Origin of the sequence: Limimaricola variabilis (genome assembly GCF_014195545.1) — a bacterium.
In the GTDB taxonomy this organism is placed as follows: Bacteria; Pseudomonadota; Alphaproteobacteria; order Rhodobacterales; family Rhodobacteraceae; genus Limimaricola; species Limimaricola variabilis.
Window position 1 is genome coordinate 1 of record NZ_JACIBX010000002.1, and the last position, 55,454, is coordinate 55,454.

Sequence of the window (55,454 nt, forward strand, 5' to 3'; positions counted from 1 at the left end):
CCAAACAACTGCGCCCTATCGTCCGGCGCGCCGCCTCGTCCCCTTCGGAATTTCGTCACCAGCACTGCATCTCTGCGCCGCCGGTGAGGGGCTATTTATGCCCCGGTTCGGTGAGTCGCAACAGGAAAAACGTCACCGCGGCCAAAAAACTTCTCGCGCCGCCAATCCGGGCGATGCGCGGCAGTCCGTGCCTGGACTAGAGGCTGTCGCGCAGAATCGCCTCAAGTTGGGGCTGCGACAGCGCGACCGGGTTGCCCCGCATGGAGGAGGTTGCCTGGGACTCCCGGGCGAGGTCCGGGATGTCGGCTTCCCCTACCCCCAAGGTGGCGAGGCCTGGCAGGCCCCACGCAGTGATGCTGCGCTCCAGCACCCCAATCGGGTCGGCATCATCGCCCAGCGCCGCGCCGATCCAGCCCGCCACCTCGTCATGCCGGGACAGGTCGCCCCCCTCTTCCGCGACGGCGCGCACATTGGCGCGCAGCACCCCCGGCAGCAGTCGGCCGCAAAGCGCGCCATGGGCCGCCCCGGTGCGGCCGCCGAGCACCCCGGCGAAGCCATGCACCGCGCCGAGCCCCGCATTGGCGAGCGCCAGCCCGCCGAACAGGCTGGTCAGCGCGAGATCATCGCGGGCAGCGGCGTCCTCTCCCTGCATCAATCGAGCCAGCGCCGTGAGCCCGCGCGGGATCGCGTCGCGGCACAGCGCATCGGTGAAGGGCGTGGCGCGGCAGGAGAGATAGGGCTCGATCACCTGCGTCACCGCGTCGAGCCCCGAGGCCAGTGTCACGTCGCGCGGTGCGCCGTCGGTCAGCGCGGGATCGATGATGGCGAGGTTGGCCAGCATGCGGGCGTCGCGCAAGGATACCTTGCGGCCATGTTCGGGCACGCCGATCACCGCGTTCTTGGTCACCTCGGCGCCGGTGCCGGCGGTGGTGGGCAGCGCGACGAAGGGCAATGGCGCCGCCTCGAGGGTTCGTCCCTCCCCTACCACTTCCAGGTAACGCATTGCCGGGCCCAGTGCCGGGATCAGCGCGGCGGCCGCCTTGGCCATGTCGACCGCCGAGCCGCCGCCCAGCGCTGCGACCACGTCGATCCGCATCTCGCGACTGCGCGCCACGATCGCTTCCAGGTCATCGAGCAGCGGCTCGCCCTTCTGGCGGATCTCCTCGACCGCGCAGCCTTGCGCGCGCAGATCGGCGGCGAGCCGGTCCGCGGCGGCGTGCGAACCGCGCAGCAGCAGCACCCGCGTGCCATGGGCCCGGATCGCATCGACGGCATCGGCGGCCCGGCCGCGGCCGAACACGACGCGTCCCGCGGTCAGGATCTCGAAGCCGCTCATGCCGACCGGGTCGCCGCCACGGCGCGGCCCCAGGCCGCGTAGCCCTCCTCGCGGGTCGCATCATCCATCGCAGGGGCGAAGCTGCGATCAAGCTTCCAGTTCGCGGCGAAGTCCTGTTGGTCCGGGTAGATCCCGGCCCGCATCCCCGCGAGCCAGGCCACGCCCAGCGCCGTGGTCTCGGTGATCTCCGGGCGGTCCACCGGCGCGCCGGTGATGTCGGCGAGGAACTGCATGGTCCAGTCGCTGGCGCTCATGCCGCCATCCACGCGCAGCGTTGCGCGCTCGGAGGCGTCCTGCCAGTCGGCGCGCATCGCCTCGAGCAAGTCGCGTGTCTGGTAGCCGACGCTCTCCAGCGCCGCCCGCGCCATCTCGCGCGGACCGGTGTTGCGGGTGAGCCCGAACACCGCGCCACGGCAGTCGGGGTCCCAATAGGGCGCGCCGAGGCCGGTGAAGGCAGGGACCATGATCACCCGCTGCTGCGGATCGGCCGCCTCGGCCATGGGCTGCGTCTCGGAGGCCTTCTCGATCAGGCCGAGCCCGTCGCGCAGCCATTGCACCACGGCCCCCGCAATGAAGATCGAGCCTTCGAGCGCATAGGTCGGCTTGCCGTCGAGCTGGTAGGCCACGGTGGTCAGCAACCGATGGGTCGACCGCACCGGCGTCTCCCCGGTGTTCAGGAGCGCGAAGCAGCCGGTGCCATAGGTGGATTTCAGCATGCCGGGGGCGAAGCAGGCCTGGCCCAGCGTCGCCGCCTGCTGGTCACCCGCCACGCCGAGGATCGGGATGGCGGCACCGAGCAGTTCGGTGGTGCCGAAATCGGCGGCGCAGTCGCGCACCTCGGGCAGCATCTCCATCGGAATGTCGAGCATGCCGCAGATGGTGCTGCTCCAGCATCCCTTGTGGATGTCGTAGAGCATGGTGCGGCAGGCATTGGTGGCGTCGGTGGCGTGCACGGCGCCGCCGGTGAGGTTCCAGATCAGCCAGCTGTCGACCGTGCCGAACAGCAGCTCGCCCGCCCGCGCCCCGTCGCGGGCGCCGTCGGCGTGGTCGAGGATCCATTTCAGCTTGGTGCCAGAGAAATAGGGGTCGATGATCAGGCCGGTCTTGGCGGTGACTGTCTCCTCGTCGCCGCGCTCGCGCCAGTCGCGACAGAAGGCGGCGGTGCGGCGGTCCTGCCAGACGATGGCGTTGTGGATGGGACGGCCGGTCTCGCGTTCCCAGACCAGCGTGGTCTCGCGCTGGTTGGTGATGCCGATGCCGGCGATGTCGGTGGCGGCCACGCCGGCCTTGTCCAGCACGGCGCGGCAGACGCGCAGCGTGCTCTGCCACAGATCGTCGGGGGCGTGCTCGACCCAGCCGCTGTCGGGGTAGTGCTGCGGGAACTCCTCCTGCGCCATGTCCACGATCTTCATCTGCCCGTCGAAGAGGATGGCGCGGCTCGAGGTGGTGCCCTGATCGATGGCGAGGATGTGGGTCATCGGAAGCTCTTGTCTTGAGTGGACGCGCCGCGGAGGGGAGGCTCCGCGGCGCGGGAGGCCGGGGCCCGCGGGCCCCGGTCGTTCACGGGCTTACTGCCAGGACTTGATCAGCTCTTCGTAGCTGATGGTCTCGGGCTCCTCGTCCTCGTTCTCCAGCTTGGGCTTGGGCGCGCCGGGCTGGTCGAGCCAGTACTGCGGATCCCGCTCCTCGTTCATGACCGGACCCAGATCGCCTTGGATGCCGGCCCGCTCGAGCCGCTCGAGCACCTGCTCCTGCTGCTCGCAGAGGCTGTCGAGGGCCTCCTGCGCGGTCTTGGCGCCCGAGGAGGCGTCACCGATGTTCTGCCACCAGAGCTGCGCCAGCTTGGGGTAGTCGGGGATGTTGGTGCCGGTCGGCGACCAACGCACCCGGTCGGGCGAGCGGTAGAACTCCACGAGACCACCCAAGGCAGAAGCACGCTCGGAGAAGCTTTCGTGCTGGATCGTCGACTCGCGGATGAAGGTCAGGCCCGCATGGGACTTCTCCACGTCCACGGTCTGCGAGGTGACGAACTGGGCATAGAGCCACGCCGCCTTGGCTTCGTCGACAGGGGTGCTGTCGAGCAGGGTCCAGGACCCCACGTCCTGATAGCCGACCTTCATGCCCTCTTCCCAGTAAACCCCGTGCGGGCTGGGCGCGAGGCGCCACTTGGGCGATCCGTCTTCGTTCACGACCGGAATACCCTCTTCGACCAGCGAGGGCACAAAGGTGGTGTACATGAACATCTGCTGGGCGATCTGGCCCTGCGCCGGCACCGGGCCGGACTCGGAGAAGGTCATGCCAGCGGCGGCGGGCGGCGCATAGGCCTTGAGCCAGTCGACATACTTCTCGATCGCGTAGACGGCCGCGGGCGAGTTGGTCGCACCGCCGCGGGCCACGCAGGAGCCCACGGGCTGGCTGTTCTCGTTGACGCGCACGCCCCATTCGTCGACCGGCAGGCCGTTGGGCTCGCCCTTATCGCCCATGCCGGCCATCGACATCCACGCATCGGTGAAACGCCAGCCGAGGCTCGGGTCCTTCTTGCCGTAATCCATGTGGCCGAAGACCTCGCCCTCGACGCCCATGTGGCTCAGGTCGCGCCCGGTGAAGAAGGCGGCGATGTCCTCATAGGCCGACCAGTTGACCGGGACGCCGAGCGGATAGCCGTATTCGGCCTCGAAATCCGCCATGTTCTTTTCGTCGGTGAACCAGTCGTGGCGGAACCAGTAGAGGTTCGCGAACTGCTGGTCGGGCAACTGGTAGAGTTCACCATCCGGACCGGTGGTGAACTGCAGCCCGATGAAGTCGTCGAGATTCAGGGTCGGGCTGGTGACATCGGCGCCTTCGTTCGCCATCCAGTCGGTCAGGCTGCGCGCCTGCTGATAGCGCCAATGGGTGCCGATCAGGTCGGAGTCGTTGACATAGGCGTCGTAGATGTTCTCGCCCGACTGCATCTGCGTCTGCAGCTTCTCGACCACGTCGCCTTCGCCGATCAGGTCGTGGGTGACGTTGATGCCGGTGATCGCGGTGAAGGCCGGGGCCAGCACGGTGGCTTCGTATTCATGCGTGGGGATGGTTTCGGAGACCACGTTGATCGACATGCCCGAGAACGGCTCGGCGGCGTCGATGAACCACTGCATCTCGGCTTCCTGCTCCTCGCGGGTGAGGGTGGAGCGCTCGATTTCCTCGTCGAGGAACTTGGTGGCCGCGGCCATGTCGGCCATGGCCGGCCCGGCCAAGAGGCCGAGCGCGAGGCCCAGCGCGGTGGTGGACTTCAGAAGCGGGTTCATATGGTTTCCTCCCATTTGTCGAACCGAGCAAAGACGCCGCCCTCCCTGAACGGCGCCGAACGAACCTGTCAGACCCAGCGGAACACCGCTGCGGCGTAGACGAGGCAGACCAGCATCGCCCAGGGCTGGGCCGCATCGACGAGGCCTAGCCAGGCGAGATTGATGAACGCGGAGCCCAGGAGCGTGATGAAGAGCCGGTCGCCGCGCGTCGTCTCGATCCCCAGCACGCCGGTGCGCGGCGTCTCGGGAAAGCGGATCGCCAGCACCGTGAAGATCACCAGCAACGCCGCGATCGAGCCGAAGAAGATCGCCGTGGGGATCGTCCATGCCATCCATGCCATGTCGTCTCTCCTCTCTCAGACGCGGCCGAGGGCAAAGCCCTTGGCGATGTAATTGCGCACGAACCAGATCACGAGCGCGCCGGGCAGGATCGTCAGGACCCCCGCCGCCGCCAGCACGCCCCAGTCGAGGCCCGAAGCCGAGACCGTCCGCGTCATCGTCGCCGCAATCGGCTTGGCGTCCACGGAGGTGAGCGTGCGCGACAGCAGCAGCTCCACCCAGCTGAACATGAAGCAGAAGAAGGCGGCAACACCGATGCCGCTCGCGATCAGCGGCATGAAGATCTTCACGAAGAACTTCGGAAAGGAATAGCCGTCAATATAGGCGGTCTCGTCGATCTCGCGCGGCACGCCGCGCATGAAACCCTCGAGAATCCAGACCGCCAGCGGCACGTTGAACAGGGTATGCGCCAGCGCCACCGCGATATGGGTGTCGAACAGCCCGACCGAGGAGTAGAGCTGGAAGAAGGGCAGCGCGAAGACCGCGGGCGGCGCCATGCGGTTGGTCAGCAGCCAGAAGAACAGGTGCTTGTCACCCATGAAGCGGTAGCGCGAGAAGGCATAGGCCGCGGGCAGCGCCACCACGATCGACAGGACGGTGTTCATCGTCACGTAGATGATCGAGTTGACGTAGCCCATGTACCAGGACGGGTCGGACAGGATCTTCTCGTAATTGGCCAGCGTCAGGTTACGCGGCCAGAGCGAGAAGCCCGACAGGATCTCCGCATTGGTCTTCAGGCTCATGTTCAGCAGCCAGTAGATCGGCAGCATCAGGAACAGCAGGTAGAGCACCATCACGATCATCGAGCCGTTCGGCCGGAACCGGCGACGGGTGCGGGCCTGCGGTTCGGCGGCGCTGACGTCGCCGGGGATCGAGGCCGCGCCGGGGGCGGAGGTCACATCGCTCATCAGACACCATCCCTTTTGTCGAGGTTGGTCATGACGGTGTAGAACACCCAGGAGATCAGCAGGATGACGAGGAAGTACATCAGGCTGAAGGCCGCCGCCGGGCCGAGGTCGAACTGCCCCAGCGCCATCTTCACGAGGTCGATCGACAGGAAGGTGGTGGCGTTGCCCGGACCGCCGCCGGTGACGACGAAGGGCTCGGTATAGATCATGAAACTGTCCATGAACCGCAGCAGGATCGCGATCATCAACACGCCGGCCATCTTCGGCAGCTCGATGAAGCGGAACACCTTCCAACGCGAGGCCTGGTCGATCTTGGCGGCTTGGTAATAGGCGTCGGGGATCGATTGCAGACCCGCATAGGCCAGCAGCGCCACCAGCGAGGTCCAGTGCCAGACATCCATGACGATGACCGTGGCCCAGGCGTCGATCACGTTCTGGGTGTAGTTGTAGTTCACGCCCAGCTTGGCGAGCACGTAGCCCAGCAGACCGATGTCGACCCGGCCGAAGATCTGCCAGATCGTGCCGACCACGTTCCACGGGATCAGCAGCGGCAGCGACATCAGCACGAGGCAGAACGAGGCCCAGAACCCCTTCTTCGGCATGTTGAGGGCGACGAAGATGCCCAGCGGCACCTCGATCGCGAGGATGATACCGGAGAAGACCAGCTGGCGGCCCAGCGCGTTCCACATCCGCTCGCTCTCGAGCATGTCGCGGAACCAGTCGAGCCCGGCCCAGAAGAAGACGTTGTTGCCGAAGGTGTCCTGCACGGAATAGTTCACCACGGTCATCAGCGGGATCACCGCCGAGAAGCCGACGAGGATCAGCACCGGCAGGACGAGGAACCAGGCCTTCTGGTTGACGGTCTTGTTCATCACGCGGCCCTCCCCTGCAGGTTCTGCGGCGCGACGCGCCAGTCGTCGGCATAGACGTTGATGGCGTCCGCATCGAAGCTCACCCGGTCGGCGCCCGCCGGCACCGGCGTGCCCTCGTCGAGGATCGCGTTGGCGGCCGTGCCGCCGACATCGAGCCGGACGATCTTGTGGCGGCCGACATCCTCGACCCGGGTGATGCGCGCGGGCAGCCCCTCGCCGCCCGCATGCAGCCGGACGAATTCAGGGCGCACGCCGATCTGCACCTGCCCCGCCACCGGGGCGTAGCTGTCGCCCAGCGGCACCGACACGCCCTGTACGGTGGCGGTCGTGCCCGAGACCTGGGCGTCGAACAGGTTCATGCCGGGCGAGCCGATGAAGAAGCCGACGAAGGTATGCGCCGGCCGCTCGAACAGCTCCTGCGGCGTGCCGATCTGCACCACGCGACCGTCATACATCACCACCACCTTGTCGGCGAAGGTCAGCGCCTCGGTCTGGTCATGGGTGACGTAGATCATCGTGTGGCCGAAATCGTGGTGCAGCTGCTTGAGCTGGGTCCGAAGCTCCCACTTCATATGCGGGTCGATCACGGTCAGCGGCTCGTCGAAGAGAAGCGCGTTCACGTCCTCGCGCACCATGCCGCGACCGAGCGAGATCTTCTGCTTGGCGTCGGCTGTGAGCCCGCGCGCCTTGCGCTTGAGCTGTTCCTCCATGCCGATCATCGCAGCGATCGCGTTGACCCGCTCGGCGATGTATTTCGGATCGGCACCGCGGTTCTTGAGCGGAAAGGCGAGGTTCTCGCCCACGCTCATCGTGTCGTAGACCACCGGAAACTGGAACACCTGCGCGATGTTGCGCTCGGCCGTCGGCGCGTCGGTCACGTCGCGCCCGTCGAACAGGATGCGACCCCGGCTCGGCCGCAGCAGCCCCGATATGATGTTCAACAGCGTGGACTTGCCGCAGCCCGAGGAGCCCAGCAGCGCGTAGGCCTCGCCGTCGACCCAGTCGTGATTGAGCTCCTTGAGCGCCCAGTCATCGTCGGATTGCGGGTGCTTCAGATAGGAATGCGCGAGGTTGTCGAGCGTGATCTTGGCCATGTCAGGCGGCCTCCACGTAAGCGGCAGGGGCGACGAGCGGGCCGTCCTCGGCGAAGACATAGACATGCGCCGGGTCGAGATAGGCGGTCAGTGCCTGTCCGGGACGGAGGTTGCGCACGCCATGGATCAGCCCGACCCAGCGGGTGCCGTGATGATCGAGATGCACGAAGGTCTCGGAGCCGGTGATCTCGGTCACCGCGAGCCGGGTCTCGAAGGCGATGTCGCCCGCGCCGCTGCGCTCAAGCTCCATGTGGTTGGGCCGGAAGCCGCCCATGTAGCGCCCGTCGCGCAGTGCGCCCAGCGCGCCCGCGGCCGGCACCTCGCGCCCGCCGTCGAGATGCAGGCTGCCGCCGCGCTTCTCGAAGGGCAGGAAGTTCATCGGCGGATCGGAGAAGACCCGCGCCGTGGTCGCGTCCACCGGGTGGCGATAGACCTGCGGCGTCTCGCCGAACTGGGTCACCCGCCCCTCCCAGAGCGTCGCGACATGGCCGCCCAGCAGCAGCGCCTCCTCCGGCTCGGTGGTGGCGTAGACGAAGATCGAGCCAGCCTCTTCGAAGATCTTGGGGATTTCGGCGCGCAGCTCCTCGCGCAGCTTGTAGTCGAGATTGGCCAGCGGCTCGTCGAGCAGCACCAGACCCGCATCCTTCACCAGCGCGCGGGCCAGCGCGCAGCGCTGCTGCTGGCCGCCCGACAGCTCGAGCGGCTTGCGGTCGAGAAAGGGCGTGAGCTTCATCATCTCGGCCGATTTGCGCACCGCGGCGTCGATCTCGCTCTTGGACTTGCCCGAGATCCGCATCGGCGAGGCGATGTTGTCGTAGACCGTCATGGACGGGTAGTTGATGAACTGCTGGTAGACCATCGCCACCTTGCGGTCCTGCACCCGCACTCCGGTCACGTCCTCGCCGTTCCACAGGATGCGGCCCGTCGTGGGCGCGTCGAGCCCCGCCATCAGTCGCATCAACGACGTCTTGCCCGACAAGGTCGGGCCCAGGAGCACGTTCATCGTGCCGTTTTGCAACGTGAGATCGGTGCGGTGGATATGGGTCTGACCCTCCACCCGCTTCGACACGCCCTCCAGCGTCAGCGTCATTGTCGTCCTCCCTGCCGAGCGGCGGCCTCAGCCGTGCCGCGCGACCCTCTCTCCTTGCATCCAGTCCTCCAGCGCCGCGACCTGGTCTCCCGACAGGCGCAGCCCCAGCTTCGATCGCCGCCACAGCACGTCATCCGCGCTGCGAGCGTATTCCTTTTCCATCAGCCACGCGACCTCGGCCTCGCTGAGCGTCGCGCCGAAATCTCGACCCAGATCCTCGGCACGCCGCGCCGCGCCGAGAATGACGCGCGCCTCGGTGCCGTAGGCGCGCACCAGCCGCCGCGCCCAGACGTGGTCGAGGAACGGGTAATCCGCCTCGAGCCCAGCGATCAGCGCCTCGACCCCGTCGACCGGGAAATCGCCCCCCGGAAGCGGCGCCCCTGCGGTCCAGGGCCCCTTCACGCCGTCGAAGAACGGCGCGATCTTTTCCAGCGCACTCTCGGCAAGCCGGCGATAGGTGGTGATCTTGCCGCCGAAGACGTTGAGCACCGGCGCGCCGCCCTCGGCCTCGACCTTGAGCGTGTAGTCGCGCGTCGCCGCCGTCGCGCTCGAGGCGCCGTCATCATAGAGCGGGCGGACACCGGAATAGGTCCAGACGATGTCGTCGCGCGTCACCGGCCGGGCGAAGTAGCGGCTGGCGAAGCGGCACAGATACTCCTGCTCCTCGGGGGTGCAGACTGCGGGCTGCGACGGATCGGGGTGGTCCGCATCGGTGGTGCCGATCAGCGTGAAATCGGTCTCGTAGGGGATCGCGAAGATGATCCGCCCATCCGTGCCCTGGAAGAAATAGCACTTGTCGTGATCGTAGAGCCGCTTGGTCACGATATGGCTGCCGCGCACCAGCCGCACGCCGTCGCGGGTCTCGACGTCGATCGCGCCTTCGAGCAGCCGGCCCACCCAAGGTCCGCCGGCATTGACCAGCATCCGCGCGCGATGGGTGCGGCGGGCGCCGCCGGGCTGGTCTTCGGTCTCGACCACCCAGATTCCGTCTTCGCGCGCAGCGCTCAGCACCTTGGTCCGGGTCATGATCGTCGCGCCGCGCGACTCGGCGTCGCGGGCATTGAGCGCGACCAGCCGCGAATCCTCGACCCAGCAGTCGGAATACTCGTAGGCGGTCTCGAACTTAGGATCGAGCGGGCCGCCCGCCGGGTCGTTCTTCAGGTCGACGGTGCGGGTGCCGGGCAAGATCTTCCGCCCGCCCAGATGGTCGTACATGAAGAGGCCGAGCCGGATCAGCCAGGCCGGGCGACGCCCGCGCATCCACGGCATCACCGTGCCCAGAAGCTTGGAAGTCGGCGTATCGCTCTCGAAGCGCATCGAGGGGTGATAGGGCAGCACGAAGCGCATCGGCCAGGAGATGTGCGGCATGGCCCTGAGCAAGGTCTCGCGCTCGATCAGCGCCTCGCGCACCAGCCGGAACTCGAAATATTCGAGGTAGCGCAGCCCGCCATGGAACAGCTTGGTCGAGGCGGAGGAGGTTGCCTGAGCAAGATCGCCCATCTCGGCCAGCACCACCGAGAGGCCGCGCCCGGCAGCGTCACGGGCGATGCCGCAGCCATTGATGCCACCGCCGATCACGAAGAGATCGGAGACCGGCTCGGATGTCGGGCTTTGCGACACGTGGACCCTCCCGTCCGGTGTTCGATTGCCCGTGACACTGCCCCCGGCGCGCGCGTCTGGCAAGAACAATTTTTCGTTTCGGTTCGCTTTTTTCGCATTGCGAACCACTGCAAACCCCCGCGATTGCACGCGAAAGGCGAGGGCCTGGGGCGGTGCGGGCAACGCAATGCCGCGTTCTGTTGCGTTTCGAGCGAAACCGCGCATGATGGAACATCGCCGCAGGAGCCCACCCATGTCCCAGAGCTTTCGCCAGCCCGAGATCCTCGAGATTGCCCGCCGCGACGGGCGGGTGACTGTGGAAGGGCTGGCCGAGCATTTCAACGTGACGCTGCAGACGATCCGCCGCGATCTCACCGAGCTGGCCGAGGCCGGGCGGCTCGACCGGGTGCATGGCGGCGCGGTGCTGCCCTCCGGCACGGTCAATATCGGCTACGAGCATCGCCGCACGCTCAACCCCGGGCCCAAGGCCGCCATCGCCGCGGCCTGCGCCGCCGAGATCCCCGACGATGCCTCGATCTTCCTCAACATCGGCACCTCGACCGAGGCGGTGGCGCGGGCGCTGCTGCGGCATCGCGGCCTGATGGTGGTGACCAACAACATCAACGTCGCCCATATCCTCGCCGAGAATGCCGAGGCGCAGGTGATCGTCGCCGGCGGCACGCTGCGGCGGGCCGATGGCGGGCTGGTCGGGTCGCTGACCACCCAGACCGTGCAGCAGTTCAAGTTCGACCTCGCCGTGATCGGCTGCTCGGCGCTCGACGAGGAGGGCGACCTTCTTGATTTCGACATCGAGGAGGTCGGCGTGAACCACGAGCTGATCCGCCGCTCGCGCCGCACCGTTCTGGTGGCCGACCGTTCCAAGTTCTCGCGCTCCGCCCCGGCTCGGATCGCCTCGCTGCGCGAGCTCGACGTGTTCTACACCGATGCACCGCTGCCTGAACCGTTGGCGCGGCGCTGCGTTGAATGGAACACGCGGGTCGTGGTGGCTCGGCCCGGTTAGGTCCGGCCGGGCGTGCACTGGCTCTTCACCCTTGCCCGCCATAAACAGGCCGGGTTGCCCCCTCCCCGGAGATCCGATGCCCGTTCCCCTGCCCAGACTGATCCTGCGCCTCGCGCTCGTCGCGGTGCTGGTCGCGGCTGCGCTGTGGTTCGGCGTCTGGCTGCGCGGCTTCGTGGCCGAAATGGCGGCCCAGGGCCGGATCGAACTTCTGGGGCTGACGCTGCTCGGGTTGCTGCTGCTCTATGCCCTGCTGTTGGCAATCCCCTTCGTGCCCGGGGCCGAGATCGGGCTGGCGCTGCTGATGACCCATGGCGCGGCGGCAGCACCGGTGGTTTGGGCCGCCACCGCCGTCGGGCTGATGCTGGCCTTTCTCGTCGGCCGCGGGCTTTCGGCGCCGCGGGCCTGCGCGATGCTCCAGCGTCTCGGTATGGAGCGGGCGGCCGCGGCGCTTGAACGCCAGCGCAAGACGGATCCCGATACCCGGCTGCGCCGGCTGGAAGCGGCGGTGCCGCGCTGGGCCCGTGGCTGGGCGCTGCGCCGGCGCCACCTTCTGCTGGCGCTGCTGATCAACCTGCCGGGCAACACGATCCTCGGCGGCGGTGGCGGCATCCTCATGGCCGCCGGCGCCAGCCGCTTGTTCCGCCCCCTGCCGGTGGCACTGATGCTGGTGCTGGCCACCGCGCCGCTTCCGCTTCTGGTACTGATGACCGGGCCCGACTTCCTCGGCTGAGCGGTCTGGCCCCGCACCGCGCGGCGGCGTAACGATGGGCCGGCAGCCACGGAGACGCGACTTGGCCTATCTCGACAACATCCGCACCTTCGTCAGGGTCTACGAGCTGGGATCGATGTCGGCTGCCGGCCGTGACCTGCGGATCTCGGCCGCCGTGGCCTCGGCCCGGATCGGCCAACTCGAGGCCCATTTGGGCGTGCGCCTGTTCCAGCGCACCACCCGCAGCCTCGCCCCGACCGAGCAGGGGCGCCGGTTCTACGATGGTGCGGTGGCGGTGATCGAGAAGGTCGAAGAGGCCGAAGCCCTGGTGGCGCAGATCACTGAAACGCCGCGTGGCACGATCCATGTCGCGGCACCGCTCGGCGCGGGGCGGCGGCTGATCGCGCCCGAACTGCCCGGCTTCGCCGCCGCCTATCCGCAGGTCGATCTGCGACTGCGCCTCTCGGACCGGATCATCGATCTCGCCGCCGAAGCCATCGATCTGCGCTTCTTCCTCGGCCGGCCGCGCGACAGCGACCTGACGATCCGGCAGATCGCCACCTGTGCGCGTGTGCTCTGCGCCGCGCCAGATTACATCGCCCGGCGCGGCGCGCCCCGGGACGGGGCCGATCTGGTAGCGCAGGGCCATGATTGCCTGAACCTGCGCTTTCCCGGCGCGACCGAGTTCCGCTGGACCCTGCAGACCCCCGATGGCCCGCAGGCCCATGCCGTCTCGGGGCGGCTGGAATGCGATGATGGCGACGTGCTGACCGACTGGGCGCTGGACGGCGCGGGGATCGCGATGAAGCCGGTCTTCGAGATCGCCGAGCATCTCGCGGCCGGGCGGCTGGTCGCGGTCTGCACCGAGACGCCGCCGCTGCCGGTGCAGATGGCCTGCCTGTTCACCCATCGACGGTTGCAGGATCCCAAGATCCGGCTGTTCATCGATCACATGGCCGGGCGCATCGGCGCGGCGCTGAGTGCCGCGGAATCGCGCGCCGGGCCGCTCGAGGCCCGCGATATCGGCAAATAATTGCTCATTGCTGCATCCCTCTGGAACAGTTTGTGAATGCGAAAGCCGTCTCGGGTATACGCGGAGGGGACAGCCTAGGAGATCGCTCTTGTTCGCAGCCATCGGTACCGCCATTTCCCCCGAGCGCCCCGTCAGCCCCGCCGAGACCGGGCCCCTGGTGCGCACCGCCGTTCTGCTGGCACGGGTCTGGGAGCTGGGCGACGCGCAGATGGTGGCGATCCTCGGCGGGATGCAGCCCGAGAGCTGGCGCCGCTGGTGCGCCGGCTGCGTCGAGATCGTCGACCGCGAGCGGCTCCGCCGTATGGCGCTTCTGCGCGACATCCATCTTGCTACTCGCACCGCCAGCGCCGGGCTCGGGGCGGCCGACTGGATCCGCGCGCGCCAGCCCGCGCTGGCCGGTCGCAGCCCGCTGCAGATGATGGCCTCGGGCCGGATCGACGATCTGGTGCGCCTGCGCGACGCCTACGCACCGCTCGCCGCCTGATCTCGCGCTGCCGGCCACGTTGACACCGCCCCGGCAGCGGCTAGGAGGGCGCGCGCCCTCCTGACGCCCGGAGCCCCGACATGGACCTGCCCATCGCACCGCTGCTCGCGGCGCTCGATCTCATTTCCGCCGTCTCCTTCGCCGCCACCGGCGCGCTGGTCGCCTCGCGCAAGGAGCTCGACATCCTCGGTTTCGTCTGGTTCGCGGTGATCACCGGCGTCGGCGGTGGCACCACGCGCGACCTGATCCTCGGCCAGCCGGTGTTCTGGGTCGAGGACCCGACCCCGGTGATCGCCTGCATCCTGACCGCCATCGTCACGCATTTCGCCGCGCATCTGATGGAATACCGCTATCGCTACATCCTGTGGCTCGATGCCTTCGGCATGGCGCTGGTGAGCGTGGTCGGCACGCTCAAGGCGCTCGATGCGGGTGCGGGGGTGACGGTGGCGATCGCCATGGGCGTGATCACCGCCAATGTCGGCGGCATCATCCGCGACACGCTGGGTCAGGAGCCCTCGGTGATCCTGCGCCGCGAGATCTATGTCGCGGCCTCGATGCTGGGCGCGGCTGGCTGCGCCGCCTTGGCGAGCTTCGGCGCTCCGCGCGAGGCGGCGGCGCTGGCCGGGTTCGGGCTGGCCTTCGCGCTAAGGATCGTGGCGCTGTGGCGCAGCTGGTCGCTGCCGGCCTACCGCTCGCGGCCGGGGCGTCACAACCCGCCCGCCGATCTCTGAGGCGCATGAAAAAGGGGGCGTCGCCGCCCCCTTTTCCGGATCGTTCGGATCGTCCGGTCAGCCGAGCGGACGGGTCCGGGCCGGCGCGGCCCAGGCGTCGCGGTCGAGGTCGAGGTCGGCGTAATCCGAGATCTCAAGCACCGGCTCGACCGCCCCGGCGCGCAGCTGGCGACGGTAGTCGGCCAGCAGCCGCAGCCCGACCGGGAACAGCATCGCCAGCGCCAGCAGGTTGACCAGCGCCAGCAGCCCCATCAGCGGGTCGGAGAAGAAGAACACCGCCGTGGCACCGGGCGCCGCGGCGCCGAGGAACACGACCAGCGGCACCGCAAGACGCAGCAGCAGCCGGGCGATCTTGGTGTCCGACAGCACGGTCAGCGCGGTCTCACCGAGATAGTAGTTGTAGATGATCGAGCTGAAGGCGAAGAGCAGCACCGCGCCGGTCAGGAAGTATTGCGACCAGTCGCCCAGATGGCCGACAAGGCTCTGCTGGGTCAGCGCCACGCCATCGACATCGGTCGCGCCGGGCACGTAGACGTCGCCGAGCAGGATCACCAGCGCCGTGCAGGTGCAGATGATGATGGTGTCGATGAACACCGACAGCGACTGCACGATGCCCTGGCTGATCGGGTGCGGCACCGCCGCCGCCGCCGCGACGTTGGGCGCCGAGCCGAGGCCCGCCTCGTTGGAGAACAGGCCGCGCCGCATGCCCTGCGAGACGGCTGCACCGATGCCGCCGCCCACGGCTTCCTCGAGACCCACGGCGTTGGCGACGATGGTCCACAGCGCCTGCGGCACCTCGGTGAGGTTGAGCACGATCACCGCCAGCGCCAGCACGATGTAGCCGATCGCCATGATCGGGATGATCACGTCGGAGACGCGGGCGATCCGCTTGATGCCGCCAAAGACGATCACCAGCGTGACCAGCGCCAGACCGAGACCGACCCAGATCGGGTCGAGCCCGAGGCTGTCCTGCGCGGCGACGGCGACGGTGTTGCCCTGGAAGGCCGAGAAGCCGAGACCGAAGGAGGCCAGAAGGCAGATCGCGTAGAGCACGGCGAGCCAGCTGAAATTGGCGCCGAGCCCGTGGCGGATGTATTGCGCCGGGCCGCCGCGGAAGGTGCCGTCGGGCTCGGTCCGCTTGTAGAGCTGGGCCAGCGCGCATTCGAACAGCGAGGTCGCCATGCCGATCAGCGCGACCACCCACATCCAAAACACCGCACCGGGTCCGCCGAGCGTGATCGCCACCGCGACGCCGGCGATGTTGCCGCCACCGACCCGGCCACCGATCGACACCAGCAGCGCCTCGCGCGAGGACACGCCGCCGTCACGGTCGCCGCCATCCGACAGCACGCCCCACATGCGCCCGAAATAGCGCAGCTGGACAAAGCCCGAGAGCAGGGTGAAGGCACCGCCGAGCACGACGAGGAACGGGATCAGCGCCCAGCCCCATGTCGCGTCCCCGAGCCAGCCGAAGAGCGTCTGAAGATATGTCATGCGGTGCTGTCTCCCCTGTGGCACGCAACGATTACGGTGCGGCTCTCTGGCGCGTTTGCGCAAGAGGCGCAACGCATTGTTCCGATACAGGCCGTCATAGAAGCACCAGTGCCACGGAGCCTGCATAAAGACCCAGCACGATCACGCTCTCGAATCCGATCCGCACCGGGCCGGTCTTCTCGCGCCGCAGCATTCCGAGCAGCAGCACCCCGGTCATCAGCATCGCGATCAGCGCAGTGGTGCGGTCGGCAGCGGTCATCGCCCCATAGATCGACCCCTCGTCGAAGAAGTCGGCGGCCGACAGGAACATCACCTCGAAGGCATTGCCGCCGATTACGTCGCCCACCGCGAGGCTGACCGCGCCGATCCGGACCGCGGCGACGGCGGTGACCAGTTCGGGCAGGGAATTGGCGACGCCGGCAAAGATCGTGCCCACCGCGCTCTCGGCCATGCCGGTGATCTCGACCAGCGCGAGGCTCGCCTCGCCGATCACCCAGCCTGCCACCGCCGTAGCACCCGCATAGAGCGCGAAGCGCAGCCAAAGGCCGGTATCGGACTTGCCGCCTTCGCGATCCGGCTCTGACACCTCTTCGCGGGTCTCGTCGGTGTCGACCGGGTGCCACATCGGGTCGTCGTGAATGCGGCTCAGCAGCCGCAGGCCGAATCCGTAGCCCACCGGGATCAGCAGCGAAGCCGGGTGCACGCCCCAGACGGTGATCTGCGGCTCGGTTGAGGCGATGAGCGGGATCGACAGCAGCACCACCAGCAGGACGCCCTGCGCCAGCCCGGTGACCGAAGCCGCCGCATGTTCGAGATTGGCGCGCCGATAGAACAGGTCGGCTACGGCGATGAAGGCAGTCTGCGCGGTCAGCCCGCCCAGCGCGTTGCCCACGGCAAGCTCGGAGGCGCCTTGCGCGGCGGTGGAAACGGAGGTGATCGCGCCCGGTAGCGAGGTCGCCGCGCCGACGAAGAGCGCGCCGGCCACCACCTCGCCCATGCCGGTCCGGTCGGCCAATGCATCCGCGACATGGGCGAGCCTGACGCCCGCCAGCGCGATCACCGCCGCCGCCATCACGAAGATGCCGGCGACGGGCCAGAGCGGGAGACCCGCCAGACTCATTTATCGGACGGTGTCTCGCATCACTGCGCCGCCGTGAAGGCCCGGCCTTCGAACAGCGCGCAGGAGCCGTCGCTGTCGGCAATCGCGATGTCGGCGCCGCTGGAATGGATCTGGCAGCGCATCGGGAAGATCGCCGATCCGGTGTCACCTTGCACTTCGTCAAGGGTCAGCACGCCATCGGCAACGGTATAGCGGCCGTTGACCCGGCCCAGCCGGTCGCTGCCTGCCATGCTGAAGCGGCCATCCTCGGAGAACTTCACCGCGATCGGGCCAAGCGTGTAGAGCCCCGGCTCGATCGACTGCACCGGCGCGCCGGCCTCGGCCACCTCGTCGACCATCGACGGACTCGCGGCGGGACCCGCGGGCTGATCGGACGACGCCACCTCGTTTGCCGACTGCTCGGCAGGCGCTGCGGCAGCGGCTTCGACGGGAGCGGCCTCCTCGGCCACCGGCGCGGCATCCGCTTCCTGCGGCAGATCGGTGATTTGCGGGCGCGGAGCATCCGCTTCGGCCTCAACGGCCTCACCCTCATCCAGCGGGGCGATTTCCGCGTCAGCCGCTTGCGGCTCGACCGGCGCCTCCTGCGTTTCTTCGGGCAGGTCGGTCACCTGCGGCCGCGCCTCCGACCCTTCGGACACCGACTCTTCGTTCACGGTCTCTTCGGCCGAAGCCGCGTCCTCCTGCGGCTCCTCGGGCAGATCCGTGATTTGCGGGCGGATCGCGGTCGCAGAGGTGCCGGCGATCCGGGCTTCGACACGCGCCAGTTCCTCGGCCCGGCGGGCCAGGTTCTGCGCCAGGTCCGCCACTTCCTGCTGGAGCAGCTGCCGCTGCTCGCGCGCGGCTTCGACCTCCTGCGAGAGCGACTGCCGATCTTCGGTGAGACGAGACACTTCGGTCTCGAGCCCGTCGCGGCGCTCGGTCAGCTCGGCGACGCGGGCTTCAGCCTCGTTGGCGCGTTGCTCAAGAGCGGTGGTCTCTTCGCGCAGCGCGCTCAGATCGGTTTCGGCCTGCGAGACCTGTTCGGTCAGGGTGGCGGCCTCCTGACTCAGCGTGGCGATCAGCTGACGCAGCTCGGCTTCTTCGGCACGCGCCTGCTCGAGCCGCTGGCTCACCTCGCGCAGTTCGGCCGTGGCGACTTCGGCAGCCTCGGCGGCCTCGGCGCGGCGGCTCTCGAAATTGTCGAGCTCGGTCCGCAGCGGGGCCAGCCGCTCCTCGAGCGCCTGGGTCTGGGCCTGCGCCTGAGCCAGATCGGCCTCGGCATCCGCGATCTCGCCGGACAGCTCCTGCAGCCGAGCCTCGGCGGGGGCGATATCGGCCTCGATGGTGGCGCGCCGGTTCTCGAGCTCCTGCTCTTCGACCCTGAGACCGTCCAACTCGGCGCGCAGCGCCTCGATGCTGCCCATGGTCTCGGTCTGGATGGCGACCTGATCCTCGAGGTCGACGAGGCGGAGGCGCGCCTCCTCGAGATCGCCGCCGACCGATGCGCGCGCGATCAGCAACCACAGCACCAAGAGCCAGCCGATCACCGCGGCGGCAATCGCGATCCAGTAGTTGCGCGAGCCGTTCGGCCGCTTCGCGGGTTCGGCGGTATCGGTCATGTCAGGCAATCTCCCCTCGTGGCACCCATGGCGCCATATTCTTGTCGCCAAGGAGCAACCGGAGCAAGGCGGCCGGGGTTCCGGAACGCGGCGAAAATTCCTCAGCCGCGCGGGGGCCAGTGACGGGAGACGGCCTCGCGCACCGCGCGGAGCGGATGCGTCACCGCAACCTGCGGCAGCGGATCGACCCGCCCGTCCGGGCTGTAGCCAAACGCGCCCATCGCCTCCTCCACCTCGGCGTTGCGAGGCAGGTTCGTGTGCAGATCGTAGTCGGCATTGCCGTCGCGCACCGGCTCCATCGGCGCGGCGGGCGCGGGCCGGTCGCAAAACGCCGCGAGCGCCAAGCGCGCCGCCTCAGGCGTCGTCACGAGATCCTCGTAGCGCAGGATCAGCCGCGCATGCAGCCGCCGCGCATCCTCGAGCGCGAGGCGGTAGGCCCGCGCCCAATGCGCCACCAGTTCCGCCTCGCCCCGGTCGCTCCATTTCGCGGTCGCGCGTGCCACCGCCAGCGGGTGCCGCACCACGATCACGAACTGCGATAGAGGGAAGAGCTGCTGGTAGAGCCGCATCCGCAGCAGGTTCACCGGGGATTTCTCGACCCGCCACGGGGTGTCGGGAAACCACGGCGCCCAATCCGCCTCGATCCGCTCGCGGATGTCCAGCCGGTCGAAACGCCCCCCTTCGATCAGATGCTGCTCGGGATCAAAGGCGAAGGCGCCGGGCATGCCCGCCATCGCGTCATGCGGGATCGCGCCCTGCAGATACACCCCCTCATTCTCGGGAACGGGCGCGTGCGAAATCGTACCGATCCCCTCGATGCTTCCGGCGATCCGCGCCGCGAGAGAGGTCCCCGAGCGGTGCAGCCCGCCGATGAAGAGATAACGATGAGGCATGATTTTCTGGGGTCCAGCGGGATGTCGGTCCGACATCTAGGGCGCGAGGATCGCGGGACACGCACGGGCCGCTCGCGAAACAGAGAGGGAACCGGGGGGGAGGACGGGACATTAGGGGGCCAAAGACGACACTCCCAGTTCGAAAGTCCTCCGATGTTCGTGATGCAGATCGCGCTCGGCGGCTGCCTCAAGGCGCCGCCGATCCCCTATGGCCTGACCGACGACACCGGAGGTCACATCGCCTATGTCCTCGCCGCCAGCCGGGCGCTTGAAGAACGATCCGACATCGACCGGATCGAGATCGCCACCCGTCGCTTCGACCGGCCCGACCTTGGCGCCATCCACGCCCAGCCCCGCGAGCCGCTTGGCCCGAAATCCGAGATCCTGCGGATCGACGACGGCTGCCCTGACTATCTGAGCAAGGAGGCACTCGAGGCCCAGATCCCGGCCTTTACCGCCGCCTTCCTCGAACATCTCGCCACCCTCCCCCGCAAGCCCGACGCGATCCACGCGCATTTCGCCGATGCCGCCCATGTCGCGCTGGCTGCCCGCGATCGCTTCGGCATTCCGGTGATCTACACGCCGCATTCGCTGGCGCTCGACAAGGCGCGGGCCATGACCGGGCGGTCGCAAGAGCTGGCCCGCCGGATCGCCGCCGAGACCCGTGCCATTGCCGGGGCCTGCGCCACCGTGGTCTCGTCCCGCGACGAGGCCGAGCGCCAAGTCGCGGCCTATGAGGGGGCCGACCCGGCCCGCATCCACTGCATTGCCCCGGGCGCCACCCTGCCCGCCCGTGCCGACACCGATGCGGCGCGGGCCCTGATCGCGCCATGGCTCGACGCGCCGGAGCGGCCTTTCGTCCTCGCGGTGGCCCGCCCCGTCGAGAAGAAGAACCTCGCCGGGCTGGTCGCCGCCTTCGCCGCCGCGCCGGGACTGGCGGAGCGTGCCAACCTCGTCATCCTTGCTGGGCTCCGTGGCCCCGGACGGCAGGGCAGCGAAGAGCAGCGCCGGGTGATCGCGGGGATCAAACGGGCGATTGAGGCCCATGGTCTCCAGGGCCGCGTCGCTTTGCCCGAGGAGCACGACACCGGGACGCTGGGCGGCATCTACCGTCTCGCGGCCGAGCGGCGCGGCGTCTTTGCCAATCCGGCGCTGACCGAACCCTTCGGGCTGACTCTGCTCGAGGCGGCGGCGGCGGGGCTGCCGGTCGTGGCGACCTGCCATGGCGGCCCCTCCGACATCGTGGCGCGGGTCGGGCACGGGCTCACCGCCGAGCCGACCGACCCCGAAGCCTTTGGCGCGGCACTGGCGCGGCTGATGACCGATGAGACGCTGCATGCCCGGGCCCGAAACGCGGCACGGGCATATGAGACGAGCTATTCCTGGAGCGCATGGGCCGCGCGGGTCGCGGCACTCGTCGCCCGGCTGGCCGCGCCGCGCCGCCTTGCGGCACCGTCGCGCATCCTCGCTTCCGACATCGACAACACCCTGACCGGCGACCGGTCCGCGTTGGAGGAATTTGCCGCTTGGCGCGCGGGCGGTCATGCGCTCTTCGCCGTGGCCACCGGACGCAGCATCACCGAGGCGCGACGCATCCTCGCCGAATGGGAAATCGATGAGCCAGACGCCTTCATCACGTCGGTCGGCACCGAGATCTACCGCCGCGACGCGGCCGGGCAGCTGCGCTTCGATCCCGATTGGGCCGCAGAGATCGAGGCCGACTGGCGGCGCGCGGAGATCCACGCCCTGCTCGACAACCCCTCGATCCGCCCCCAGGAAGCGATCGAGCAGCGCCCCTGGAAGCTCAGCTATTACGGCGATGCCCGGCAGGCCCAGCGCATCCGCAACCGGCTCGACATGGCCGGGCTGGCCGCACGGGTCATCGCCTCTCATGGGCGGCTGATCGATGTGGTGCCGATACGCTCGGGCAAGGGCGCCGCGGTCGGGCATCTGGCGCGCGCATATGGGCTGACGCTCGACCACTGCGTGGCGGCGGGCGATTCCGGCAACGACGAATGCATGCTGCGCGCCGCCGGCCGGGCCATCGTGGTCGGCAATGCCGATGCGGATCTCGCCCGGCTGCCACGCCGCCCCGGCCTCTATCGCAGTCGCCACTTTCACGCCGCCGGGCTGATGGACGGCCTCGCCTGGGCGGGTCTGCACGAGGTCAGGGAGGCGCCCGCCTTGCGAGTGGCCGCGGAATGAGGCCGCTGGGCTACTTCGTCCACCACCAGGGGCGCGGCCATGCCGAGCGCTGCGCGGCCTTGGCCCATGCCCTGCCCCCCACGCGCGAACTGATGATCTTTTGCGCCCGCGACGACATCTTTCCGGCGCTTCCCGATCACGCCCGCATCGTCACCATCCCCTCGCTTTTCGAGGCGAGCGGCGTGGAGGCGCAGGGTCTTGCTGATCTCGACACGCCCGACACGCTGCATTGCGCGCCGGTCGGCTGGCCCGGCATTCGCGAGGCGATGGGCACCATCGCCCATTGGTTCCGCGAAGCCGATCCCGCGCTGATGATCTGCGACGTCTCGGCCGAGATCGCCCAGCTGTCACGGATCTGCTCGGTGCCGCATGTGAAGGTGCTCCAGCATGGCGACCGCAGCGACCCCGGCCATGTCGCGGCCTATCGCGGCGCGCTCGGATTGCTGGCGCCGTTCCATCGCGATCTGGCCCAACCCGGCTGGCCGGGCTGGATGCGGGACAAGATCCATTTCGCCGGCGGCCTCGGCATCGCGCCGATGCCGGACCGCGCCGCCGCGCGTGCCCGGCTCGGTCTGCCCCCTGAGGCCCGGATCGCCCTCGTCGTGTCGGGCGGCGGCGGCTCGGGCTTCGCACAGGCGCCGATCGGCGTGGCCGCGCGAGCGTTGTCGGACTGGCAATGGCACACGATCGGCCATGTGGAGCGGGACTGGCACGCGACCGAGCCGGGCAACCTGACCCATCATGGCTGGGTCGAGGATGCCGCCGACCGGATCGCCGCCGCCGATCTCGTCGTGGCCTCGACCGGAAACACCACCTGCCATCAGATCATGGCCGCGGGCGTGCCTTGGATCGCCGTGCCCGAATGGCGCTATTTCGACGAGCAGCACGAGAAGGCCCGCGCTCTGTCGCGGGCCGGGATCGCGCATGCCGTGCCGCATCTGCCCACTTCGGCGCATGGATGGCGCGCGGCGGCGCAGACGGCGCTCGAGAGCCATGATGCGGCTCGGATGCGAGCGCTGATCGACCCGGATGCCGCCCGCCATGCCGCGGACTGGCTCGAAGACCTCATCGCACGCGCCTGGGAGGGCGCGCCCGCTGGCCACCTCGCCCTTGTGGCTGAATGACCCTGAAATCCTGGAGTACCCGATGACCGCCTCCGTCCTCACCATCGCGCGTGGCCGCGATGCGCATCTCGCCAACCTCGTGCGCGGCCTTGCCCGGCAGACCGAGCTTCCTTCCGAGCTGGTGATCGTGCGCATGCAGGAGACCCCCTATGATCTGCCCGAGGCGCCTTTCCCGGTGCGGCAGGTGGAACTGGTCAGCGGCGACCTGCCGCTGGCGCAGGCGCGCAACCTCGCAGCCCGCGAGGCGAAGGGCGACGAGTTGCTGTTCCTCGACGTCGACTGCATCCCCGGACCGGATTTCGTCGCCGATTACCGCCGCCACCTTGCCGCTTTCGACGGCTTGGTCATGGGTGAGGTCATGTACCTGCCCGACGGGGTCAACCGCGAGGGCTGGGACTACCCCGATTTCGAGGCGGTGGCCGAGCGTCATTCCGATCGCCAGGGGCCGCCGCCCGAGGGCATCCGACCCTGCAACGACTACCGCTGTTTCTGGTCGCTGAACTTCGCGCTGCGCCGTTCCGATTTCGAACGCGCGGGCGGCTTCGATGAGCGCTTCCACGGCTATGGCGGCGAGGATACCGATTTCGGACGGGTTCTGGACGAGGCTGGGATCGCGCTGGGCTGGGCCAAGGGCGCGCGCGCCTATCACCAGTACCACCCGCATCACATGCCGCCTGTGCATCATCTGGAGAGCGTGATCCGCAATGCCGAGCTGTTCCGCGCCAAATGGGGGCATCGCACCATGGGGCATTGGCTGCATGCCTTCGAGCTGATGGGGCTGATCGCACAGGAGGAAGACAACATCCGTATCCTGCGCGCCCCTTCGGCGGCCGATCTGGCACTGACCCGGCATCAGAGCCACCGCCCCTATTGCAATTCGGCCGAGGTGATCCGCGAGATCGAGCGGCGCCGGGCCAGGGCCAGCGCCGGACCGGTCGCCGCCGAGTGAAGCTCAGGCCCCGGCGGGCATATCCGCCGAGGCCGTCGACAGTTCGTGCGGCGCATAGGCGATGTCGGGCCAATTGGCCCCGCGCGCCGCGCTTGCCTCGGCGTAGAGCGCCTCGTAGCCGTCGACCATCGCCTCGATCGAAAAGCGCTCCTCGACCCGCGCCCGCGCCGCCCGCCGCGACAATGTCATCGCCCGCAGCAGTGCTGCCGCCAAGGCTGGCGCATCATCGGCGGACGCGTAGGCGCCGCAATCGCCCACCACCTCGCGCACCGCACCCATCTCCACCGCCGCCACCGGCAGCCCGCAGGCCATCGCCTCGATCGCGGCGAGGCCGAAGGGCTCGTCCCAGAGCGGCGTGAACAACAGCGCCGAGGCGCGACCGAAAGCCTCTGCGAGCGCCTCTCCCGAGAGATGCCCGCCATGGCGGATGTCGCCCCCCAGATGCGGCCTGACCTCGCTCTCGAAGTAGTCGCGATGTTCGATCACCCCGTAGATCGTCAGCGGCACCCCGGCGATCCGGGCCGCCTGCGCCGCCAGATGCGGCCCCTTGGTCGGCGTGATGCGCCCCGCCCAGACCGCCGATCCGTCGCCTTGTGCCGAGAACGGCCAGTCGGCCAGAGCGATGCCATTGGGCACCACCCGCGCCATGGCCGGGATCTCGTCCCACCACCGGGTCAGCTGACGCGCCGAGCAGGTCGTAGCGAGGTGCCAGGGCGCGAGACTGTCATTCATCGCGCGTCTGAGCGCGGCAAAGGGCGGCACGTGCATCGAGGAAACCATCGGGATGCGCCGCGCCCGCGACAGGCGCGGCGGGAAGCGGTGCAGCGTGTTGTTGTGCACCACGTCGAAATCTGCCGCCGTCAGCGCCGCGCAGGCCTTAACGAAGGCACGGTCGAGATGGTCGTTGAGAATGTCGGTTCCGTGGTAGTCGTGCCAGGGATAGACCGTGTCGTAATGCGTCTCGACCACCGGGTGCAGCGTCACGCCCGGCGGCGGCGCGCTGTCGCCCGCCGCCATCAGCGTCACCTCGTGACCGCGTGCGGCCAGTTCGCGCGCCAGATGCCAGCCATGCGCCTCCATGCCACCCATGAAGGGCGGGCGCACCGGGTGGCGGATATGGGTCATGAGGGCGATCTTCACGCGGGGTCTCTCCGGGAGCGTCGTCTGCCCTTCCGAAGCTGCGTCGCCCCCCCGCCCGGTCAAGAGCGCGATACGCGCCGAGGCAGGAACGAAGCGCGGCACCGGGTCGTTGTCCCAGCGTTCCACAGGCGGAAAGGATGTCCCATGAGCCTCAAACGCATTCTCGGTGTCATGCTCGCCTCGCGCATGGCCGGTCGCGGCCGGCGCCGCGGCGGCCTCGGCAACGCGGCGCTTCTGGGCGGGCTCGGTGGGCGCGGCCTGCGCGGCAAGGCCGGCGTCGCGGCGCTCGGCTACATGGCCTATCAGGCCTATCGCGACCACCAGTCGCGCCAACGCGCGAGCGGTTCGACCGCACATGCCGCCTCGTCCACCAAATCAAGCAGCGGCTTGGGCGGCATCTTCGATCAGATTTCCGAGGCGCTGGGCGGCGAGGCACGGGTCTCCTCCGAAACCCCGGACCCGGCGCATAAGCAGGCCGCCGAGGAGATGAGCGACGATCGCGCGCTGTTGCTGATCCGCGCGATGATCGCCGCCGCCCATGCCGACGGCAATCTGACGATGGATGAGCGGCACCGTATCTCGGGCCAGCTCGACGAAGCCGAGGCCAGCGCCGACGAGCGGCGCCTGATGGCCACCGAGATCGAGAACCCCAAGCCGCTCGACACGCTGCTCGCGCAGGTGAACGACCACGACACGGCGGTCGAATTCTACCTCGCCTCGCGCGCGGCGGTGGATTCGGAGACCGAGGCCAACCGGGCCTATCTGACGCTGCTGCGCAATCGGCTCGGCATCACTGAGGAAGAGGCGCGCGAGGCCGAAGAACTCGCGCCCTGACCACGATCATGCCGCAAGAAACAGGAAAGGGCCGCGCTCTTCGGAGCGCGGCCCTTTTCCATTTCGGCTAAATTTCTCAGTCGTCCCGCAGTGCGCCCTTGGCATAGTCCGCGGCGGTTTTCTCCGGTCCGCTGCGGACCGCGCGACGGCTTACCTTCTTTTCGCCGGCCGCCTTGGTGTTGCCACCGGTCTTGGCACCCGCCTTGGCGGGATCATCGATGCTCGCGGCCTTCTTCGGTCGGCCACGCTTGGGCGCGGCGCCGGGCTCGGTCTTCTTGGCGGCGGCCTTGCGGCGGGTGCCGGTGGCCGGGGTGGTGTCGGCGATCTCTTCGCCGGGGCCATCGCCCACGGCACCGCGTGCCTGCTCGACATCCATCTCATCGAGTCCGTCGGCGTTCAGCGGCAGATCGTCGCCGCGTCCCGCGAGCCCCGCCGCCGCGGCCGTACCGGGCGCGACCTCGTTGCCTTCGGCCATCTCGGCATCGATCTGTGCCACCGCTTCGTGCCAGTGATCCTGGTCGCGCCCCTCAGGCGCTCCTTCGCGCTGCCACAGATCATAGGCACGCTGCCGGATCCGCTCTTCCCTGTCATCGGCCATCGGGGTCCTCCCGGTTGAATCCTCGTCTGCCGTTGACCTATCTCGCCTTTTTCGGAATTCGAGGGTCCACCCTGCTGAATCTGCGCAGGTCGGACAAATTGGATCAAACGGCCAAACCGCGCGTGTTCTGTTCAGAACACGCGGTCATACCGGATCTCGATGGGAGGAAGTGGCGGACTGGGGAGGATTCGAACCCCCGACCCCTTGATTCGTAGTCAAGTACTCTATCCAACTGAGCTACCAGTCCGCTGTAGAGTGAGGCCGATCTATCGCTCGTGGCTGACAGGCGCAAGGGCCTTTTCGTAAAAAACCGCAGGCATCGGCCGCAAATCGTCCTGCCGTCACGGCAAGCTTACCGCGTGACGGGATGAGGCGCGCTGCGGGGCAGCATGATCGCGAACTCGGTCCCCTTCTCATCCGAGCGCAGCAGGTCGAGACGACCACCATGGCCACGTACCAGCTCGGCCGCGATGGCGAGACCGAGCCCCGAGCCCCCCTTGGCGACGCCGCCCCGAAAGGCCCGGAACAGGTGCTCGCGTGCCTTGGGCGGCAGGCCCGGACCGGTATCGGCGATGCTGATCCACCAGGCCTCCTCGTCCTCGCGGGCCGATACGGTGACGCGCCCCGCCCGCCCCGTCGCCGCGATTGCCTGGCGTGCGTTGCGCACCAGATTCGACAGCACCCGGTACAGCTGTTCGGCATCGGCGCGCAGCACGAGTCCCGGCGGGATACGCTCCTCGAACTCCACCGATGCATCCTCGCCCGCCGCCAGCCGCTCGGCTTCCAGCACCTCGGCGACCAGCGCCGCCAGCGGCAGCCGGGCGAGCTGCGGCGGCGGCTCTTCGGCGCGTCCAAAGGCCAGCGTCGATTCGCAGAGATTCACCGCCCGGCTGATCGAACCCACCAGCTTGGGTGCCATCCGCTTGACCAGCGGATCCTCCGAGCTGTCGAGCCGGTCGGCGAAGAGTTGCGCCGAGGTGAGGATGTTGCGCAGGTCGTGGCTCACCTTGGCCACGCCCGAGCCAAGCTGCGCCAGCCGGTCCTTCTGGCGCAGCGCGCTGGTGAGCTGGGTTTCCATCGCCTGCAGCGCGGTTTCGGCCTCGCGCAGTTCGAGAAGCTTGGCGCGCGGCGCGATGATGCGGCGCGCATCCTCGGGCGCGTCGGCATAGGAGCGGATCTGCGCCACCACCCGCTTGATCGGCCGCACCAGGAAGGCCTGCACGGCCGCGAAGAGCAGCGCCGCCGTCACCACCGAGATCACCGCCGACAGGAGGAGGATCCGCAGCCCGTAATCGATCATCTCGGCCCTCAGCGGGCCCTGATCCATCGTCACCTCGATCAGCAGGCCGCCCTGCTGCACCGGGTCGCCGATCACCCGGATGATCCGTTCCTGCGGATCGACAAGCGTGCCCAGCGCGTCGCGGATCAGTTCGAGCGGCGAGCCGTCGCGCAGGTCGTAGGTGGCATGGATCGGCTCGGGAATCGGCGAAGACAGCGCGAGCTGGCGCACCTCGTCGCGCCTCAGCACGACGTTGTAGACGCCGGCATTCTCCAACAGCTCGGCCTCCAGCTCGGCATCGAGGCTGTCAGAGGCGAGAAGCGCAAGCGAGGCGATCTGCGCCCTCTCCAGTCGCAGCTGGAGATAATCCTGCCGGAATCGCGCGACCGAGGGCACGAAGATCAGCACCTCGGCCAACATCACGAAAACCGTGGTCAGAATCAGGAAACGACCGGAGAGGGTATTGAGCATCAGGTCCCTATTCGTGCCACCGGGCGGTCGGGAGCCTTCAGGGCACCCAGCGTTGCACGGCCCGGACGGCCATCTTCACCCATTCGTTATCAAACAGGCGGGGGCTGAAATAGTTGCCTGCCGCGCGTTTGTTGATTTCTCCGAAGCTTGGATAGGGCAGCACCGCCCCCGCGATCTTCGACAGCTTCTGGCCGCTGGCGATGGCGATGGCCCAGGTACCGATCAGGTCGTCGGCCCGTTCGCCGAGTATCGTCGCCCCCACCGGACGCCCCTTCATTACCATCAGCTTGAGCATGCCTTCGGTGCGCCGCTCGGCGATCGCGCGGTCGTTCTCTTCATAGCTCTGCCGGATCACCTCGAGCGCGTCGCCATGGCGGTCGCGGGCCTCTGCCTCGGTCAGCCCGACCTGCGCGAGACCGGGATCGGTATAGGTGGCCCATGGGATATGCGCCGTCTTGGCCTTGGCGGGCAGGCCGAACAGCAGGGCACGGATGACGACGCCCGCGTGGTAGCCGGCGACATGGGTGAACATCAGCCCGCCCGCCGCATCGCCCACCGCGTAGACCTTGCGATTCGTCTCGGAGCGCAGCCCCTCCCCGACGGCGATCCCCTTCGGTCCATGTTTCACGTGTGCCACGTCGAGGCCGAGCCCCTCGGTCACGACCTCGCGGCCCACCGCGAGCAGCAGGTGGCTGCCCTCGAAGACGCCCTTCTCGGTGTCGACCCGGATTGCGCCGGGGCGGCCAGAAACGGCGGTGACCTTGGCCTCTTCCTCGATGCGGATACCTTCGTCGCGCAGCATGGCCAGAAGCCGGCCCGCCAGTTCCGGGTCATCCTTGCCCAGCGCCTTCGCACCCTCGATCACGGTGACCTCGCAGCCGAGCCGACGATGCGCCTGGGCCATCTCGATACCGATCGGCCCGCCGCCGATGATCAGCAGGTGCTCGGGCCGCTCGCGCAGATCGAAGATCGACTCGTTGGTCAGGTAGGGGGTGTCCGCAATCCCGTCGATCGGCGGCACCAAGGGCCGTGATCCGGTGGCCAGCACGAAACGACGCGCCCGGATCGCGGTGTCACCCGCCTGCACCTCGTCGGGCGACGTGAAACGCGCATGCTCGCGGATCACCGTGACGCCGAACCCCTCGTACCGCTCCTGCGAGTCGACCGGGGCGATGGTGGCGATGGTGCGCGCGACGTGGTCCTTCACCGCCGCGAAATCGATCTCGGGCGTCGCAGGCGTGATGCCCATCTCCGCCCCCACCGTCATCGCGTGGGCCTGCTTGGCCGCGGCCAGCATCGCCTTGGAAGGAACGCAGCCGCTGTTGAGACAGTCACCGCCCATCTCGGCGCGCTCGACCAGCACCACCCGCGCGCCCATCTGCGCTGCGCCCGCGGCAACGGACAGCCCTCCGGATCCCGCGCCGATGACGCAGAGGTCGCAGTCGATTCGTTTCATGCAAGGCCCTTTCGGCCGGTCACGGCCTTGATGACGAGCGGCAATGCCGACAGGGCGGCGAGGCCCAGCAGCGGCAGCAATACCTGCGGCTCGAAGATGATGCCGAGATCGGGGGTCTCGCCGGCGGCAAATACCGCACCCAGACCCGCGCCCACGGAGGTGAAGACGAGCGCGCCGGGCGCGATGCCGAGCAGCGTGGTGACGAGAAACGGCACGAGCCGCACGCCGACCAGCGCCGGCAGCAGGTTGGCCATGAAGAACGGCACCACCGGCAGCAGCCGCAGCAGGAACAGCATCGACCACTGATTCTCCTGAATCCCGTCCCTGATCTTCTTCAGCCGCCCCTCGGAGGTATCCATGCCCCGTGACAGCCGCTGACCGAGTCCCGCCCGTGCGGCAAGAAAGATCAGCACCGCGCCGGTGGTGGCCCCGAGCACGTTGTAGAACACGCCCGGAAACGTGCCGAACAGGAACCCGCCGGTCAGCGTCGCCACGGTGGCGCCGGGCAGCGAGAAGGCGACGATCACCACATAGAGGCCGACGAAGACCATCGCCGCGAGCGGATAGTTGGAATCGCGCCAGGCGATGAGCGCGTCGCGGTTGTCGCGCAAGGTTTCGAAGCTGAGCACGTCGCGCAGCAGGAACGCCCCGCCCAGCGCCACGATCGCGATCAGGGCGATCGGCGCGTATCGGGCCCATCCTTGTCGGGCTTCGCTTTTCGGAGCCTCGGTACTCGTGGCTGGCTTGACGGTCATGCTCTCATCCTCTTGGCGGCTGCAAGAGAGTTGCACCGTGCGTCAGCCGCGCCCAGCCCCCTCGCGGGCTGTTGATTCAGAAGGAGGAGTTGTAACATCTCCAGCGCGACCGAGGCGGGACGCGGGTTTTGCGCCGCCCCGCGTTGACAGATCCCCGCCGCGTCTCTATGGCACGGGCTTCGAATGATGGCAGGCCCCGAATCCGGCATGGACGGCGGACGGCGCGGCCCCTTGAGACGGAGAAAGCGCAATGAAACGCACGTTCCAACCCTCGAACCGTGTGCGCAAGTCGCGTCACGGCTTCCGCGCCCGCATGGCCACCAAGGCCGGCCGGAAGATCATCAACGCCCGCCGCGCGCAGGGCCGCAAGGTGCTGAGCGCCTGATCACCCAAGTGGTGACGGAGCAGAAGACCCCCGTGGTCGGCAGCGATGCCGCCGCGCCGGGGTCTTTTGGCGTTGGTGTCGACAAGATCCGCAAGCGCCCCGACTTCCTGCGCGCCGCGCGCGCGCTGCGGCAGGGCACGACCGGCTTTCATCTGCAGGCCAACCCGCGCGGCGACGGTGCGGGGCCGACACGCGTGGGCTTCACCTGCTCCAAGAAGGTCGGCAACGCCGTGGCCCGCAACCGGGCCAAGCGCCGACTGCGCGAAGTTGCGCGCCGGGTCCTGCCGGAGAAGGGTCGTCCCGGCTGGGATTACGTGCTGATCGGCCGGGCCGAGGTCACGGCAAGCCATGATTTCGAGCAGATGTGCCGCGACCTCGAATGGGCGCTGGGCCGCGTCCACGCCCAGGCATGACGCCGCTGGCGCGGCTCATCGCCCTGCCTGTGCGCGCCTACCGGCTCACCTTCTCGCCGATGGTCGGCCATGGTTGCCGCTTCCACCCCACCTGCTCGGCCTATGCGCTCGAAGCGCTGGAGCGGCATGGCGGGCTCAGGGGCGGCTGGCTGACACTCCGGCGACTTGCGCGCTGCCACCCCTGGGGCGGCAGCGGTATCGACAACGTGCCGGACTGATCGCCGCCAGAAACTGACGATTCCGCAGCCGCGTCGTGGGTCATCGGTCCTGACGGCCCTCGACATAGGGCACCCCGCCATCAGCGGAAAATGCCCCGCCCCTCGCGCCTCGGCGCCCTTTCCTCGCAGGCGGCCCCATGGCATATCGCCGCCGATCCACAGGAGCCCCGATCATGCTCGACGACGCCCAGGACGACAGCCACGACGACATCCACCCGCTCTTCGCCGGCGCGCCCAAGACGACGGAGTTCCGCAAGCTGCGCAAGCGGATCATCCGCGACACCCGCGAGGCGATCGAGAAATACGGCATGGTCGAGCGCGGCGCGCGCTGGCTGGTCTGCCTCTCGGGCGGCAAAGACAGCTACACGCTGCTCGCCGCGCTGACCGAGCTGCAATGGCGCGGGCTGCTGCCGGTGGAAATCCTCGCCTGCAACCTCGACCAGGGCCAGCCGGGCTTTCCGGCAACCGTGCTGCCCGAGTTTCTCGAGCGGATGGGCGTGCCGCACCGGATCGAGTATCAGGACACCTATTCCATCGTCATGGACAAGGTCCCGCAGGGGCGCACCATGTGCGCGCTCTGCTCGCGGCTGCGCCGCGCCAATCTCTACCGCGTCGCGCGCGAGGAGGGTTGCTCGGCCGTGGTGCTGGGCCATCACCGCGACGACATGCTCGAGACCTTCTTTCTCAACCTGTTCCACGGCGGCAAGATCGCGACCATGCCGCCCAAGTTGCTCAATGACGAGGGCGACCTGCTCCTCTACCGGCCGCTGGCCCACGTCGCCGAGGCCGATTGCGAGAAATTCGCGAGCGCGATGAACTACCCGATCATTCCCTGCGATCTGTGCGGCAGCCAAGACGGGCTGCAGCGCCAGCAGATCAAGCGGATGCTCGACGAATGGGAAAGCCGGTCGCCGGGGCGTCGCCAGAAGATGTTCACCGCGCTGAGTCAGGTCCGGCCGAGCCACATGCTCGACCCGGCGCTGTTCGACTTTGCCGGGCTGGCACCGCCCGTCGCGCCGGATGAGGGCAATTCGAACGATTTGCCCGACGCCCGTTAACACCGCGCTCAGACCGCTTTTCTAGCCTGCGCCCCTGTCAGGCCGGTGCCTCGATGCCCGGCCCCCCGCAGGATGGATGCAGCGATGCGCGGTTTGGTTCTCGAGTTTGCCCGGCAGAGGCGCCGCCCCGATCGGGCGGGAATCGACCGGCTCGCCCGGGTGCTCGGGCTGGCGCTGGCGCCGCTCTTGCTGCTCGGCGCGCTGGTGGCCGGTGAGGGATTGGGCACCGCCCTCGTCGTGGCGGCCTTGCCGCTCAGCGTGGCGACGGCGCTCGGGCGGCCGATCCTGAAACACGACATCCGCCGCGATTCGCTCACCGGGCTCGAGGATCGCGCCGCGCTGATCCGCCGCCTCGACCGCATGTTGCGCGCACCCGAAACGGCACGCCGCGCGGTCGCCGCCATGGCGGTCGAGATCGACGGCTTCAAGCATCTCGAGCAGCGGCATGGCCGCCCGGCGGTCGAGCGGGTGCTGCGCCGGATCGGCGACCGGTTGCAGGATGGCCTGCGCAGCGATGACGGCTTGGCCCGCCTCGACGGACCCAGCTTCGGCATAGCGCTCTCCTCGAGCCGCCGTTTCGACCTCGAATCCGCGATCCAGCTCGGGCAGCGCCTGCAGCAGGCGGTTGCCGACCCGATCGAGATCGAGGGCGGACAGGTCCATGCCAGCATCTCGATCGGCTTTGCGCTGGCACAGCGGCTGGAGCAGCCGGGCGGTGCCGAGCTATTGCAGGCCGCGACGCTGGCCCTGATCGAGGCGCAGCGCGGCGGCACCGCCTCGATCCGCAGCTATTCCGAGGCGATGCGCCACCGGATCAGCGTCCGCAACGGTCTGTCGGACGAGATTGCCGGGGCGCTCGACCGGGGCGATATCTGTGCCCATTTCCAGCCGCAGATCTCGCTTGGCGATGGCGGCATCAGCGGCATGGAGGCGCTGGCGCGCTGGCATCACCCCGATCGCGGGCTGATTCCCCCGGCCGAGTTCCTGCCCGTGGCCGAGCAGGCCGGGCTGATGAGCCGGCTGGGCGAGGTGATGGTCCAGGACGGGCTCAACGCCCTGCGCCTGTGGGACGCCGCCGGACTCAAGGTGCCGCAGGTCGGCGTCAACTTCTCCCAGGTCGAGCTGGCCGACCCCCGGCTGGTCGACCGCCTCGCGTGGGAGCTGGACCGCTTTGACCTGCAGCCGGACCGCTTGGTGATCGAGGTGCTCGAGACCGTGGTGGCGCACCGGCTGGAGGACGTGGTGGTGCGCAACCTTTCGGGACTGTCGCGCCTCGGCTGCCGCCTCGACCTCGACGATTTCGGCACCGGCCACGCCGCAATCACCTCGATCCGCCGCTTCTCGATCCAGCGGCTCAAGATCGACCGCTCCTTCGTCTCAAGGCTCGACTGCGATCCGGAACAGCGCAAGATGGTCGCGGCGATCCTCACCATGGCCGAACGGCTCGGCCTCGAAACCCTGGCCGAAGGGGTCGAGACCCGCGGCGAGCGCGACGCGCTGCGCATGCTCGGCTGCAGCCATGCCCAGGGCTTCGGCGTCGCCCGGCCGATGCCACGGGCCGAGACCGAAGCCTGGATCCGCGCTGCGCAGGCCAAACCCGCCCCGCTTTCGTCGCGTCGCGCGATCTGATCCGGGACCGTTGCAACCCCTGTTCCGACAGGCGATACGCTCGCCGACCGCCCCGCCACCCAAGGCGAAAGAGCTTGACCTTCCGACCCTCGCCCTGTTGAACCGCCACTGACCTTTTCCGGCGATCGAGGGCGGTGTTTCATGGACGATCAGAACAAGAACCTGATCCTGGCGACGGTGCTCAGCCTAGTGGTGATCCTGGGCTGGTTCCTGATCTTCCCGCCCGAGGAGCAGGCGCCCTCGCCCGAGATCGACGAGGTGTCGACCGCACCGACCGAGAATCTCGGCCCCGGCACCGCGAGCGACGCCGTCCCCGGCAGCGCCCTCGAACAGGCCGCCCCGGTGGCGCAGGAGGCGCCGCGCGTCACCATCGAAACGCCGGAGCTGGCCGGTTCGCTGTCGCTGCGCGGCGGTCGAATCGATGACCTGTCGCTGGTCGACTACAACGAGACGCTCGACCCGCAGAGCCCGCTGGTGCGGCTGCTCTCGCCCGTGGGCACCGACACGCCCTATTACGCCGTCTGGGGCTGGGCCCCGGTTGGCGCCGCCGCCGGCCCCCTACCCGGCCCGGACACCGTCTGGACGCTCGAGAGCGGCGAGACGCTGACCCCCGAGAACCCCGTCACCCTGTCCTGGGACAACGGCGAGGGCCTGATCTTCCGCCGCACCGTCTCGGTCGATAACAAGTTCATGTTCGACGTCGAGCAGACCGTCGAGAACACCACCGACGCGGCTGTCACGCTCGCCCCCTATGGCTTCGTGGCGCGGCATGGCGAGCCCGACACCCAAGGCTTCTTCATCCTGCACGAGGGCGTCGTGCGGATGAGCGACGGCACGCTCGAGGAAATCGACTACGACGACATGCCCGATCTCGAGCCCGACGCCCGTGGCGCCGGCCGGGTCGACGTGGCCGAGGTCGCCGGCAATGGCTGGACCGGCTTCACCGACAAGTACTGGATGACGACGCTGATCCCCGAGCCGGGCACGCCCTTCCGCTCGGTGGTGCGCTACTCCGACAACTCCGAGATCTACCAGACCGACGCGGTCCTGCCGGCGATCGAGGTTGCGCCCGGCGCCACTGCCACCTCCGGCACCCAGCTCTTCGCCGGCGCCAAGGAATGGGAGGCGATCCGTTCCTACCAGAACGAGGGCGGCATCGACGGCTTCGTCGACAGCATCGACTGGGGCTGGTTCTTCTTCCTGACCAAGCCGATCTTCATGCTGCTGCACTTCCTCAACGGGGTGATCGGCAACATGGGCTGGGCGATCGTGGCGCTGACCGTGATTCTCAAGGCGATCGTGTTCCCGCTGGCCTACCGCTCCTACGTCTCGATGGCGCGGATGAAGGAGCTGCAGCCGGAGATGGAGAAGCTCAAGGAGCAGGCCGGCGACGACCGTCAGAAGATGCAGCAGGGCATGATGAAGCTCTACAAGGAGAACAAGGTGAACCCGGCTTCGGGCTGCCTGCCGATCCTGCTTCAGATCCCGATCTTCTTCTCGCTCTACAAGGTGATCTTCGTCACCATCGAGCTGCGTCACGCCGAATGGTTCGGCTGGATCCGCGACCTCTCGGCGCCGGACCCGTCCTCGATCCTCAACCTGTTCGGCCTGCTGCCCTTCGACGCCCCCGATCCGACCAGCTTCCTCGCGATCATCTCGCTCGGCATCCTGCCGATCCTGCTGGGCATCTCGATGTGGCTGCAGCAGAAGCTGAACCCGGCCCCCGCCGACCCGACCCAGAAGATGGTCTTCGCCTGGATGCCCTGGGTGTTCATGTTCATGCTCGGCAACTTCGCCAGCGGCCTGGTGCTGTACTGGATCACCAACAACACCATCACCTTCATCCAGCAATACGCGATCATGCGTAGCCACGGTGCCAAGCCGGACGTGTTCGGCAACATCAAGTCCGGCTTCAAGCGCAAGCCCAAGACCGCCGAGGCGAAGCCCGCCAACGCCAACGGAAAGCCGCGCAAGTGAGCGGCCCCCGCATGGTGTTTCCGGAGGCTGCCCCGCCCGAGCCCGATGCGGCCGAGGCGGGGCGTCTCCTCTTCGCGGGCGAGGTAGAGTTCCTCAAGGGCGTGGTGGCGATGTCCGGCCTGCCCCCGGCCGACCGGGCCGAGGTCTGCTTCGCCGGCCGCTCCAACGTGGGCAAGTCGTCGCTGATCAACGCGCTGACGGGCCGCAAGGCGCTGGCGCGCGCGTCCAACACGCCCGGCCGGACCCAGGAGATCAACTTCTTCACCGCCGCCGACAGCCATTACGTCGTCGACCTGCCGGGCTACGGCTTTGCCAACGCGCCCGTGGCCGTGGTCGAGAAGTGGCAGCGCCTGCTCAAGCAGTACCTCTCGGGCCGCCCGACGCTGCGCCGCGCCTTCGTGCTGATCGACGCGCGCCATGGCGCCAAGAAGGTCGACGAAGAGATCATGAGCCTGCTCGACCGCTCGGCGGTGCCGTTCCAGGCGGTGATGACCAAGATCGACAAGGTCAACAAGACCGAGCTGGAGCGCAGCCTCGCGGTGACCCGCGAAACGCTGGCCCGCCACCCCGCTGCCTATCCGGAACTGGTCTTGACCAGCTCCGAGAAGGGGGATGGGATCGAAACGCTCCGTGCGATCATCGCGGGGCTGTCCTGACGCAAGGAACCGGGGGCCTCTGATGAGGACGCAGAAGATGGATCGAGACTGGATCGCCACCGCTAAGACGCTCTCCGAGGCCCTGCCCTACCTGCAGCGCTATTCCGGCGCGATCGTGGTGGTGAAGTTCGGCGGCAACGCGATGGGCGACGCCGACGCCATGGCCGAGTTCGCCCGTGACATCGTGCTGATGCGGCAGGTCGGTGTGAACCCGGTCGTCGTGCATGGCGGCGGCCCGATGATCAACGAGATGCTGGCCAAGCTCGGCATCGAATCCTCCTTCGTGCGCGGCAAGCGGGTCACCGACCAGGCCACGGTCGAAGTGGTCGAGATGGTGCTGACCGGCCTCGTGAACAAGCGCATCGTGCAGGCGATCATGGATGAGGGCGGCCGCGCCGTCGGTCTCTCCGGCAAGGATGACGACCTGATGGTTGCCGTGGCCGACGATCCGGAGCTGGGCTTCGTGGGCCGCCCCGTGGAGATGAACGTGCAGGTCCTGCGCGACATGTTCGCCGCCGGGATCATCCCCGTCGTGGCACCGGTGGCCACCGGCATGGACCCGAACGAGACCTTCAACGTCAATGGCGACACCGCCGCCGGCGCCATCGCCGGCGCCCTCAAGGCCGACCGGCTGCTGCTGCTCACCGACGTGTCGGGCGTCAAGGACGCCTCCGGCGAGGTCGTCACCCAGCTCTCGCCCGAGCAGGTGCGCCAGATGACCGCCGACAGCACCATTGCGGGCGGCATGATCCCCAAGACCGAGACGGCGCTGATGGCGCTGGAACAGGGCGTGCGCGCTGTGGTGATCCTCGACGGGCGGCTGCCCAACGCCTCGCTGCTGGAGCTCTTCACCGAGCACGGCGCCGGCTCCATCATCCGCTCGAGCGAAAGCCGGATGAAGCCGCGCAACGAGGCATGAGCCTCGAGCTCATCCTGATCCGGCACGCCAAGTCGGACTGGGCCGATCCCGGCCAGCCCGACCATGCCCGCCCCCTCGCCCCTCGCGGACGCCGGGACGCGCCGCGCATGGCCGGATGGCTGGCGCAGGGCGGCCATGTGCCCGAGCTGGTGCTGTGCTCGGACGCCGCACGCACCCGCGAAACGCTGGCGCTGATGCTGCCGGAATGGCCCGCGGCGCCGCGCGTGCTGCACGAGCCCATGCTCTACAACGCGCCGCCGCGGCAGCTGCTGGCGACGCTGGGCAGGCAGTCGGCGCGCCGCGTCGCCATCATCGCCCACAACCCCGGCATCGGCCGGCTCGCCGCCGATCTGGCCGAGACGGCCCCGGCGCATCCGCGATTTCAGGACTACCCGACCTGCGCGGTCACCGTGCTGAACTTCGACGTCGATGACTGGTCCGCGATCCGCAGGGGCCGGGTCGCGGCCTTCGCCATTCCCGCCGATCTGTGAAACGAGAAAGGGGGCCGCTGTCGCGGCCCCCTTTCCCTTTGACGGTCGTCGAAGCCGTCTCGTCGCTCAGTGACCGAGGATCTGGCTGAGGAACAGCTTGGTCCGGTCGGATTTCGGCGCCTTGAAGAAGGCCTCCGGCTCGTTCTGCTCGACGATCTGGCCCTGGTCCATGAAGATCACCCGGTTGGCGACCTGCCGCGCGAAGCCCATCTCATGGGTCACGCAGAGCATGGTCATCCCCTCCTCGGCGAGCTCGATCATGGTGTCGAGCACTTCCTTGATCATCTCCGGGTCGAGCGCCGAGGTCGGCTCGTCGAAGAGCATGATGCGCGGCTTCATGCACAGCGAGCGGGCGATCGCCACGCGCTGCTGCTGGCCGCCGGAGAGCTGGCCCGGGTACTTGTGCGCTTGGTCGGGGATCTTCACCTTTTCCAGGAAATGCATCGCGATCTCCTCGGCCTCGCGCTTGGGCGTCTTGCGGACCCAGATCGGCGCGAGGGTGCAGTTCTCGAGGATGGTCAGATGCGGGAAGAGGTTGAAGTGCTGGAAGCACATCCCGACCTCGGAGCGGATCTTGTCGATGTTCTTGAGATCCGAGGTCAGCTCGATCCCGTCGACGACGATCTTGCCCGACTGGTGCTCTTCGAGCCGGTTGATGCAGCGGATCAGGGTCGACTTGCCCGAGCCCGAAGGCCCGCAGATCACGATCCGCTCGCCGCGATAGACGGTGAGGTCGATGTCGCGCAGCACGTGGAACGAGCCGTACCACTTGTTCATCTGCGAGATCTCGATCGCCACCTCGTCGGAGACCTGCATGTGGCTGCGATCGATGGTGCGTTCGGCGGTGGTGTTGGCGAGGTCCGTCATGGCAACCTCCTCAGTTGTGGCCGCGCTGGAGCTTTTTCTCCAGGTACAGCGAATAGCGGGACATGCTGAAGCAGCAGATGAAGAACAGCAGACCGATGAAGACGAAGAGCTCCCAGTAGATGCCGTTCCACTCGGTCGAGGCGCGGATCGCGTTCGACAGGCCGATCGGGTCGAGCAGGCCGATGAACACCACCAGCGTCGTGTCCTTGAACAGGCCGATGAAGGTGTTGACGATGCCCGGGATCGAGATCTTGAGCGCCTGCGGCAGGATGATCAGCCGCATCGACTGCCAGTAGGAGAGGCCGAGGCTGTCGGCGCCCTCGTACTGGCCCTTGGGCAGCGCCGCGAGGCCGCCACGGACCACCTCGGCGATGTAGGCCGCCGCGAACAGCGTCACCATGATGATGACCCGCAGCATCAGGTCGAAATTGGTGCCCGGCGGCAGGAAGTAGTTCAGCAGCAAGGAGGCGGTGAACAGCCAGACGATCAGCGGCACGCCGCGGATGATCTCGATGAAGCCGACCGAGATCTTGTTGATGATGAACAGGTCCGACTGCCGTCCCAGCGCCAGCAGGATACCCAGCGGCAGCGACAGGATGATCCCGGCGATGCCGATGATGAAGGACAGCATGAAGCCGCCGAAATCCTGGCTCGAGACGTATTCCATCCGGAACGGGATCACCTGCTCCAGCTCCCGCGCCAGCGGGCCGGCGGTGTAGAGCCAGTAGACGATCGGCAACGCCACCGCGACGATTGAGGCGACGAGCGTGCCCGCCATCGGCGCCAGCGCCCGCCAGGCCGCCCAACCTAGCACGAAGCCGAGGCCGATCGAGATCGGGAACCACGCCGTACCGCCCCAGAGCAGCCAGAACATCACGAAGGGCGAGACCGCCGTGAAGAGCAGCGCCCCGCGCGGCACGCGCGGGAACAGCACCGGCGCGATGGCGACGAGGAAGATAACCAGCGACAGCACCGGCCGCCAGTAGAGCTCACGCGGGTAGAAGCCGAACAGCAGCTGCTGCCAGCGATCAGTCAGCACCGCCCAGCAGGCGGCCGAGGTTCCCTCGGGCAGGGTTGCGTCGCGGATCGCCCGGCATTCGGTGAGCGACGAGGCGTTCCAGATGCCCCGGAAGACCCAAGGCATGGTGTGCGACAGCGCCCACCAGATCACGTAGAGCGAGATCAGCGTGGTGATGATGTTGAACCAGCCCGAGAACAGGTTCTCGCGCATCCAGAGGATCACGCCGCGGTTGCCCACGGGGGGCTCGGCCTGCGGGATCATGGTCTCGCGCACGAAGGGGACGGTCTGGGAATGCGTATCCGACATCTCAGCGCTCCTTCAGCTTCACGCGGGAATTGTAGAGGTTCATGGCGCTCGAGATGATCAGGCTGGTGACCAGGTAGAACAGCCCCAGCAACAGCATCCCCTCCAGCTCCTTGCCGGTCTGGTTGATGGTGATACCGCCCAGTGTCGAGCGCACGTCCATGTAGCCCACCGCGATCGCCAGCGACGAGTTCTTGGTGAGGTTGAGATATTGCGAGATCATCGGCGGGATGATGACACGCAGCGCCTGCGGCAGGATCACGAGGCGCATGGTGCGCGAGGGCTTGATGCCCAGCGCGAACGCCGCCTCGGTCTGGCCCTTGGAGACCGACAGGATGCCGCCGCGCACGTTCTCGGCGATGAAGGCGCCGGTGTAGAGCGACAGCGCCAGCCACAGCGCGATCAGCGAGTTCCGGAGCTGCAGCCCGCCCTCGAAGTTGAAGCCGCCCAGCACGGGGCGCTCGAACTCGACCGGCATGCCGCGCCGGATCGTGTCGGACAGCGCCACGGCGCCGGCGGGCACGGTGGCAATATCGACCGAGGCCGGCAGCGACAGGATGTTGCAGTTGCCCGCCTCGAGCGCGGTGAGCGCGCCCGCCGCATCCTCGACGGCGACGTAGTTGAAGCGGATCTCCTGGCTGCGCATCAGCCGGCGCAGGTTCAGGGACTCGGTCGAGAACGGCACCGCGCAGGCGTTGATCGTCTGCTGGCTGGCCGCATAGTCGGCGAGCGTCATGCCCTCGGTCGCGCCGGTGGCCAGAACGGGCTGGGTCACCCGGCCCGAGGTCATACCCAGCGCCAGAAAGGCGACGGCGGTGGGGACGATCAGCAGGCCCAGCGTGCCCCAGCCGATCGGCAGGATGCGCCCGGTCTGCTCCTGCGTGCGATGCGCGTAGCGCCGCCAGAAGAAGATCGCGACCAGCGAGACGAGGAACACCGCGAGCAGGATGCCCGCGCCCGCGCCCCAGAACGGGGCCGGGATGAACACGCCGCGATTGGTGATGGCGATGGTGTCACCGAGGATCATCGAGGCATCGCCACCCTCGCGGAAATCGCGCGGCTGCGGCGTCGCCTCGGTCATCAGAGCGAAGATCAGCAGGATCCACAGCAGGACGGGGATGTTGCGGAAACCCTCGACATAGATGGCCATCAGCTTGGCGACGAGCCAGTTCTTGGACAGGCGCAGCACACCGGCGAGGACGCCGACGATGGTGGCGAGCACGCAGCCCAGCACCGCGATCAGCAGCGTGTTGAGGATGCCGACCAGAGCGGCGCGGCCATGCGTCGAGGTGCTGTCGTATTCGATCAGTCGCTGGTTGATGTCGTAACCCGCACGCTGGCCGAGGAAGCCGAAGTCGAAATCCTTGCCCAGCGCGGACAGGTTGGTGATCGTGTTCGATACCAGCCAGCTCAGCCCAAGCATCAGCGCGATGAAGGCGATCACCTGAATCGTCAGGGAGCGGTAGCGGGTATCGTAAATAAGCTGGCTCGGGCGGAACCCGGCCTTCGGAGGAGCGTCCGAGGTCGTTGTCATCTGGTGGTCCCCGTTGATCCCGTCGACAGTTGCGCGCCGGTTGCTCCGACTGCGCCCGTCCGGCGGGAAGGATGGCGCCTCGCGCCGTGTCCGTGATTGGTGGGGAGGGGCGTGACCGCCCCTCCCGATGTGCTTAGCGGAACGGCGGCGCGTAGATCAGGCCACCATTGGTCCACTGCGCGTTCAGGCCGCGCGCCAGACCGATCGGGGTGTTCTCGCCGATGTTCTTCTCGAAGATCTCGCCGTAGTTGCCGCCGGCGGCGATCGCGTTCTTGGCCCAGTCGTTCTCGAGGCCGATCATCCCGCCGAGTTCGCCCTCGGTGCCGAGCAGGCGGTTCACCTCGGGGTTGGTACCCGGGGCCGAGGCCAGCTCGTTCACATTGGCGGAGGTCACGCCGTATTCCTCGGCGGCGATCAGCGCGTTGAGCGTCCAGCGCACGATGTCGGCCCATTCGTTGTCGCCATGGCGCACGAGCGGACCGAGCGGCTCCTTGGAGATGATCTCGGGCAGGATCACGTGATCGCCCGGGTTCTCGAAGGTGGCGCGGGTCGCGGCGAGGCCCGACGCGTCGGTGGTGTAGGCGTCGCAGGCACCGGCCAGATACTGCTGCTGGCCTTCGGCGTTGGTCTCGACCGGGACGGGCTCGTAGCTGATGTTGTTGTTGCGGAAGAAGTCCGCGAGGTTCAGCTCGGTGGTGGTGCCGGTCTGGATGCAGATCGTGGCGCCGTCGAGATCCTTGGCCGAGGACACGCCCAGCGCGGTCGGCACGATGAAGCCTTGGCCGTCATAGTAGTTCACGCCGACGAAATCGAACTTGAGATCGGTGTCGCGCGAGAAGGTCCAGGTGGTGTTCCGCGCGAGCATGTCGATCTCGCCCGAGGCCAGCGCGGTGAAGCGGGTCTGACCGGTGGTGGGCACGAAGTTGACGGCCATCGGGTCGCCCAGCACGGCGGCGGCCACGGCGCGGCAGACGGCGACGTCGAAACCTTCCCAGACGCCGTTGGCGTCAGGCGCGCCGAAGCCGGCCAGGCCGGTGACCACGCCGCAGTTCAGCTCGCCACGCTCCTTGACATCGTCGAGCGTCGCGGCTTGCGCCGCTCCGGCGGCCAGACCAGCGGTGGTCAGGGCGCCGAAGAGTACGGATTTCTTCATGAATAACCTCTTCCTGTGTCGCGGCCCCTCTTGGCGGGGGCGGCAATCTGGTGCTCCGGTGTCGCGGAGCCCGATGGGTCGAAGGGACCATGCCGGCCCCGACCGCGCCAGTTGGGCAATGATTTGCCATCGGGTCAAGGGCTGCGCCCCGTCACGTCACGGCGCGGACGCCGGGTAAAGCGGCGCCGCTGCCGAAAAACCGGGCGCTTTGCCGGGTCGCGATTCGCGCTCAGTGCAGCAGTTTCCAAAACCGCGCGGCGTCGAGGAAGGCGGCGCGTTTGACCTGGGCCATCGCCTCGGCCTCCTCGTCCTCGCCCCATTGCTCGATCTGCCACTCCTCGTCGATCCGGGACAGCCGCCAGGCCTCTTCCGGATCGAGCCGATCGGCGATCACCGCCAGCGCCAGAACCAGCGAGCCGGACAGCGCTACGAGGTCGTGGAACGCGGCGAGCGCGAAAGGCTCCATCTCCCGCACCGGCGCGGCCAGCCGTTCCAGCGCCGCGGCGTCCTGCGTCACCGGCATGATGCCGGCGGTGGGCCGGAGCCGGGCGCCATGCGCCGTCTCGGCCCAGTCGAGCAGCGGATCCCATTCGGCGGCCTGCCGGGCGACCAGCTCCGCCGGGGTCTCGGCGCGGTAGCACAGCATGTCCGAGCCGCCATAGGAAGCGAGCATCTCGGCTACCTCCTCGCGCTGCAGCGCCAGCTTGTCGATCGCCGAGTTGGCGGTACGGGTGGCGGGCATTGCGCGCGGGTCAATCCGCTCTTCCTGCGCATCCCACTCGGCCGCGACCGCCTCGGCCAGCGCCTGCGAAGGCAGCAGCAGCGCCGCCTTGGCCGGGGTGCGGACCGGGCGGCCATCGAGCAGCACCTGCCAGCCGCCATCGGCCTGGGTGGCGCTGGCCTGCTTCCAGAAGCGCTTGGCCTTCCATTCGCTCATCGGGTCGTCTCCGTCAGATCGTCGAGCGCGGGACGAAGCCCGGCCCAGTCGTGGATGATGCGGTCGGCGCCCAGCCCCGCCGCCGGTTGATAGCCCCAAGCGACACCGATCGAGGCCACGCCGGCGGCGCGTGCCATCTCGACGTCGAACTGGGTGTCGCCGATCATTACCGCCCGCCGCGGCGCCACGCCGGTCTCGTCCAGCGCCGCATGGACCATGGCCGGGTGCGGCTTGGAGGGGTGATCGTCGGCGGTCTGCCGGCTGTGGAACACCCCTTCGAGGCCATGCGCCTCGATCAGCCGGTCGAGCCCGCGCCGCGACTTGCCCGTGGCGACCGCCAGGAGCGTGCAGGGCTCCGCCGCTAGCCCTTCCAGTGCCGCGCGGGCGCCGGGATAGAAGGGGCTGCTCTCGGGGCCGTGCTTCTGCCGCAGATCGGCATAGGCGGTGCAGTAGACGGCGATCATGCGCGCGCGGCTGTCCGGCCCCTGCTCGCCCGCGAGGCGCAGGAAGGTCTCGGGCAGCGACAGCCCCACCCCCGACAGCACCCGCTCGCGCGAGGGCATGGCGAGGCCCTCCGAGGCGAAGGCTTCGGCCATCGCCGCGAGGATGTCGCGCTGGCTGTCGACGAGCGTGCCGTCGACATCGAAGATCACCAGCCGCAGTTCGCTCATCCGTCGAGTTCGTCCGGATCGAACGGGTCCATCGGCGCGTCGCGCGTGTCCCAGCCGAAGAAGTCCCAGGTCCGCTCCATGTGCTCGGGCAAGGGTGCCACGATCTGCAGGATCGCCTTGGTCACGGGGTGCTCGATCTTGAGCGAGCGAGCGTGCAGGTGCAGCTTGCGGTCGATCTCCGCGCCCAAACCAGCGCCCCAGCCATCGCCGAGATTTTCCTGGCTCGAGCCGCCATACTTGCCGTCGCCCACCACCGGGTGGCCGATCTCGGCCATGTGGGCGCGCAGCTGGTGGGTGCGGCCCGTCACCGGGACGAGCGCCATCCACGACACGCGCTGTCCCAGCGCGCTGAGCGTCGCGAAATCGGTCACGGCGCGCTTGGCGCCCGGGGTCTTGTCGACCTCGGCGGGGTGGATGCACTGCATCTTCTCGCCCTCGCCGCCCTTGCCATGCCCCATCGCCTTCACGAGGCCGTACTTGATCGTGCCGGCACGCGGCTGCGGCACGCCGGCGACGGCAGCCCAGTAGATCTTGCGCGTCTCGCGGTGCTTGAGGTTCTCGGTCAGCCCCTTGGCGGCGGTGCGGGTGCGCGCCAGCAGCAGCACGCCGGAGGTATCCTTGTCGAGCCGGTGCACGAGGCGCGGCTTGTCCTCGAAGCCATCGCGCAGCGCTTCCGCGAGCCCGTCGACATGTTTCGCCACGCCCGAACCGCCCTGCGTGGGCAGGCCCGCGGGCTTGTTGATCGCGATGATATGGTCGTCGCGGTAGATCACGCAGCCGCGGATCATCTCCGCGTCCTTCTTGGAGATCTGGCTGCGATCGACCGGCCGGCTCTCGACCTCATGCGCTTCGGGGATCGGCGGCACGCGCACGCTCTGGCCGACCTCGAGCCGGGTGGCGGGCTTCACGCGGCCGCCATCGACCCGAAGCTCGCCCTTGCGGCACATTTTCTCGATCCGGGTCTGGACGAGATGCGGAAAGCGCCGCTTGAGCCAGCGGTCGAGCCGCTGGTCGCCCTCGTCCGCACCCACGGTGATGGTCTGCACGCCGCTCATGCGAGGCTCCTTGCGATCCACAGGCCCGCCGCGCAGGCCGCAATTGAGAAGATGACCGATCCCGCCACATAGGCCAGCGCTGCCCCGGCCCGTCCCGCCTCGACAAGCCGCAGCGCATCAAGCGAGAAGGCCGAAAAGGTGGTGAAGCCGCCCAGCAGCCCGGTGATCAGGAGCGGCGCGAGTTGCGACGCGCGCCCCTCCAGCAGCACCCAGAGCGCACCGATGGCGAGGCTTCCGGCGATGTTCACCGCGACGGTGCCCATCGGGAAGACCACGGCCTGCCCGACGAGAAAGCGCAGGCTCGCGCCCCCGGCGCCGCCAAGGGCCACCAATGCAAGGGATGTCATCATCCGCGCGGTGTCGTTGGGCAGGCCCCACTTGTCAAGCGTCGGCCCTTTCTACCCGGAATGCGCGGCCTGCCCGGACCCGGTGACGCGAGGTCTGTGGGGCGGGCGCCCCTGCTCCGCCGGGGCCGTGCTAGTATCGGCGGGCCTGCCCCGTGCCGGGGCGAATCGGCCTTGCAAAGGATCGGGACCATGGGACTGCTCGTCGAATACAGCCTTGCCGAGGGCCAGTCCGAGGCCCAGACCGCGGCGCTGCAGGATCTCGTCTCCGGCCTGAAGGCCGAAGGCGTGGAGGGCTTCAGCTACACCGGCTATGCCACCGAGGATCCGACCCGCTTCATCGGCGTGCTCGAGTTCGAGGACGATGCCGGGAAGCAGCGCTTCCTCGACAGCCGGGCCTTTGCCGCCTATCGCGACGGCGCGCGGCCGCGCTTTACCGCGCCGCCGAAGACCACGCCGATCTCCCGCGTCGCCTCGACGCTGGACTGAACGGCCCGGAGTCTCCCGACAGATGGACGAGATGCTCCTTGCCCGCGAACCGGTGATCCGGCTCGCCGCCTTTCTCGGTGTACTCGCGGCGATGGCGCTGTGGGAACTTCTCGCGCCGCGACGCCGCCGCGAGATCCCGCGCCTGCTGCGCTGGTCCAACAACCTCGCGCTGGTGGCGCTCGACGCGGTAGCGCTGCGGATCGCCTTTCCGATCGTGGCGGTGGGCCTCGCGGTCCTGGCAGAGGAGCATGGCTGGGGCCTGTTCAACGCGTTCGGCACCCCCGGCTGGATCGCGGTGCCGCTGTCGGTCGTGGTGCTCGATTTCGCGATCTATCTCCAGCACGTGCTGTTCCACGCGGTGCCTGCGCTGTGGCGATTGCACCGGATGCATCATGCCGACCTGGAATTCGACGTGACGACCGGGGTGCGGTTTCATCCGATCGAGATCCTGTTGTCGATGGGGCTGAAGCTGGGGCTGGTCGCGGCGCTCGGCCCGCCGGCCATCGCGGTGCTGATCTTCGAGGTACTGCTGAACGCCAGCTCGATGTTCAACCATTCGAACATCCACATCCCCGCCCGCGTGGACCGGCTGCTGCGCTGGATCGTGGTGACGCCGGACATGCACCGGGTGCATCATTCGGTTCTGCCCGAGGAGGCCAACAGCAATTACGGCTTCAACCTGCCCTGGTGGGACCGGCTGCTCGGCACCTACCGCGCGCAGCCCAAGAGCGGGCATCTCGGGATGACATTGGGCATCGACCGGTTCCGCACGCGGCGCGACCTCTGGGTCGACCGGATGCTGCTGCAGCCATGGCGCCGTCGCTGAGGCTCAGCGCCCCTCGCCCCGGCGGCGTTTCTCGCGCAGCCCGGAGAAGAACTCGACCCGCTTCCTGAGTTCTCGCTCATGCCCGCGATCGACCGGCGTGTAATAGACCGGGCGCTTCATCGTCTCGGGGAAGTAGTTCTGGCCGGAGAAGGCATCCTCGGCGTCGTGGTCGTAATCATATCCCTTGCCGTAGCCCTTTTCCTTCATCAGCCGGGTCGGCGCGTTGAGGATATGCTTGGGCGGCGGCTCCGAGCCGGTCTTGCGGGCCTCGGCCATGGCCGCCTTGAAGGCGGCGTAGCCCGCGTTGGATTTCGGCGCGAGCGCTAGATAGACGACCGCCTGCCCCAGAGCCAACTCGCCCTCGGGGGAGCCCAGCCGCTCGTAGGTCTCCCAGGCATGCAGGCAGACCGTCTGCGCCTGCGGATCGGCGAGACCGATATCCTCGACCGCCATGCGGGTGATGCGCCGGGCAAGGTAGCGCGGATCCTCGCCCCCGGTCAGCATCCGCGCCAGCCAGTACAGCGCGGCGTCGGGGTCGGAGCCCCGCACCGATTTGTGCAGCGCCGATATCAGGTTGTAGTGCTCGTCGCCGGACTTGTCGTATTTCGCGGCGCGCTTCATCAGGCGCGCGGTCAGGGCCTCCACCCCGAGCCGCGTGTCGGTCTTCCAGGCCGCGACCTGCTCGATCAGATTGAGTAGAGCGCGCCCGTCGCCATCGGCCATGCCGAGCAGCGCTTCGCGCGCCGCCCCGTCGAGCGGCAGGGCCCGGCCCAACTCCTTTTCGGCGCGCTGGGCGAGACGCTCCAGATCCGCGAGATCGAGCCGCTCCAGCACCAGCACCTGCGCCCGGCTCAGGAGAGCGGCGTTCAGCTCGAAGGAGGGGTTCTCGGTGGTGGCGCCCACCAGCAGGATCGTCCCGTCCTCCATATGCGGCAGGAAGCCGTCCTGTTGCGCTTTGTTGAAACGGTGGATCTCGTCGACGAAGAGGAGCGTCGCACGCCCCTGCCCGCGCCTGAGCTTCGCCGCTTCGAACACCTTCTTGAGATCCGCGACGCCGGTGAAGATCGCGCTGACCTGCACGAAGGCGAGATCGGTCGCATCGGCGAGCAGCCGCGCGATGGTGGTCTTGCCGACGCCGGGCGGCCCCCACAGGATCAGCGATGACAGCGAGCCGGCGGCAAGCATCGCGCCGAGCGGCGCCTCGGGCCCCAACACCTGCTCCTGGCCGATGACCTCGCCCAGCGTCTTGGGCCGCAGCCGATCCGCGAGCGGTCGATGCCCGGCCGGTTCGGGCGCGGACTTGGCGGGCGGAGGCGCCGGGTCAAGACCGGGCAAGTTGTCGAACAGATCGGCCATGCCCCAAATCTAGTGCGCCTGTGGATAACTGCCAAGGGATTTGGTATCGCGGCCGAAATCTTGTGTCAGGTCGCGGTCAGATCAGCCGCGCGTCCCTCGCCCGCTGCACCGCTTCGGTGGTGGTGCGCGCAAGCAGCGCGGCACGGGCCGATGACAGGCGCGCCTTGAACGCGCTCTCGGAAATCCCGAGCTTCGCGGCCGCGGCGGCGTGGCGGTCGCCCGCGGCGACGCAGCGCAATGCCTCGGCCTGTGCCTTGGTCAGGCGGCCGGGCGGCTCAGTCAGCTCGTGCAGGCGAGCGAGAATGTGCTCGATCTCGGCCATCTCCGCATCGGTGAACTCTCGATCCGCGCGGCAGGCCGAGGCGATGGAGCGCGACATCATCGGGCCGCAGGACACCGCCACGCCATAGACCATGCCGAACCGGCGGGCCTGACCGAAGATGTCGAACGGATCGGGCAGCTCGATCTCGCTCCAACGGCAGGCACCGGTGGTACTGAAGCCCCAGGCGATCACCGGGTCGCGCAGCGCATAGGCCTCTTCGGTGTAGCGCCGGACCCAAGCCTCCGGAAAGCTCTGATGGCTGATCAGCGGCAGGGCGAAGCGGATATGCAGGGCAAAGAAGGCCCCACCCGGCGCGCGTGCTTCGAGGTCCTGGATATGGCTGTCGATATCGACTTTCGGAGACATGCCGGTCCTTGGTCTGCTGGCTCCCTACCGGGATAGCCCCTCAGACGTCGTGTGCCAAAGCTCTAACGTATTGACGCAGCGACCATAACCAAAAACGCCCCACCCTTTCGGGTGGGGCGCTATGCCTTGGTACTGGAGAGCCTATCACTCCGCAGCGGCGTCCTCGGCCTCGAGTCGGGCGCGGTCGGCGGCGCCCTTGGCGTCGACGTCGCGGTCGACGAACTCGATGATCGCCATCGGCGCCATGTCACCATAGCGGAAGCCGGCCTTCAGCACGCGGACATAGCCGCCCTGACGGTCGGCGTAGCGCGGCCCGAGGATGTCGAACAGCTTGGCAACGTAGGCGTCCTGCTTGAGCTGGGCCGCGGCCTGACGGCGGGCATGCAGGTCGCCGCGCTTGCCGAGAGTCACGAGCTTCTCGATCACGCGGCGCAGGTCTTTCGCCTTGGGCAGCGTGGTCTTGATCTGCTCGTGCTCGATCAGCGAGCCGGCGAGGTTCGCGAACATCGCCTTGCGGTGCTCGTGGGTACGGTTCAGGCGGCGGTAGCCACTTCCATGACGCATTGGGTGTCTCCTATAGCGTTTTGCTTTGTCCGGCAGCCGATGCGTGTCGGCCACTCTCCTTGGGGCAGGATGCCCGGGTCGTGTCGGGGGCGGTCACCCGCCCCCGAAGATCGATCAGAACTGGTCTTCGAACTTCTTGGCCAGGTCTTCGATGTTGTCCGGCGGCCAGTCCTCGACGTCCATGCCGAGATGCAGGCCCATGCCCGAAAGCACTTCCTTGATCTCGTTGAGCGACTTGCGGCCGAAGTTCGGGGTGCGGAGCATCTCGGCTTCGGTCTTCTGGATCAGGTCGCCGATATAGACGATGTTGTCGTTCTTCAGGCAGTTCGCCGAACGCACCGACAGCTCGAGCTCGTCGACCTTCTTCAACAGCAGCGGGTTGAACTCGAGACCATCGTCGAGCGCGCCGGCCGAAGCCGATTCCGGTTCGTCGAAGTTCACGAAGATCGACAGCTGGTCCTGCAGGATGCGCGCGGCATAGGCCACGGCGTCGTCCGGGGTCAGCGAACCGTCGGTCTCGACCTTCATGGTCAGCTTGTCATAGTCGAGCACCTGACCCTCACGGGTCGGCTGCACGTCGTAGGACACCTTCTTGACCGGCGAGTAGATCGCGTCGATGGCGATCATGCCGATCGGCGCGTCCTCGGGCTTGTTGCGGTCGGCCGCGACATAGCCCTTACCGGTGTTGACGGTCAGCTCCATGTAGAGGTTGGCGCCATCGTCGAGGTGGCAGATCACGTGATCCTTGTTGAGGATCTCGATGCCCGCGCTCTCGGAGATGTCACCGGCGGTGACGACGCCGGGGCCGGTCGCCTGGACGGAAAGCCGCTTCGGGCCCTCGACTTCCATGCGGATCGCGACGCCCTTGAGGTTCAGCACCACGTCGGTCACGTCTTCACGGACGCCCGAGATCGAGGAGAACTCGTGCAGCACGTTGTCGATCTGGACGGAGGTGATGGCCGCACCCTGGAGCGACGACATCAGCACGCGGCGCAGCGCGTTGCCCAGCGTCAGGCCGAAGCCGCGCTCGAGCGGCTCGGCGACCACGGTGGCCTGCCGCGCCGGATCGTTGCCCGGCTTGACGTCGAGCTGCGTCGGCTTGATCAGCTCGGCCCAATTCTTGTGGATCATGCGTCCCTCCATTCCTGTCCGTGCTCCATGGTCCCGAAGAGCCGGACGCCCGAGGTTTCAAAATGACGGTTCGGGGCCGCGCAGACAGGCGCGGCCCCGAACAGGTAGTGCTGGCTCAGACGCGGCGGCGCTTCGGCGGGCGGCAGCCGTTATGGGCGATCGGCGTCACGTCGCGGATCGACGTGATGTTGAAGCCGACGGCGGCCAAGGCGCGCAGCGCGCTCTCGCGGCCCGAACCGGGGCCCTGCACTTCGACTTCCAGCGTCTTCACGCCGTGTTCCTGCGCCTTGCGGCCCGCGTCTTCGGCGGCGAGCTGGGCAGCGTAGGGGGTCGACTTGCGCGAGCCCTTGAAGCCCATGGTGCCGGCGGACGACCAGGAGATCGCGTTGCCCTGCACGTCCGAGATCAGGATCTTGGTGTTGTTGAACGAGCTGTTCACATGCGCCACGCCTGCGGCGATGTTCTTGGAGACCTTCTTCTTGCCTCCGCGACGGGTATCACGTGCCATGGATGCGTCCCCTTATTTCTTCTTGCCGGCAATGGCCTTCGCGGGGCCTTTGCGGGTGCGAGCGTTGGTGTGGGTACGCTGGCCGCGGACCGGCAGGTTGCGACGGTGGCGCAGGCCACGGTAGCAGCCGAGATCCATCAGGCGCTTGATGTTCATCGTGGTCTCGCGACGCAGGTCGCCTTCCACGGTGAGGTTGGCGTCGATGTGCTCGCGGATCGCCAGGACCTCGGCGTCGGAGAGATCGTTGACCCGACGGGTCACGTCGATGCCGACGGCTTCGCAGATCTGGCGGGCGGTGCTGTCACCGATACCGGTGATGTAGGTGAGGGCGATCGGAACCCGCTTCGCGGTCGGGATGTTCACGCCGGCAATACGTGCCACGTTTAGCGTCCTTTCGTTGCGGCTCCGTGATGCCGGAGCCTTTTTTCACAACTGAGGCCCGGAAGATCCGGGCCGCATCCTGCGAGGTGATCCGCGCGGGCAGCGGGAGCGACCCGTGTGCGCGCGCGAAATGATTCCCTTTCGGGATGGGGCTGTCTATGGGCGGATCGGCGGAGGGTCAAGCCCCCCGGCCGTTCCGTCCGGACGCCGCGCTCAGGCGTCCTGGGTCTGGCTGCCCAGCAGTCCGGAGATCTCGGCGGCGACCGCCTCGATCGCGGCCAAGCCGTTGACGCTCTCGAGCTGGCCCTTGGCATGGTAATAGCCGATCAGCGGCGAGGTCTGCTTGTAATAAGCCAGCAGCCGCGTGCGCAGCGCGTCCTCGTTGTCGTCGGCGCGACGCTTGATCTCGGTCGAGCCGCAATTGACGCACTTGCCATCGGCGGGGACCGGGCGGGTCACGTCGTGATAGACCTCGCCGCAATTGCCGCAGGTCGACCGGCCGGTGATCCGCGCGACCAGAACCTCGTCATCGACACGCATCTCGATCACGTGGTCGAGCGACTGGCCCAGCTCCGAAAGCAGCGCGCCGAGCGCGTCGGCCTGCGCCAGGGTGCGCGGGAAGCCGTCGAAGATGTAGCCGCCATGCGCCGCGCCGGAGGTCAGCTTCTCGCGGATCAGGCCGATGACGATCTCGTCGGTGACCAGCTCGCCGCGATCCATCACGGCGGCGACCCGCTGCCCCATCTCGGTGCCGGAGGAGCGGGCCTCGCGCAGCATGTCGCCGGTGGAGAGCTGGACCATGCCACGCTCTTCGACCAGCCGCTTGGCCTGCGTGCCCTTGCCCGCGCCCGGCGGCCCCAGAAGAATGATGTTGGTCATCGACGTGCAGGCCCCCTCGCCTTGGTCTTGTTCGTCTTGCCGGCGCGTCTCCCGCGCAGTTGCGACTTCTCGATCAGCCCTTCGTACTGATGGGCCAGAAGATGGCTCTGCACCTGCTGGATGGTGTCCATCCCGACCGAAACGATGATCAGGATCGAGGTGCCGCCGAAGTAGAACGGGATCGCCAGCTGGCTGCGCAGGATCTCGGGCAGCAGCGCCACCAGCGCCAGATAGGCCGAACCCAGCACCAAGATGCGGTTGAGGACGTAATCGAGATACTCCGAGGTCCGCTTGCCGGGACGGATGCCGGGGATGAAGCCGTTCTGGTTCTTCAGGTTGTCGGCCACGTCATCGGTCTTGAACGCCACTTCCCGGGTATAGAAGTAGGTGAAGAAGATGATCATGCCGGCGAAGAAGATCAGGTAGAGCGGCTGGCCCGGCCCGAAATAGGCGAGGATCGTCGACATGATCGGACCGGTCGAGCCGCCCGAGAAGGTCGACAGCGTGGTCGGCAGCAGCAGCAGCGCCGAGGCGAAGATCGCGGGGATCACGCCGGCTGGGTTGACCTTGATCGGCAGGTGCGAGGAGCCGCCGTCATAGACCTTCATGCCGACCTGGCGGCGCGGGTACTGGATGTGGATCTTCCGGAGACTGCGCTCCATGAACACCACGAAGGTCAGCACCCCGATCACCATCGCGATCACCAGCAGGATCACGGCCGGGCTGATCGCGCCCGAACGGCCCTGGCTCAGGAACTGCGCCAGCGCGGCCGGGATCTCGGCGATGATGCCGACGAAGATGATCAGCGAGATGCCGTTGCCGATGCCGCGGGCGGTGATCTGCTCGCCCAGCCACATCAGGAACATGGTGCCACCCACCAGGGTGATCATCGTCGAAGCACGGAAGAACAGGCCCGGATCGGTGACCAGGTCGCCGGCCTCGAGGCTGACGGCGAGGCCGTAGGCCTGGAAGGTCGCCAACACCACGGTGAAGTAGCGGGTGTACTGGTTGATCTTCTTGCGGCCCTGCTCGCCCTCTTTCTTGAGCTGCTTCAGCGGCTCGTACATCGAGGCCATGAGCTGCACGATGATCGAGGCGGAGATGTAGGGCATGATGCCGAGGGCGAAGATGCCCATGCGCGACAGCGCACCGCCGGTGAACATCGACAGGATGCCGCCGATGCCGGAGGCCGCGCTCTCCATGAAGTTGCGCAGCGCGGCGCCATCGATCCCGGGAACCGGGATGAAGGTGCCGAGCCGGTAGACGATCAGGAGACCGATCGTGAAGAGGATCCGCTGACGGAGCTCGGTGGCCTTGCCGAAGGCCCCCCAGCTCATGTTGGCGGCCATCTGTTCTGCTGCTGATGCCATCGGGGCTCTCTTGTCATGTCAGCGCCGCCAGACCGGGATCTTCCGGTCGGCGGCGCGGGAACAGTCGGTGACGGGGGCGGGGAGCGCAAGGCCCCCCGGCCACCGATTATTCGGCGGCGGCCGCCGGTGCGGTGACGGTGAGCTTGCCACCGGCCTTCTCGACCGCCTCGATCGCGCCCTTGGAGGCGCCGGTCACGGCGATGTTGGCCTTGGCGGTGAACTCGCCCTTGGACAGCACGCGGATGCCGTCACGCTTGCGACGGACCAGGCCCGACGCGATCAGCGCGTCCTCGGTGATGTCCTGAGCGGCGTCGATCTTGCCGGCGTCGATGAACTTCTGGATCAGGCCGAGGTTCACGACAGCGTATTCGCGGCGGTTCGGCTTGTTGAAGCCGCGCTTGGGCAGACGCTGGTAGAGCGGCATCTGGCCGCCCTCGTAGCCCTTGATGGCCACGCCCGAACGGGATTTCTGACCCTTGATACCACGGCCACCCATCTTGCCGGTGCCGGAGCCCGGACCACGGCCGACGCGCTTGGCTTTCTTGGTCGCGCCCGGATTGTCGCGCAGTTCGTTGAGTTTCATGTCGCTTCTCCTTGTGCCGGAACTGCCCCCCAGCGACGGAACGGGCAAACGCGGCTTTTATGTACGGATTCGGGACCCGCGATCGGGCCACCGGCGGCGTATACGACCGCCTGCGCCGAGTTTCAAGCGTCCTACCTCACGGCAGGAGAACGACGCCCCCCGACATGAGTAGGATCAGGCCGGTGATCCGCCCCACTGCCGGGCCGCGCGGCGCCAGCTTCTCGACCAGCACCAGCAGCGCCAACCCGGCGATCCAGAGGGGGTTCATCACGCCGCCCACGAAGAGAAGCGCCATCAGCGCCCAGCAGCAGCCAAGGCAATAGCCGCCATGGCCCACCCCGATCGCCAGCGCGCCGCGCCAGCCACGGCCCCGGTGGCGGATGAGCCAGTCCACCGGCGAGCGGCAATGCCGCAGGCAGGCGCGTTTCGCCGGGGTGAACTGCCACGCCCCTGCGGCCAGCAGCAGTCCGCCGCTCAGCACCCCGCTCGCGCTCGCCATGCCTGAACCGATCCAGCGAACCTCGGAAAGCGCGGCCTGCGCCACCACCGCTACGAGGCTGAAGCCGAGCCAGGTCAGCTGGTAGCCCGCGACGAACACTGCCGTGGCGGAGAACGGGGCGCGACCGGTC

The 55,454-nt window shown here is 68.1% G+C and carries 57 protein-coding genes and 1 tRNA gene (1 of these 58 running past the window's edge); 21 read left to right on the top strand and 37 right to left on the bottom strand.

Annotated features, from left to right (window positions below; translation table 11 throughout):
- Positions 1–200, top strand: a 200-nt coding sequence (locus FHS00_RS17565; protein ID WP_221188699.1) for a hypothetical protein, incomplete at its 5' end; no start/stop codon positions are given.
- Here the strand turns inward: FHS00_RS17565 and FHS00_RS02970 are convergent.
- The 9 genes from FHS00_RS02970 to glpD all read right to left on the bottom strand — a co-directional run bounded on the left by FHS00_RS02970 (position 197) and on the right by glpD (position 10,546).
- A complete protein-coding gene (locus tag FHS00_RS02970) occupies positions 197–1,336 on the bottom strand; it encodes an iron-containing alcohol dehydrogenase (protein ID WP_183469775.1) in 1,140 nt (379 codons plus the stop codon). The two genes, FHS00_RS17565 and FHS00_RS02970, sit on opposite strands and share 4 nt — an antisense overlap.
- A complete protein-coding gene (glpK, locus tag FHS00_RS02975; protein WP_183469777.1) occupies positions 1,333–2,814 on the bottom strand; it encodes a glycerol kinase GlpK in 1,482 nt (493 codons plus the stop codon). The genes FHS00_RS02970 and glpK overlap by 4 nt, the downstream gene beginning before the upstream one ends.
- Positions 2,815–2,904: 90 nt before the next feature.
- Complete coding sequence (locus tag FHS00_RS02980) at positions 2,905–4,623, bottom strand: ABC transporter substrate-binding protein (protein ID WP_183469779.1); 1,719 nt, start codon at positions 4,621–4,623, stop codon at positions 2,905–2,907.
- Between the two features lie 68 nt (positions 4,624–4,691).
- The gene (locus FHS00_RS02985) at positions 4,692–4,964 is read right to left on the bottom strand and encodes a DUF2160 domain-containing protein (protein WP_183469781.1); all 273 of its coding nucleotides are present in this window, start codon (positions 4,962–4,964) and stop codon (positions 4,692–4,694) included.
- A 15-nt stretch (positions 4,965–4,979) separates the two neighbouring features.
- Positions 4,980–5,870 carry a carbohydrate ABC transporter permease gene (locus FHS00_RS02990; protein ID WP_183469783.1) on the bottom strand — a complete coding sequence of 297 codons (891 nt, stop codon included), beginning with the start codon at positions 5,868–5,870 and terminating at the stop codon, positions 4,980–4,982.
- Positions 5,870–6,742, bottom strand: coding sequence for a carbohydrate ABC transporter permease (locus FHS00_RS02995; protein WP_183469785.1), 873 nt, complete (start codon positions 6,740–6,742; stop codon positions 5,870–5,872). Before FHS00_RS02995 ends, FHS00_RS02990 begins: the two co-directional genes overlap by 1 nt.
- Positions 6,742–7,836 carry an ABC transporter ATP-binding protein gene (locus tag FHS00_RS03000; RefSeq protein WP_183469787.1) on the bottom strand — a complete coding sequence of 365 codons (1,095 nt, stop codon included), beginning with the start codon at positions 7,834–7,836 and terminating at the stop codon, positions 6,742–6,744. Before FHS00_RS03000 ends, FHS00_RS02995 begins: the two co-directional genes overlap by 1 nt.
- 1 nt (position 7,837) lies before the next feature.
- Positions 7,838–8,926: an ABC transporter ATP-binding protein gene (locus FHS00_RS03005; protein WP_183469788.1), complete on the bottom strand. Its 1,089-nt coding sequence runs from the start codon at positions 8,924–8,926 to the stop codon at positions 7,838–7,840.
- A 27-nt stretch (positions 8,927–8,953) separates the two neighbouring features.
- Entirely contained in the window at positions 8,954–10,546 is a 1,593-nt protein-coding gene (gene glpD / locus FHS00_RS03010; RefSeq protein WP_183469790.1) for a glycerol-3-phosphate dehydrogenase, read from the bottom strand.
- Positions 10,547–10,778: 232 nt separating this feature from the next.
- Here glpD and FHS00_RS03015 point away from each other — a divergent pair, with 232 nt between their 5' ends.
- From FHS00_RS03015 to FHS00_RS03035, 5 genes are all read left to right on the top strand, one after another.
- Positions 10,779–11,546: a DeoR/GlpR family DNA-binding transcription regulator gene (locus FHS00_RS03015; RefSeq protein WP_183469793.1), complete on the top strand. Its 768-nt coding sequence runs from the start codon at positions 10,779–10,781 to the stop codon at positions 11,544–11,546.
- 76 nt (positions 11,547–11,622) lie between these two features.
- Entirely contained in the window at positions 11,623–12,276 is a 654-nt protein-coding gene (locus FHS00_RS03020; RefSeq protein ID WP_183469794.1) for a hypothetical protein, read from the top strand.
- A gap of 61 nt (positions 12,277–12,337) precedes the next feature.
- Positions 12,338–13,288: a LysR family transcriptional regulator gene (locus FHS00_RS03025; protein ID WP_183469796.1), complete on the top strand. Its 951-nt coding sequence runs from the start codon at positions 12,338–12,340 to the stop codon at positions 13,286–13,288.
- Between the two features lie 88 nt (positions 13,289–13,376).
- Positions 13,377–13,772 carry an antitoxin Xre/MbcA/ParS toxin-binding domain-containing protein gene (locus FHS00_RS03030; protein ID WP_183469798.1) on the top strand — a complete coding sequence of 132 codons (396 nt, stop codon included), beginning with the start codon at positions 13,377–13,379 and terminating at the stop codon, positions 13,770–13,772.
- An 80-nt stretch (positions 13,773–13,852) separates the two neighbouring features.
- On the top strand, positions 13,853–14,503 hold the full coding sequence (locus FHS00_RS03035) for a trimeric intracellular cation channel family protein (RefSeq protein ID WP_183469801.1): 651 nt from the start codon (positions 13,853–13,855) through the stop codon (positions 14,501–14,503).
- 57 nt (positions 14,504–14,560) lie between these two features.
- Here FHS00_RS03035 and FHS00_RS03040 read toward each other — a convergent pair whose 3' ends face one another.
- From FHS00_RS03040 to FHS00_RS03055, 4 genes are all read right to left on the bottom strand, one after another.
- The gene (locus tag FHS00_RS03040) at positions 14,561–15,997 is read right to left on the bottom strand and encodes an alanine/glycine:cation symporter family protein (protein ID WP_183469803.1); all 1,437 of its coding nucleotides are present in this window, start codon (positions 15,995–15,997) and stop codon (positions 14,561–14,563) included.
- A 94-nt stretch (positions 15,998–16,091) separates the two neighbouring features.
- On the bottom strand, positions 16,092–17,117 hold the full coding sequence (locus FHS00_RS03045) for a sodium:calcium antiporter (protein ID WP_183469805.1): 1,026 nt from the start codon (positions 17,115–17,117) through the stop codon (positions 16,092–16,094).
- Between the two features lie 20 nt (positions 17,118–17,137).
- A complete protein-coding gene (locus tag FHS00_RS03050; protein WP_183469807.1) occupies positions 17,138–18,715 on the bottom strand; it encodes a coiled-coil domain-containing protein in 1,578 nt (525 codons plus the stop codon).
- A 101-nt stretch (positions 18,716–18,816) separates the two neighbouring features.
- Positions 18,817–19,608 (bottom strand): sulfotransferase family protein, encoded by a 792-nt coding sequence (locus tag FHS00_RS03055; protein WP_246391021.1) that lies wholly within the window; start codon positions 19,606–19,608, stop codon positions 18,817–18,819.
- Between the two features lie 153 nt (positions 19,609–19,761).
- On the opposite strand from FHS00_RS03055, the gene FHS00_RS03060 reads away from it, so the two are divergent.
- The 3 genes from FHS00_RS03060 to FHS00_RS03070 are packed head-to-tail and all read left to right on the top strand — an operon-like array spanning position 19,762 to position 23,886.
- On the top strand, positions 19,762–21,813 hold the full coding sequence (locus FHS00_RS03060; protein WP_183469809.1) for an HAD-IIB family hydrolase: 2,052 nt from the start codon (positions 19,762–19,764) through the stop codon (positions 21,811–21,813).
- Positions 21,810–22,937, top strand: a complete 1,128-nt coding sequence (locus tag FHS00_RS03065; protein ID WP_183469811.1) for a glycosyltransferase — start codon at positions 21,810–21,812, stop codon at positions 22,935–22,937. The genes FHS00_RS03060 and FHS00_RS03065 overlap by 4 nt, the downstream gene beginning before the upstream one ends.
- Before the next feature lie 22 nt (positions 22,938–22,959).
- Positions 22,960–23,886 (top strand): galactosyltransferase-related protein, encoded by a 927-nt coding sequence (locus FHS00_RS03070; protein WP_183469813.1) that lies wholly within the window; start codon positions 22,960–22,962, stop codon positions 23,884–23,886.
- Between the two features lie 3 nt (positions 23,887–23,889).
- Here FHS00_RS03070 and FHS00_RS03075 read toward each other — a convergent pair whose 3' ends face one another.
- Positions 23,890–25,026, bottom strand: a complete 1,137-nt coding sequence (locus FHS00_RS03075) for a glycosyltransferase (RefSeq protein ID WP_183469815.1) — start codon at positions 25,024–25,026, stop codon at positions 23,890–23,892.
- A 144-nt stretch (positions 25,027–25,170) separates the two neighbouring features.
- On the opposite strand from FHS00_RS03075, the gene FHS00_RS03080 reads away from it, so the two are divergent.
- Complete coding sequence (locus FHS00_RS03080) at positions 25,171–25,860, top strand: tellurite resistance TerB family protein (RefSeq protein ID WP_183469817.1); 690 nt, start codon at positions 25,171–25,173, stop codon at positions 25,858–25,860.
- Positions 25,861–25,936: 76 nt separating this feature from the next.
- On the opposite strand, the gene FHS00_RS17570 is transcribed toward FHS00_RS03080, so the two are convergent.
- From FHS00_RS17570 to FHS00_RS03105, 5 genes are all read right to left on the bottom strand, one after another.
- Positions 25,937–26,458: a DUF2934 domain-containing protein gene (locus FHS00_RS17570; protein WP_221188702.1), complete on the bottom strand. Its 522-nt coding sequence runs from the start codon at positions 26,456–26,458 to the stop codon at positions 25,937–25,939.
- A gap of 170 nt (positions 26,459–26,628) precedes the next feature.
- Positions 26,629–26,705, bottom strand: a tRNA-Arg gene (locus tag FHS00_RS03090).
- A 105-nt stretch (positions 26,706–26,810) separates the two neighbouring features.
- A complete protein-coding gene (locus tag FHS00_RS03095) occupies positions 26,811–28,208 on the bottom strand; it encodes a sensor histidine kinase (RefSeq protein ID WP_183469819.1) in 1,398 nt (465 codons plus the stop codon).
- 37 nt (positions 28,209–28,245) lie between these two features.
- Positions 28,246–29,664, bottom strand: coding sequence for a dihydrolipoyl dehydrogenase family protein (locus tag FHS00_RS03100; RefSeq protein WP_183469821.1), 1,419 nt, complete (start codon positions 29,662–29,664; stop codon positions 28,246–28,248).
- Positions 29,661–30,419 (bottom strand): TVP38/TMEM64 family protein, encoded by a 759-nt coding sequence (locus FHS00_RS03105; RefSeq protein ID WP_183469823.1) that lies wholly within the window; start codon positions 30,417–30,419, stop codon positions 29,661–29,663. Before FHS00_RS03105 ends, FHS00_RS03100 begins: the two co-directional genes overlap by 4 nt.
- A 250-nt stretch (positions 30,420–30,669) precedes the next feature.
- On the opposite strand from FHS00_RS03105, the gene rpmH reads away from it, so the two are divergent.
- The 9 genes from rpmH (at position 30,670) to FHS00_RS03150 (ending at position 38,165) form a co-directional block, all read left to right on the top strand.
- Positions 30,670–30,804 carry a 50S ribosomal protein L34 gene (gene rpmH / locus FHS00_RS03110; protein ID WP_017928060.1) on the top strand — a complete coding sequence of 45 codons (135 nt, stop codon included), beginning with the start codon at positions 30,670–30,672 and terminating at the stop codon, positions 30,802–30,804.
- A gap of 11 nt (positions 30,805–30,815) precedes the next feature.
- Complete coding sequence (gene rnpA, locus FHS00_RS03115) at positions 30,816–31,217, top strand: ribonuclease P protein component (protein WP_425486024.1); 402 nt, start codon at positions 30,816–30,818, stop codon at positions 31,215–31,217.
- Positions 31,214–31,435, top strand: a complete 222-nt coding sequence (gene yidD, locus FHS00_RS03120; protein WP_183469825.1) for a membrane protein insertion efficiency factor YidD — start codon at positions 31,214–31,216, stop codon at positions 31,433–31,435. The genes rnpA and yidD overlap by 4 nt, the downstream gene beginning before the upstream one ends.
- Positions 31,436–31,608: 173 nt before the next feature.
- Complete coding sequence (gene ttcA, locus FHS00_RS03125; RefSeq protein WP_183469827.1) at positions 31,609–32,493, top strand: tRNA 2-thiocytidine(32) synthetase TtcA; 885 nt, start codon at positions 31,609–31,611, stop codon at positions 32,491–32,493.
- Between the two features lie 84 nt (positions 32,494–32,577).
- A complete protein-coding gene (locus FHS00_RS03130; RefSeq protein ID WP_183469829.1) occupies positions 32,578–34,122 on the top strand; it encodes a putative bifunctional diguanylate cyclase/phosphodiesterase in 1,545 nt (514 codons plus the stop codon).
- A 141-nt stretch (positions 34,123–34,263) separates the two neighbouring features.
- Positions 34,264–36,099 (top strand): membrane protein insertase YidC, encoded by a 1,836-nt coding sequence (gene yidC, locus FHS00_RS03135; protein WP_183469831.1) that lies wholly within the window; start codon positions 34,264–34,266, stop codon positions 36,097–36,099.
- An 11-nt stretch (positions 36,100–36,110) separates the two neighbouring features.
- Entirely contained in the window at positions 36,111–36,755 is a 645-nt protein-coding gene (yihA, locus tag FHS00_RS03140) for a ribosome biogenesis GTP-binding protein YihA/YsxC (protein ID WP_183470665.1), read from the top strand.
- Positions 36,756–36,777: 22 nt separating this feature from the next.
- The gene (argB, locus tag FHS00_RS03145) at positions 36,778–37,674 is read left to right on the top strand and encodes an acetylglutamate kinase (protein ID WP_183469833.1); all 897 of its coding nucleotides are present in this window, start codon (positions 36,778–36,780) and stop codon (positions 37,672–37,674) included.
- Positions 37,671–38,165 carry a SixA phosphatase family protein gene (locus FHS00_RS03150; protein ID WP_183469835.1) on the top strand — a complete coding sequence of 165 codons (495 nt, stop codon included), beginning with the start codon at positions 37,671–37,673 and terminating at the stop codon, positions 38,163–38,165. The genes argB and FHS00_RS03150 overlap by 4 nt, the downstream gene beginning before the upstream one ends.
- Positions 38,166–38,231: 66 nt before the next feature.
- Here FHS00_RS03150 and FHS00_RS03155 read toward each other — a convergent pair whose 3' ends face one another.
- From FHS00_RS03155 to FHS00_RS03190, 8 genes are all read right to left on the bottom strand, one after another.
- Complete coding sequence (locus FHS00_RS03155; RefSeq protein WP_281372258.1) at positions 38,232–39,032, bottom strand: amino acid ABC transporter ATP-binding protein; 801 nt, start codon at positions 39,030–39,032, stop codon at positions 38,232–38,234.
- Positions 39,033–39,042: 10 nt separating this feature from the next.
- Positions 39,043–40,359 carry an amino acid ABC transporter permease gene (locus FHS00_RS03160; RefSeq protein ID WP_183469837.1) on the bottom strand — a complete coding sequence of 439 codons (1,317 nt, stop codon included), beginning with the start codon at positions 40,357–40,359 and terminating at the stop codon, positions 39,043–39,045.
- A 1-nt stretch (position 40,360) separates the two neighbouring features.
- On the bottom strand, positions 40,361–41,890 hold the full coding sequence (locus FHS00_RS03165) for an ABC transporter permease subunit (protein ID WP_183469839.1): 1,530 nt from the start codon (positions 41,888–41,890) through the stop codon (positions 40,361–40,363).
- A gap of 133 nt (positions 41,891–42,023) precedes the next feature.
- Positions 42,024–43,043 (bottom strand): amino acid ABC transporter substrate-binding protein, encoded by a 1,020-nt coding sequence (locus FHS00_RS03170; protein WP_183469841.1) that lies wholly within the window; start codon positions 43,041–43,043, stop codon positions 42,024–42,026.
- A 229-nt stretch (positions 43,044–43,272) separates the two neighbouring features.
- The gene (locus tag FHS00_RS03175; protein WP_183469843.1) at positions 43,273–43,980 is read right to left on the bottom strand and encodes an ATP12 family chaperone protein; all 708 of its coding nucleotides are present in this window, start codon (positions 43,978–43,980) and stop codon (positions 43,273–43,275) included.
- Entirely contained in the window at positions 43,977–44,651 is a 675-nt protein-coding gene (locus tag FHS00_RS03180) for an HAD-IA family hydrolase (RefSeq protein ID WP_183469845.1), read from the bottom strand. The genes FHS00_RS03175 and FHS00_RS03180 overlap by 4 nt, the downstream gene beginning before the upstream one ends.
- The gene (locus tag FHS00_RS03185) at positions 44,648–45,706 is read right to left on the bottom strand and encodes an RluA family pseudouridine synthase (RefSeq protein WP_183469847.1); all 1,059 of its coding nucleotides are present in this window, start codon (positions 45,704–45,706) and stop codon (positions 44,648–44,650) included. The genes FHS00_RS03180 and FHS00_RS03185 overlap by 4 nt, the downstream gene beginning before the upstream one ends.
- A complete protein-coding gene (locus FHS00_RS03190) occupies positions 45,703–46,056 on the bottom strand; it encodes a fluoride efflux transporter FluC (RefSeq protein WP_183469849.1) in 354 nt (117 codons plus the stop codon). The genes FHS00_RS03185 and FHS00_RS03190 overlap by 4 nt, the downstream gene beginning before the upstream one ends.
- A gap of 186 nt (positions 46,057–46,242) precedes the next feature.
- Here FHS00_RS03190 and FHS00_RS03195 point away from each other — a divergent pair, with 186 nt between their 5' ends.
- Together FHS00_RS03195 and FHS00_RS03200 are read left to right on the top strand one after the other, a co-directional pair.
- Positions 46,243–46,539 carry a putative quinol monooxygenase gene (locus FHS00_RS03195; protein ID WP_183469851.1) on the top strand — a complete coding sequence of 99 codons (297 nt, stop codon included), beginning with the start codon at positions 46,243–46,245 and terminating at the stop codon, positions 46,537–46,539.
- Between the two features lie 22 nt (positions 46,540–46,561).
- The gene (locus tag FHS00_RS03200) at positions 46,562–47,365 is read left to right on the top strand and encodes a sterol desaturase family protein (RefSeq protein ID WP_183469853.1); all 804 of its coding nucleotides are present in this window, start codon (positions 46,562–46,564) and stop codon (positions 47,363–47,365) included.
- 3 nt (positions 47,366–47,368) lie between these two features.
- Here the strand turns inward: FHS00_RS03200 and FHS00_RS03205 are convergent, their stop codons facing one another.
- The 10 genes from FHS00_RS03205 to FHS00_RS03250 all read right to left on the bottom strand — a co-directional run.
- Positions 47,369–48,721: a replication-associated recombination protein A gene (locus FHS00_RS03205; protein WP_246391024.1), complete on the bottom strand. Its 1,353-nt coding sequence runs from the start codon at positions 48,719–48,721 to the stop codon at positions 47,369–47,371.
- Between the two features lie 76 nt (positions 48,722–48,797).
- Positions 48,798–49,409 carry an autoinducer binding domain-containing protein gene (locus FHS00_RS03210; protein WP_183469855.1) on the bottom strand — a complete coding sequence of 204 codons (612 nt, stop codon included), beginning with the start codon at positions 49,407–49,409 and terminating at the stop codon, positions 48,798–48,800.
- 144 nt (positions 49,410–49,553) lie between these two features.
- Positions 49,554–49,973, bottom strand: coding sequence for a 50S ribosomal protein L17 (gene rplQ, locus FHS00_RS03215; protein ID WP_183469856.1), 420 nt, complete (start codon positions 49,971–49,973; stop codon positions 49,554–49,556).
- A gap of 114 nt (positions 49,974–50,087) precedes the next feature.
- Positions 50,088–51,104: a DNA-directed RNA polymerase subunit alpha gene (locus FHS00_RS03220; RefSeq protein WP_085895441.1), complete on the bottom strand. Its 1,017-nt coding sequence runs from the start codon at positions 51,102–51,104 to the stop codon at positions 50,088–50,090.
- Positions 51,105–51,219: 115 nt separating this feature from the next.
- Entirely contained in the window at positions 51,220–51,612 is a 393-nt protein-coding gene (gene rpsK / locus FHS00_RS03225) for a 30S ribosomal protein S11 (protein WP_072780049.1), read from the bottom strand.
- Between the two features lie 12 nt (positions 51,613–51,624).
- Positions 51,625–51,993, bottom strand: coding sequence for a 30S ribosomal protein S13 (rpsM, locus tag FHS00_RS03230; protein ID WP_183469858.1), 369 nt, complete (start codon positions 51,991–51,993; stop codon positions 51,625–51,627).
- A 213-nt stretch (positions 51,994–52,206) separates the two neighbouring features.
- Positions 52,207–52,872, bottom strand: coding sequence for an adenylate kinase (locus FHS00_RS03235; RefSeq protein WP_183469860.1), 666 nt, complete (start codon positions 52,870–52,872; stop codon positions 52,207–52,209).
- Complete coding sequence (gene secY, locus FHS00_RS03240) at positions 52,869–54,242, bottom strand: preprotein translocase subunit SecY (RefSeq protein ID WP_183469862.1); 1,374 nt, start codon at positions 54,240–54,242, stop codon at positions 52,869–52,871. The genes FHS00_RS03235 and secY overlap by 4 nt, the downstream gene beginning before the upstream one ends.
- Before the next feature lie 106 nt (positions 54,243–54,348).
- The gene (gene rplO, locus FHS00_RS03245) at positions 54,349–54,825 is read right to left on the bottom strand and encodes a 50S ribosomal protein L15 (RefSeq protein WP_183469864.1); all 477 of its coding nucleotides are present in this window, start codon (positions 54,823–54,825) and stop codon (positions 54,349–54,351) included.
- Between the two features lie 136 nt (positions 54,826–54,961).
- Positions 54,962–55,454: the 3' portion of a DUF2182 domain-containing protein gene (locus FHS00_RS03250; protein WP_183469866.1), read on the bottom strand. 302 nt of this gene lie beyond the right edge of the window; 493 of the gene's 795 nt are visible here — the last part of the coding sequence; the start codon falls outside the window, past its right edge; it ends in the stop codon at positions 54,962–54,964.

Coding starts and splice junctions, on each gene's coding strand:
- FHS00_RS03150 (WP_183469835.1), top strand. CDS start 37,671: ATGAGCCTCGAGCTCATCCTGATCCGGCACGCCAAGTCGGACTGGGCC.
- FHS00_RS02970 (WP_183469775.1), bottom strand. CDS start 1,336: ATGAGCGGCTTCGAGATCCTGACCGCGGGACGCGTCGTGTTCGGCCGC.
- FHS00_RS03080 (WP_183469817.1), top strand. CDS start 25,171: ATGAGCCTCAAACGCATTCTCGGTGTCATGCTCGCCTCGCGCATGGCC.
- FHS00_RS03195 (WP_183469851.1), top strand. CDS start 46,243: ATGGGACTGCTCGTCGAATACAGCCTTGCCGAGGGCCAGTCCGAGGCC.
- FHS00_RS03200 (WP_183469853.1), top strand. CDS start 46,562: ATGGACGAGATGCTCCTTGCCCGCGAACCGGTGATCCGGCTCGCCGCC.
- rpsK (WP_072780049.1), bottom strand. CDS start 51,612: ATGGCACGTGATACCCGTCGCGGAGGCAAGAAGAAGGTCTCCAAGAAC.
- FHS00_RS03130 (WP_183469829.1), top strand. CDS start 32,578: ATGCGCGGTTTGGTTCTCGAGTTTGCCCGGCAGAGGCGCCGCCCCGAT.
- FHS00_RS03015 (WP_183469793.1), top strand. CDS start 10,779: ATGTCCCAGAGCTTTCGCCAGCCCGAGATCCTCGAGATTGCCCGCCGC.
- yidC (WP_183469831.1), top strand. CDS start 34,264: ATGGACGATCAGAACAAGAACCTGATCCTGGCGACGGTGCTCAGCCTA.
- glpK (WP_183469777.1), bottom strand. CDS start 2,814: ATGACCCACATCCTCGCCATCGATCAGGGCACCACCTCGAGCCGCGCC.
- yidD (WP_183469825.1), top strand. CDS start 31,214: ATGACGCCGCTGGCGCGGCTCATCGCCCTGCCTGTGCGCGCCTACCGG.
- rpmH (WP_017928060.1), top strand. CDS start 30,670: ATGAAACGCACGTTCCAACCCTCGAACCGTGTGCGCAAGTCGCGTCAC.
- FHS00_RS03000 (WP_183469787.1), bottom strand. CDS start 7,836: ATGGCCAAGATCACGCTCGACAACCTCGCGCATTCCTATCTGAAGCAC.
- FHS00_RS03160 (WP_183469837.1), bottom strand. CDS start 40,359: ATGTCGGATACGCATTCCCAGACCGTCCCCTTCGTGCGCGAGACCATG.
- ttcA (WP_183469827.1), top strand. CDS start 31,609: ATGCTCGACGACGCCCAGGACGACAGCCACGACGACATCCACCCGCTC.
- FHS00_RS03070 (WP_183469813.1), top strand. CDS start 22,960: ATGACCGCCTCCGTCCTCACCATCGCGCGTGGCCGCGATGCGCATCTC.
- FHS00_RS02985 (WP_183469781.1), bottom strand. CDS start 4,964: ATGGCATGGATGGCATGGACGATCCCCACGGCGATCTTCTTCGGCTCG.
- rplO (WP_183469864.1), bottom strand. CDS start 54,825: ATGAAACTCAACGAACTGCGCGACAATCCGGGCGCGACCAAGAAAGCC.
- FHS00_RS03020 (WP_183469794.1), top strand. CDS start 11,623: ATGCCCGTTCCCCTGCCCAGACTGATCCTGCGCCTCGCGCTCGTCGCG.
- FHS00_RS02990 (WP_183469783.1), bottom strand. CDS start 5,870: ATGAGCGATGTGACCTCCGCCCCCGGCGCGGCCTCGATCCCCGGCGAC.
- FHS00_RS17570 (WP_221188702.1), bottom strand. CDS start 26,458: ATGGCCGATGACAGGGAAGAGCGGATCCGGCAGCGTGCCTATGATCTG.
- secY (WP_183469862.1), bottom strand. CDS start 54,242: ATGGCATCAGCAGCAGAACAGATGGCCGCCAACATGAGCTGGGGGGCC.
- FHS00_RS03235 (WP_183469860.1), bottom strand. CDS start 52,872: ATGACCAACATCATTCTTCTGGGGCCGCCGGGCGCGGGCAAGGGCACG.
- FHS00_RS03100 (WP_183469821.1), bottom strand. CDS start 29,664: ATGAAACGAATCGACTGCGACCTCTGCGTCATCGGCGCGGGATCCGGA.
- FHS00_RS03210 (WP_183469855.1), bottom strand. CDS start 49,409: ATGTCTCCGAAAGTCGATATCGACAGCCATATCCAGGACCTCGAAGCA.
- FHS00_RS03055 (WP_246391021.1), bottom strand. CDS start 19,608: ATGCCTCATCGTTATCTCTTCATCGGCGGGCTGCACCGCTCGGGGACC.
- FHS00_RS03175 (WP_183469843.1), bottom strand. CDS start 43,980: ATGAGCGAATGGAAGGCCAAGCGCTTCTGGAAGCAGGCCAGCGCCACC.
- FHS00_RS03065 (WP_183469811.1), top strand. CDS start 21,810: ATGAGGCCGCTGGGCTACTTCGTCCACCACCAGGGGCGCGGCCATGCC.
- FHS00_RS03035 (WP_183469801.1), top strand. CDS start 13,853: ATGGACCTGCCCATCGCACCGCTGCTCGCGGCGCTCGATCTCATTTCC.
- FHS00_RS03155 (WP_281372258.1), bottom strand. CDS start 39,032: ATGACGGACCTCGCCAACACCACCGCCGAACGCACCATCGATCGCAGC.
- FHS00_RS03060 (WP_183469809.1), top strand. CDS start 19,762: ATGTTCGTGATGCAGATCGCGCTCGGCGGCTGCCTCAAGGCGCCGCCG.
- FHS00_RS03105 (WP_183469823.1), bottom strand. CDS start 30,419: ATGACCGTCAAGCCAGCCACGAGTACCGAGGCTCCGAAAAGCGAAGCC.
- FHS00_RS03180 (WP_183469845.1), bottom strand. CDS start 44,651: ATGAGCGAACTGCGGCTGGTGATCTTCGATGTCGACGGCACGCTCGTC.
- rplQ (WP_183469856.1), bottom strand. CDS start 49,973: ATGCGTCATGGAAGTGGCTACCGCCGCCTGAACCGTACCCACGAGCAC.
- FHS00_RS03205 (WP_246391024.1), bottom strand. CDS start 48,721: ATGGCCGATCTGTTCGACAACTTGCCCGGTCTTGACCCGGCGCCTCCG.
- FHS00_RS02995 (WP_183469785.1), bottom strand. CDS start 6,742: ATGAACAAGACCGTCAACCAGAAGGCCTGGTTCCTCGTCCTGCCGGTG.
- FHS00_RS03050 (WP_183469807.1), bottom strand. CDS start 18,715: ATGACCGATACCGCCGAACCCGCGAAGCGGCCGAACGGCTCGCGCAAC.
- FHS00_RS02980 (WP_183469779.1), bottom strand. CDS start 4,623: ATGAACCCGCTTCTGAAGTCCACCACCGCGCTGGGCCTCGCGCTCGGC.
- yihA (WP_183470665.1), top strand. CDS start 36,111: ATGGTGTTTCCGGAGGCTGCCCCGCCCGAGCCCGATGCGGCCGAGGCG.
- FHS00_RS03165 (WP_183469839.1), bottom strand. CDS start 41,890: ATGACAACGACCTCGGACGCTCCTCCGAAGGCCGGGTTCCGCCCGAGC.
- FHS00_RS03045 (WP_183469805.1), bottom strand. CDS start 17,117: ATGAGTCTGGCGGGTCTCCCGCTCTGGCCCGTCGCCGGCATCTTCGTG.
- FHS00_RS03190 (WP_183469849.1), bottom strand. CDS start 46,056: ATGATGACATCCCTTGCATTGGTGGCCCTTGGCGGCGCCGGGGGCGCG.
- FHS00_RS03220 (WP_085895441.1), bottom strand. CDS start 51,104: ATGATCCACAAGAATTGGGCCGAGCTGATCAAGCCGACGCAGCTCGAC.
- FHS00_RS03170 (WP_183469841.1), bottom strand. CDS start 43,043: ATGAAGAAATCCGTACTCTTCGGCGCCCTGACCACCGCTGGTCTGGCC.
- FHS00_RS03040 (WP_183469803.1), bottom strand. CDS start 15,997: ATGACATATCTTCAGACGCTCTTCGGCTGGCTCGGGGACGCGACATGG.
- FHS00_RS03095 (WP_183469819.1), bottom strand. CDS start 28,208: ATGCTCAATACCCTCTCCGGTCGTTTCCTGATTCTGACCACGGTTTTC.
- argB (WP_183469833.1), top strand. CDS start 36,778: ATGAGGACGCAGAAGATGGATCGAGACTGGATCGCCACCGCTAAGACG.
- FHS00_RS03185 (WP_183469847.1), bottom strand. CDS start 45,706: ATGAGCGGCGTGCAGACCATCACCGTGGGTGCGGACGAGGGCGACCAG.
- FHS00_RS03005 (WP_183469788.1), bottom strand. CDS start 8,926: ATGACGCTGACGCTGGAGGGCGTGTCGAAGCGGGTGGAGGGTCAGACC.